Source organism: Vannielia litorea (assembly GCF_900142295.1).
Taxonomy (GTDB): Bacteria; Pseudomonadota; Alphaproteobacteria; order Rhodobacterales; family Rhodobacteraceae; genus Vannielia; species Vannielia litorea.
Map to the genome: position 1 here is coordinate 928694 of NZ_FSRL01000001.1, position 56693 is coordinate 985386.

Below are 56693 nucleotides of genomic sequence, written 5' to 3' on the forward strand. Positions count from 1 at the left end.
GCCCCAGCACGGCGTAATAGACCCGGTCGTCGGGCGCCTGCGCGAGCAGCTCGAAGGCCGATACCGGCAGGTCCACGAGCGGCCGGCCCTGCTGGATGCGGATCGACTCGGCGATGTCGCTCGCCGCGCCGAAGAGGATGCGGTCATAGCCCTGCCGCGCGGCGGCCCGTGTGTTCCACCAGATCGAGCCCGCCACCAGCAGCCCGCCCACCAGCAGGATCGCCAGCACAGTGCCCAGCACCCGGGAGGTCAGGCTGGGGCGTCTGGGAGGCCGCGGCTCAGCCATCCAGCCCGATCCGGTAGCCCACGCCGCGCTGGGTGGTGATGCTCACGCCCGAGCCCGCCACCTTCTTGCGCAGCCGGGCGATGTAGAGCTCGATCGCGTTCACCCCCACGTCGGCATCCTCGAAGCCGTAGAGCGAGTCGTAGAGCCGTGCCTTCGACAGGTACTGCCCCGCATGGCGGATCAGCATGTCGAGCAGGGCGGCCTCGCGGCGGGTGAGGTCGAGCTGGGCGCCGTCGAGCCGGGCCGAGCGGTCGCGCGGGGCGTAGCTCAGCGGCCCGAGGGTGATGGTCTCTTCCTTGCGGTCGGCCTCGCGGCGCACGAGGGCGCGCAGCCGGGCCTCCAGTTCGCGCTGGTCGAAGGGCTTGCCGAGGTAGTCGTCGGCACCCTGGTCGAGCGCGGCGATGCGGTCCTCCACCGAGGAGAGGGCGGTGAGCATGAGCACCGGCACGCGGTCGGCCTCGGCCCGCACCTCCCGCAGGAGCGCCAGCCCCGAGCCGTCGGGCAGGTTGATGTCGAGGATCATCGCGTCGTAGCGCTGCACCGCGCGGCAGTCGCGCGCGTCCTCCAGCGTGGGCGCGAGATCGCAGACGATGCCCGAGCGCGCCAGATGGGCCACGACCCCCTCGGCCAGGTCGCCCGCATCCTCCACCATCAGTATCCGCATCCGGCTCCCCCTTCCGCCAAACTGTCGCGGTGACAGGTTGGTGACAGGAACAACGGTTACACATCCTCAACCCGCAGGGAAAGAACCGCCAGGTTCGCGCTGCGGGGCACAGGACCGGCGCGTGGGAGTGCGCCGGCCAGGACCTGAGGAGGATCTTTATGAAAACGTCTTTCATCCGCGCGGCGCTCGCCGTGGCGGCTCTTGGTGTCGCCGGTACGGCCCATGCCGAGAGCCATGGCTTCATGCCCGAGAACCCCGAGTGCATCGCCCCCGCCAACCCGGGCGGCGGCTGGGACTTCACCTGCCGGCAGGTCGGCAAGTCGCTTCAGGACATCGGCCTGATCGACAAGACCATGCAGGTCGTCAACCTCGCCGGTGGCGGCGGTGGCGTGGCCTATGCCGAGGTGGTCAACAAGCGCAACGACAGCAATGACCTGATCGTTGCCGCCTCGACCGCAACCGCCACCCGCCTGGCCCAGGGCGCCTATCCGGGCAACACGATGGACCAGGTCCGCTGGCTCGCCTCCGTGGGCGCCGACTACGGCGTGATCGCCGTGGCCGCCGACAGCGAGATCACCACGCTGCCGCAGCTGCTCGACGCCATCAAGACCGACCCGGGCTCGATCTCCGTGGCCGGCGGCTCCGCCGTGGGCGGCTGGGATCACCTCAAGGTGCTGATCGCGGCCAACGCCTATGGCATCGAGGATGTGCGCTCGGTCAAGTACATCGCCTTCGACGGCGGCGGCGAGGCCGTGACCCAGCTGCTGGCCGGCTCCGTGCAGGCCTTCACCGGCGACATCTCCGAGGCCAAGGGCTTCGTGGACTCCGGCGACATCAAGGTGATCGCGGTTCTCTCGCCCGAGCGTCTGGGCGGCGAGTTCGCCGACTTCCCGACCGCCCGCGAGCAGGGCGTGGAAGCCATCGGCGCCAACTGGCGCGGGTTCTATGCCCCCGGCGGCATGTCCGACGAGGCCTATGACGCCTGGGTTGCCGCCATCGGCACCCTCTACGCCTCCGACGAGTGGAAGGCGATCATGGAGACCAACGGCCTTGCCCCGCTCGACCTGCAGGGCGCCGAGTTCGAGCAGTTCGTGGCCGAGTCGGTCGCGCAGATCGAATCGATCTCCAGGGAAATCGGCATCATCAAGTGATGCCGTCCGGGCGGCGGGGCCTGTCCCTGCCGCCCGGTCTCACGTTTCAAGACATCGGGGGACAAGCCATGAGCGACCGTATATTCGGCGGGTTTGGCGTGCTGCTGGCGATCTTCTACGCCTGGGCCGCGCTTCAGACCGAGGAGAGTTTTCTGAGCGATGCGGTAGGGCCAAAGGCCTTTCCGGTGATCATCGCCGTCATCCTGGGGCTGGCCTCTGCGGTCATCGCGCTCCGCCCCGACCCGGAGCCCGTCTGGCCGCCCCTCACACGGCTGGCCGAGATCGGCGCCGCCGCGGTGGTCATGATCCTCTACGCGCAGTTCCTGCCCGAGGCGGGCTTCATCATCGCAACCGCGCTGGCGGCCACCTATCTCACCTGGCGGCTCGGCTCGCCGGTGATCCAGTCGGTGCTGATCGGCGCGCTGACGGCGCTCGGCATCTACATCATCTTTCACGCGGTGCTGGGCCTCTCGCTCGCCCGTGGCCCGCTCGACCCCTTCGTCGATGCGGTGGTGGACCCGGTGCTCTCGGGCATCGGCAAATTCTTTGCGCTGTTCGGCGGAGGGGCTGAAGAGATCGCCCCCGAGGCCACCGGCGCCACGGGCGCAGGAGACTGAACCATGGACCTCTGGGCAAACCTCTATTCCGGCTTCGAGATCGCACTGACCTGGCAGAACCTCGGTCTCGCGCTTCTGGGCTGCTTTCTCGGCACCATCATGGGCGCGCTGCCGGGCCTCGGCCCCTCCAACGGCGTGGCCATCCTGATCCCGCTGGCCTTCACCCTCGGGCTCGACGCGACCTCCTCGCTGATCCTGCTCACCTCGGTCTACTACGGCGCCATGTACGGCGGGCGGATCTCTTCGATCCTGCTGAACATCCCCGGCGACGAGCCCGCGATGATGACCTGTCTCGACGGCTACCCGATGGCCCGCAAGGGGCAGGCGGGCGAGGCGCTTGCGCTCTCCGGCATCGCCAGCTTCGTCGGCGCATTTCTCGCCACCTGGGGGCTGATCCTTCTGGCGCCCCAGCTGGTGAAACTGGCGCTGCTCTTCGGCCCGGCCGAGTACTTCGCCCTCTTCGCGCTGGCCTTCGCCACGCTGGGCGGGGTCTCCTCGACCAACCAGGCCAAATCGGCCTTCGCCGCCATGCTCGGTCTCGGCCTCGCCATGGTCGGGGTCGACACGCAGACCGGCGTGCCGCGCCTCACCTTCGGCGAGGTGCACCTCTATGACGGCCTCGATTTCCTCGTCGCCATTGTCGGCCTCTTCGCGCTCTCGGAGGTCTTCGTCTTTCTCGAGCACCGCCACGGCAACGCGGATGCCGAGGAGAGCAAGGTCAAGGTCGGCCGCCTTGTGCCGCCGCTGAAGATGATCACCAGCACCATCCCCACCATGCTGCGCACCTCCTTCCTGGGCTTCCTGGCGGGCGTGCTGCCCGGCGCGGGTGCCTCGCTGGGCAGCTTCATCAGCTACTCGATGGAGAAGAAGCTGGTCGACAAGCAAGGCACCTTCGGCACCGGCGACCCGCGCGGCGTGGCCGCTCCCGAGGCGGGCAACAACGCCGCCGCCGGTGGCGCGCTGGTGCCCATGCTGGCGCTCGGCGTGCCAGGATCGGGCACCACCGCCGTGCTGCTCGCGGTGCTGCTGTCGCTCAACATCACCCCCGGCCCGCTGCTCTTCCAGAACAACCCCGACGTGGTCTGGGGCCTTATCGCCGCCCTCTTCATCGGCAACCTGATGCTGCTGGCGATGAACATCCCCATGGTGGGCCTCTTCACCCGCGTCCTGCTGATCCCGCCGCGCATCCTGATGCCGGTGGTGGCCATGGTCAGCTTTGTCGGGATCTACGGCATCTCCGGCTCCAGCTTCGACCTGCTGGTGATGATCGCCTTCGGCGTGGCCGGCTGGCTGCTGCGCAAGCTCGACGTGCCGCTGGTGCCGGTGATCCTCGGCACGCTCTTGGGCAACACCATGGAGAACAACCTGCGCCGCGCGGTCACCATCGACAACGGCAACTGGTGGACCCTGATCGACAGCCCGCTGGCGATCACCCTCTGGGCCATCGCCATCGCCGGCTTCATCCTGCCGATCTTCGTCGGCAAGATCGTGAAGGCGCGGATGGTGCGGCGCGACGAAGAGGGCTCCCTGTCGGACTGAGGCAAGGCCCCGATCCTCGGGTCAGGCCCCGGCATCACGCCGCGCCCTCACTCCACCGAGAAGGCCACCATCGAGAGGTCCGGGGAGATCCCCCGGGCCTCGAGTTCTTTCGCAAGCGCCGCGAAGAAGGCCGAAGCCTCCGCGCCGTTCTCCGCCGTAACCACGTCGAGCCGCGCGGGCGTGCCCACCGCCAGCAGGAGCTGCTGGGTCACCACCGGCCCGGCGGTCAGGTTCATCGGGATCGAAAAGCGCGCCCCCTCGCGGGTGAACTGCAAAAACCCGTCGAGCGCCTGCACCGTGCCCTCGTCGTCGATAAGAAGAAAATGCACCACCTGTCCCGAGACGTTGAGGATGCGCCCCTCGAGGTAGTCGCCCGAGGCGATCACCCGGTCGCTCATGTCGAAATAGAGGTTGAAGGCCGGGTAGGCCCGCGCCTCGCGGATGAAGACGAGCGCGGCGCATTGGGCCTCGCTCACCGGCTTGAGGAAGGTGTTGGGGATCTCGCCGGTCTGCGCCTCCATCCCGGCCCGAAAGCCGTCGAGCGAGGCCGAAGTCGGGCCGAAGGCATCGAGGGTGAGCTGGGCGGTCTCCTCTCCCAGCGCCGGCAGGGCGGCAAAGCAGGGGCCGCCGTCATAGGTCTTGAGGTAGTCGAGAATCGCAGTGTAGCGGGTCCGGTCGGCCTCGGAGATGTCGCTCTCGGGGGCGGGCGCAGCAAGCCCGCCCTCGGTGCCCGGGCCGGGCAGCTCGCTCTCGCGCTCGGGCGGCGGCGGGGCGGCGGCGACATCCTCCACAGGCTCCGCATCGGGGGCGGTGGGGGCAAGGCGCTCGGGCTCCATGCCCTCGGGAAGGGCCGGCGCGGCGGCCACCCGCTCGGGCGGGGCGGAGGCGGCGGCCACGGTATCGGCGGGCGGGGCCTCGCTCCCCTCGGGCGCAGGTGCGGCGGCAGGCTCGGGCGCGGCGGCCACCTGCACCCCTCCGGTCTCGCGCACGGCCTCCTGCGCCTCCACCTCCGCCTCGGCCCTGAGCCGCTCGCGGCCCTCGTCCTGCCCGGCAACCACCCGGTCGTCGGACACCCGCGCCGTCGCGGTCTCGGGCACCTCCTCGGGCGCGCGCGCGGCGCTGGCCACCTCGGCGCGGCTGGCCTCCTCGGTCACTACCGGCGCGGCGGTGATCCGCGCGGGCGTGGCCTCGCGCGCCTGCTGCACCTCCTCGGCACGGGCCGCCTGCGCGGTATCGGCCCGCGCGGCGGGGGCCGCGCCCGACTGAGCCGCCACCGGCGCACCGGTGATCCGGGTCACGCCTTCGCTCACCGGCTCGGCGGCGGCAGGGGCCGGGGGCGCAGCGGGCGCGGCCGCGACCCGCTCGGTCGGCGCCGGGGTGACCGGCGCGGCCACCGGGTCGGCCCGCTCGGGCGCCGCGGCCACCGTGGCGGGCTCCTGCGGGGCAGGGGGGGCGGGCTCGGGCGGCGCGGGAGCTTCGGCGGCGGCCACCGCCTCGGCCTCGGCCACCGTCGGCTGCGCCGCCTGCGTCGCCATCTCTATCATCTCCACCGTTACTTCGGTCTCCACCGGGGCGTCCTGCGGCGCAGGGTCCGGCATCCGCTCGCTGGCCCAGGTGAAGGCGGCGAGATGGGCGGCCACGGCCAGCAGGAGCGCCGCGGCCCAGAGCACCGTCTCGGTCTGCGCGCGCGGCTCGATGTAGCGCACCGGGCTCTCGGCGTAGCTCATGGCCCGCCCGCCTTCAGCGTCACCAGCTTCACGGTGCGGCCCGCCGGCAGCAGCACCTGCATCGCCCGCAGCAGCCGATCGGCGGCCATGTCGCGCGGGGCGAGAATGTAGACCGCGTTGGGCTGACCCTCGGGCGGCGGCGCGCGCAGCGCCTCCACCACCGCGGCCTCGCCCAGGGGCGCACCATCGAGCGACCAGTTGCCCTCGCCGTCGATCAGCAGCAGCGGGCGCGGCAAGCGCTCCAGCGGCAGCTCGGTGGTCTCCGCCAGGTCGACGGCCAGCTCGTCGGTCTCCACGATCGTGCCGACCACCAGGAAGAAGAGCACCAGCAGCAGCACGATGTTCACCTGCGCCAGCCCGAAATCGGGGCGGCGGCGATGGCGCTGGGCGGCGAGCCGGGAGGCAAGCATCAGCGGGCCCCCCGTGCGGGCGGCCGGTCGCGCGGATCGGCGGCCGCGCCCCTCACAGCCCCGGCTTTCCGATGAGCCGCAGCCTGGCCACCTCGCCCACCCGGATCGCCTCGATCACCGTGGCCACGTCCTGCGTGGTGGCGACGGGCGTGGTGAACAGCAGGATCTCCTCCAGCCCGCGCTCCTTCAGCGCCGGGATCAGCTGCGGCAGCGCGTCGAGCGGCAGCACGGCGGACCCCGCCCGCAATTCGCCCCGCCCGACATGCCAGATGACGATGCTCGAGGCCCCGCCGCCCGGCGCGCTGTCGGGCGCGGCGCTCTTGCCGGCGGGGGCGGCAGGTGTGCCCAGCGTGATCAGCGAATAGGGCGCAAGCGAGGTCGAGAGCATGAAGAAGATCAGCAGCTGGAACATCACGTCGGCCAGCGGGGTGAGGGCAAAGGGCGCCTTCCGGTCGCCGCGGGTGTCGGGCAGGTAGACATCGCCGGGGCGGCTGCCCGAGCTGCCGATGGCGGTCGCTCCGCCCGCGTGGCCCGCCCCGCCCGAGAGCCCGGTGGCATGGGGCATCGGCCCGCCGATGACCGTCTTGCCCGCCACTCCCCCCGCCTCAGACGATCGTCTTGCCCGGCCGGGTCTCCACCCGCCCGTGCAACACGGTCGATATCAGGCGCTCCAGCGTCTCGCGCTCGCGGGCGATGCGGCCCTCGAGCCAGAGCGAGATGAAATAGAAGAAGATCGCGATGGCAAGGCCCGCCGCCGTGGTGATGAGCGCGGTCCAGATCCCGCCTGCCAGAACGCTTGGGTCCACCGCCCCCTCGGCGCGGGAGAGCCTGCCGAAGGCCTCGATCATGCCCACCACGGTGCCCAGCAGCCCCAGCATCGGCGCCGCCTGAACCACTGCCTCCAGCGCGTTCATCCGCCGGCCCATCAGCGCCAGCTCGTCGAGCGCGGTCTGGGTGGCGAGTTCGCGGGCAAAGTCGCGGTCGCCGGGGTTGGAGCGCAGCGCCGAGAGCGCGGCAAAGAGCACCCGCACGGCGGAGGTGTTGCGCTTTTCGGCCAGGGCCAGCGCGCCGTCGCCATCGCCGCGCAGGTATTTTTCAACGATCTGGCCGGGCAGCCGGCGCCGGCCCACGCCCAGCCGCATGAACTGGAAAACCTTGAACAGCGCCACGGTGAGCGCCACCAGCGAGGCCCCCGCGAGAACCGCCAGAATAGCCCAGGCGTAGCCGTTCAGCCCTTCAGGCAAGTAGGCGTCCATTCGCCCCTCCCGTTACACGGGTCCGAGGCGGCGCTCAAAGCCCGAACTGGATTTCGGCGCGCGACGAGGTGGTGAGCCCGCTCATGCAGTCGGGGCTGGCCCCGCCGGCGCCCACGCATTCGCTGACCGAGTTGACCAGAAGCCGCGAGATGTTCGAACAGGCCATGTCGGCGAGGTCGAACTGCACCACCTTGGTCTTGTCGGCCTGAAGCTGCCCGAACTCCAGGATCAGCAGGCGCGAAACCACGCCGTCCTGGTCGAAGACAGCCACCTCGTAGGAGGCCTTCTCAAGCCCCTCGCCGGTGTTGTTGGTCGCCACATAGGTCAGGCGGCAGCCTTCGCCGACATCGCGGGCGGCGTTGAGTTCGAGGCCAAAGTTGCCCGCCTGCGCAAAGGCCGGAAGGCCGGTGCCAGCCGCCAGGGCGGCGGCGAGAAGCGTGGTCGAAAAGGTTTTCATTACAGGCACGTCGCGCCTCCCCGTTGCGATGAGTTCTTGTGGGCAAAGTGCTAACACGCGGCTTCGTCTGCGCAAAGCCTTCGGTTGCGAAATTCGCGCGACGGCGGGCAGGGCGGGCCCGAAGATGCCGCGCCCCCAACGTCAAAGGGCCCGGCGTGCGCTTGGCGCAGCCGGGCCCTCGAAGGCTCAGGATGTGGCCGGGGTCAGCGGAACTCGCCGACGCTCCAGATCGCGCCTGTCTTGATCTTCGAGCCGCCGCGCGGGCTCTTCGTGCGGGTCCGCACGATCACCTGCTTGCCGGTCTCGGGCCGGGTCGTGACGGTGGTGCCGAGGTCGGCCGCGGCCAGCAGGTCGGGGCGCGGCAGCGGCGGGGTGATCCGCTCGCCGTCGTTGCCGCCGCCATTGCTGTCCGAGGGCGCGCGGTCGGCCACGCGGTCGTCCTGACGGGTGCTGTCGTCGATCTGCTGATCTTCCCGCGCCACGATCTCTTCGGACTCGCGCATTTCGCTCAGCGAGGCCGACGTTTCCTTCGCCATGTCGCCGGTGGATCCGAGGAACTCGGAGGCGGCGTCATCGGAGGAGGAGATGCGGTCCAGCTTCGACAGGCCCGGGATGGCGGGGGCCATCACGTGGAACTTGGCGATCTGGGCGGAGGCGGGGGCGACAAGAACCATCGACACGGCTGCGGCGGCCATCATCGGCTTTACGAACTTCACAGTCATGGTTTCTCTCCAGCGTTGTTGCCAGACTACTCTCTCACGCGATTGTTTTCAATCTGCGGCCCAAAAGTGGCGATTTCTTGCCCATCCTCCAAAAAGCGGCTTAAGTCGCGCCATGTCGCGCAGATTGTTATCGAGAAACGCCGCCTTCATTGCCGTTGCCTGCGCCGCAACCCTCGTCGGATCGGGCCGCGCGGAGGCCGAATTTGCCGTCTGCAACCAGAGTTTCGATGTCATCAACGTGGCGATCGGGCAGCTTGTTGACAGCCAGTTCCAGACCGAGGGCTGGTGGACCATCGGCACCAACCAATGCGCCAATGTCATCAAGGAAGAGCTCTCCAACCGCTACATCTATGTCTACGCCACCGACGTCTTCGGCCAGCCGATTCTGGATGGCTCGGTTTCCATGTGCATCGGCGCCAAGGCCTTCGAGATCGAGGGGATCGAAAGCTGCTGGGAGCGCGGCCACCGCGCCGCGATGTTCCACGAGGTCGATACCCAGGCCACCGTGCGCTGGACTCTCTTCATCACTCCGCCGGGCGGCGGCTGACCGGCGGGAGGGGTTGAATTGACCCGGCGGAAATCACATCTTGTTGAAGACAAAGATTTGAACGGCTCAGGGTCGCATTTTCGAACCCCTTCCGTTACAGTGATACACAAGTTTTTTGACCCAGAGATGATTGGCGGCTGACCATGGCGACTGCGCCCGAAACCCGAACCTTCTCCAAAACTCTTGCCCAGGCGGGGCTCGGCTTCAGGTCGGCGACCGCGCTCGTGGGGGATGTCGCCCGCAAGGCGGGCCTCACCCGCGCCGCCCGCAGCGCGCCGCTCGCCCTGGTCTTCGTCACCGCCGCCACCCTGACCGCCGAGGCCAAGCGCGTGGCCCTGGTGGTCGGCAACGCCGATTACGACAACGTCTACGCCCTGAAGAACGCCACCAACGACGCGCAGGATCTCGCCGCCGCGCTGGAGCGGCTCGATTTCGAGGTCACCCTGCTGACCGACGCCACCGAGGCCGATTTCTGGAGCCGGCTCGATACCTTCGCCGCCTCCGCCGCAGAGGCCGAGAGCGCCATGTTCTTCTTCTCGGGCCATGCGTTCCAGCTGGGCGGCGCCAACTATCTCGTGCCCAAGGACGCCACCCTCGCCTCGAAGGAAGCCATCGAGAACGAGACCTGGCGCCTCGACGAGATCGTCAAGCGGCTCTCGGCCAAGAACCGCCAGACCCTGATCTTCCTCGACGCCTGCCGCAACAACCCGCTGCCCGAGAGCCTGCGCGGCGGAGCCGAGGGCCTGGCGCAGATGGAGAAGGGCTCGGGCACCTTCGTGGCCTTCGCCACCCAGCCCAACAACGTCACCTCCGACGGGGCAGGGGAGAACTCGCCCTTCACCCAGGCCCTGCTGAACCACATCGAGGAGCCGGGCATCTCGGTCTCCGACCTGATGATCCGCGTCCGCAACGACGTGGAGAGCGAGACCTTCGGCCGCCAGACCCCCTGGGACCAGTCCTCGCTCCGCGCCCAGTTCTACTTCAACCCGCAGGTCGAGCAGACCGCGGAGCTGACCGACGCCGACTACGAGCTGATCGCCGCGCTCGACCCCGAGACCCGCAAGCGCCTGCTCGCGGCCCTGGGCAACTCGGGCACGAACATCGTGATCGAGGATGTCGAGGAGGAGGTCGAGGAGATCGTCGAGGCCGTGGCCATCGTCGATATCGTCGACGTGCCCGACGAGAACACGCCCACCGAGACCCCGGGCAAGGCCACCGGCGATACCGTCGTGGCCTCCAACGAGGCCGACACCGCCACCGGCGCCGACAGCGCCGTCGTGGTCATCGGCGGCGACCAGGCCCCCGAGCGGGTGGCCGCAGGCGGCGAGACCGAAACCGCGGATCCGACCGGCGACGCCACCACCGTGGTGGCCTCCAACGAGGCGCAGCGCACCGAGGGCACCGTGGGCGCCGAGCGTGTGACCGGCACCGAGGTCGCGGGCGCCGAGCGCGTCACCGGCTCCGAAGTGACGGGCACCGAAGTGGCCGGCGCCGAGCGCGTGACCGGCACCGAGGTCACCGGCGCCGAGAGCACCGGCACCGATGTGGCCGCCGCCGTGCCCGCCGACCCGAACGGCAGCCGCACCAAGGTGATCGGCCCCGACGGCGAGGAGCGCGAGGCGGTGATCCTCGCAGGTCTCGCCCCGACCCGTTCGCTCGAGCCCTCCACCGCCGAGCCGCGCAGCCGCGTGGTCGGCCAGGAGATCGAACGCGACAGCGAGGAGGCCCGCGCCGCCGGCGTGGCCCCCGAGGCCCCCAAACTCACCGGCAAGGATCTGGCGATGGCCGTGCAGACCGAGCTGAGCCGCCTGGGCTGCTACCGCATGGCGATCGACGGCGACTGGGGCAAGGGCTCCCGCGTGTCGCTGTTCCGCTACTATGCCGCCCGCGCCATCGCCACCGACCAGCTCGAGCCCACCAACTCGCTCCTGCGCAGGCTGGAGGCCGATGACGAGGTGGCCTGCAAGGCCGTGCAGCAGGTGGCCTCCAAGAAGGCCTCCCAGGCGATCACCCAGGTTCGCAAGGCCGCGGCGACCAAGCGCCAGGCCGCGCCGACCAAAGCCGCCGCCAGCTCCTCGAGCAAGAAGCGCATCCAGGGCAACACCACCACCGTCCGCACCAAGTCGGGCGGCACCAAGAAGACTGTGACCAAGAAACTTCGGGCCGGCGTGTTCCGCTGATCCGCAACGTCCCGCCGTGGACGGGCAAGACCGTTTGGGGGAGGGCGAGATGGTCCCTGTGATCGCTGTGTTCCTGCGCATCACCCGCCGCCGCCTGCGCGGCGCGGTGCTGCTGCTTGCTGCGCTTGTCGCGCTTGCAGGCGATCCGGCCCGCGCCGAGGGCCGCGTGGCGCTGGTGATCGGCAACGCGGGCTACACCGCGCTTCAGCCGCTGGCCAACCCGGTGAACGACGCCAAGGGCATCGCCGCCGCGCTCGAGCGCATCGGCTTCGAGGTCACGCTTGTCACCGACGCCCCGCACGACCGGCTCGCGCCCGTGGTCGATGCCTTCGCCGCCCGCGCCGAAAGCGCCGAGACCGTGCTCTTCTACTACTCCGGCCATGCCTTCCAGCAGAACGGCCGCAACCTCCTGGTGCCGGCCGATGCCGCGCTCGGCGCCCCCGAGGCCTTCGAGGCCGAAACCTGGTCGTTCTCCGACGACATCGTCGCCCGGCTCTCCGGCGAGGGTCGGCAGACGCTCTTCTTCCTCGATGCCTGCCGGACCAACCCGCTGCCCCTGTCGCTGCGCGGCGCGGTGGGCGACGGGCTGGCCAAGCCCGACACCGGCACCGGCTCCTTCGTGGCCTTCGCCACCCAGCCCGGCGCCGTCGCCCGCGACGGTCTGGGCGTCAACAGCCCCTTCACCCTCGCCATGCTGAAGCACATGGAAACGCCGGGCATCTCGATCTCCGACCTGATGATCGCCGTGCGCAACGAGGTGGTCGCCGAGACCCGCGAGACCCAGGTGCCCTGGGACCAGTCCAGCCTGCGGGCGCAATTCTACTTCGTGCCGGTGGAGGAGGCGGGCGACGAGCTGACCGAGGCCGACCTCGACGCCATCGGCGGGCTCGACGAGGAGAGCATCCGCAACGTGATCGGCGCGCTCGCCGACAACGGCGTGACGCTCGAGATCCTCGTGGTCGAGGACGAGCCCACCGAGGTGGCCGATGCCACCCCCAACCCGATCGTCGCCATCGACGAGGTCGAGGACCCCAACCAGGCGGCCACCGACCCGGAGACGGGCACCGGCGACGAAGACACCCAGGTCGCCATGCTCGATGACACCCGCTCCGTCGGTGACGACGCCCCGGACGACACCGGCGAAGCCACCCTGGCCGACAAGGTCGCCGCCGCCGAGGCGGTGGTGGCCGCCGCCGCCGCCCGCGCCAGCACCGGCCCCACCGAGGCCGATCTCGCCGCCGTCGAGCTGCCCGGCGACCTGCCCCTCGCGATCCAGCAGGAGCTGTCGCGCACCGGCTGCCACCGCGCCGTGGTGGATGGCATCTGGGGCAAGGTCAGCCGCATCTCGCTGCTGCGCTACTACACCGCCAAGGGCAAGGTCACGGCAGAGGAGGCCCGCGCCGAGCCGACCGAGCTGGCCTATCGCCGCCTTGCGCTGGAGCCCGGCGTGGTGTGCGAGGGCGTGGTCGCCGCGCCGGTTCGCACCGCCTCGGCCAGCACCGGCAGCAAGCGCACCGTGGTGCAGAAGGCCGCCGCCCCCGCCGCGGCCACGACCGCGCCCAAGACCACCACGCCGCGCATCTCCAGCAAGCCCACCACCAGTTCCTCTGGCACCAGGGTGCCGCCCAAGATCAACCGCGCCAAGCCGGGAGTTTTTCGTTAAACTCCGGGTATATCGTTGAAAACCGCCCCGATCCTGTCATCGTGACGCCGTGCTGAAAGATCAGATAGACCCGCGCTTCACCCAGGCCGCCAGCGCCGCCAAACGGCGCAAGCGCGCGGCCCGGCGCGGGCGCGTGCTGATCGGCCTGGTGGCGACGCTGCCGGTGCTGCTGATCGGCCTCGGCATCTGGCTGACCTGGGACAAGTGGACCTTCAACACCGGCGGTGGCGAGGTGGCCGAGGAAGACCTCGACGAGGGCTTCGCCATCTCTTCCGACGAGGATACCGCCGCGGCCTCCTCCGCCTTCGTCGCCGCCTTCGTCGATCTCGCTGGCGACCCGCTCATCATCCGCTTCGCCGAAAGCGGCGATGACACCAGGAAAAAGCTCGACGCCCCCGCCTCGCTGCGCGGCGACCGCGTTCCGCGCGGCGAGCTGGTGCTGGTGAGCGACGTGATGGTTTCGACCGAGGCCCGCTTCGTGACCACGCTGCCCTCCAGCCAGGAGGATTTCGCCTTCTTCCAGCTCCAGAAGAGCGCGCCCCGCAAGGCCGAGGAAGCCTCTGCGGAGGAGGCCCGTGAGGTGGCCGGCGCGCTCGGAGAGGCCGGCGCCGACGAGGCCGCCGAAGACCTGGGCGAGGTGGCCGAGACCGAGGGTTACGAAGAAACCGCGCTCGACGACGAGACCGGCGGCTGGGGCGAGGCTGTGGGCGAGGGCGAGCAGGAGGTGCCCGGCTTCACCGAAACCGTGATCGAGAACACCACATCGGTCGTCTACACCCGCCCGCAGGACCTGCGCGACAAGCTCGACCGGGATATCTTCGTCAAGATCCAGTACGACCGCGCCCTCGACGAGCTTCTGGTCGACAACGGCTTCTTCGAGAACGAGGCCAAGGCGGTGGCCGAGGCGGCGCTGGAGTATTTCCAGCTCGAGGGCCTGAAGGCGGGGCAGGTGGTGGCGATGCGCGGCCAGCCCCAGCTCGGGGGCAGGCTCTCCTTCCGGCAGATGTCGATCTACGACAACGAGGTCTATTTCGGCACCCTGGCGATCACCGACGAGGGCGCCATCGGCCCCGGCTCCGACCCCTGGGTGGACGACGAGCTCTTCGACTACGCGGGCGAGGAAGAGGAGGAGCAGGTCACCGAGCAGCGTTACCGCATGCTCGATGCCTTCTACTCCGCCGCCATCCGCAACGGCATCCCCTCGGTGGTGGTGGGCGAGGGCATCGCGCTGCTGTCCAAGGAGCACGACCTCTCGGCCTTCGCCAACCCCGGCGACAAGATGCGCTTTCTCTACGCGCCGCCGAGCGAGGGCGACGAGGGCGGCACCGGCGCCAGCCGCATCCTCTACATCTCGATCCAGGGCGAGGCGGTCGATATCGAGTGCTTCGTCTACGCCACCAACGCCGAGGGCGACATGGGCTGCTTCGGGCTCAAGCCCAAGGCCGGCGGGGGCGGCGGCGGCGGGCTGGTCGGCGGCATGGTGACCCCGGTCAAGGGCGTGCTGACCTCGCGCTTCGGGCCGCGCCACCACCCGATCCTCAAGACCGTGCGCGTGCACAAGGGGGTGGATTGGGCCGCGCCCACCGGCACACCGATCATCGCCGCCTTCGGCGGCACGGTGAGCTACGCGGGCGACGGCTCGGGCTATGGCAACCTGGTCAAGATCGACCATGGCAACGGCATGGAAACCCGCTACGCCCACCTCGACCAGTTCGCCACCAGGGCCGGCACGCGGGTGCAGGCGGGCGACCTCATCGGCTACGTCGGCACCACCGGCCGCTCCACCGGCCCGCACCTGCATTTCGAGCTCTACATGGGCGGCCAGGCCGTGGACCCGCTGGGCGCTGCCGGCCCCGGCGGCGGCGCGGTGGCCTCGGGCGACAGCTCCGGTGCCGTGGAGGCGCTGGTCAACCAGATCATCCGGGTCGAGTCGGGCGGCAACGCCACCGCCAAGAACCCGCTCTCCAGCGCCACCGGCCTCGGCCAGTTCATCGAGAGCACCTGGATCCGGATGATGCGCACCTACCGGCCCGACCTCGCCTCGACCCTCTCGCGCGCCGAGCTGCTGGCGCTGCGCAACGACCCCACGATCAGCCGCGAGATGGTCAAGCGGCTGGCGATGGAGGGCGAGAGCTACCTGCGGGCGCGGGGCCACGGCATCACCGCGGGCCGGCTCTACCTGTGCCACTTCCTCGGCGCACAGGGCGCGGCGGTGGTGCTCTCCAGCCCCGACGACGCCATGCTGATCGACGTGCTGGGCGCGGGCGTGATCAAGGCCAACCCCTTCCTGACCGGCAAGAACGTGGCCTACGTGAAGGCCTGGGCCGAGCGCAAGATGTCGGGCTCCAAGGGCGCGGTGGTCGTCACCTCCGCCCCCGTGGTGATCCAGGAGCCCGGCGGGCTGCCCGACTACCGCAAGGACATCAACGCGCTGCTCACCCGCATCTGAGCCCTTGGCCGCCCGCGCACCCTGCGGGCACCGCTCCGCCTGCCGTGCCGCGTGGCGCCCCATATCCCGGCCCGAGGCCCAAAGTTCCGGCGCCTGGCCTGTCATCGCGGCGTTACCTCGCCATGTCACGCGGGCAAGGCTGGTCAAGGGGCGCGGCTTGGGCCAGTCTGGCGCAGCATTTGATTGGAGCGATTTGGGATGATCCAGGAATTTCACAACACCCCCTACGACAAGCTCGAAGTGGGCATGGAGGCCGAGCGCAAGCGGCTGGTGCTGGCCGATGACCTCTACGTCTTCGCCAACAGCTCGGGCAACCTGAACCCGCTGCACCTGCCGCGGGAGGACGGCGACGGCGACGGGCTGCCCGAGGCGGTGACCCCCTCGATGTGGCTGGCCGCCCAGATATCCGCCGTCTTCGGCAACCAGCTGCCCGGGCCGGGCACGCTCTACCGCTCCCAGGATCTCGAGTTCTGCGGCCGCGCCTTCGCGGGCGACGAGGTCGTGACGCGGGTGGTGCTCACCGCCAAGGAGCCCGACCGGGTGGCGCGGTTCCACACCACGGTCACCCGGGTCAGCGACGGCGCGGTGATCGTGCGCGGCGAGGCCACCGTCTTTGCCCCCGAGCGCCCGCAGAGCTTCAAGGCCGACGACATCCCCGGCCTCACCGTGCGCCGCCACAAGCATTTCGATGCGCTGATCGACCTCGCAGGCCCGCTGCCCGCCATCCCCACCGCCGTGGTGGCGCCCGAGGAGGCCAACTCCCTCGGTGGCGCGCTGCTGGGCTGGGATCACACGCTGATCACCCCCATCCTCATCGGCGACCCGCTGAAGATCGCCGACGCCGCCGCCGAGATCGGGCGCGACATCTCCGCGCTGGAGATCATCGCCGAGCCGAACCACGCCAAGGCCGCCAAACTGGGCGTGAGCCTCGTGCACGAGGGCCGCGCACAGGCGGTGATGAAGGGCCACCTGCACACCGGCGAGCTCCTGGGCGCGGTCTTTGCCCGCGAGGGGGGCCTGCGCACCGGGCGGCAGATCTCCCATGTCTTCGTGATGGACGTGCCGGGGCTCGAGCACCTGCTGCTCATCACCGACGCCGCCATCAACATCGCCCCCGACCTCGAGACCAAGGTCGACATCGTGCAGAACGCGATCGACCTGGCGCACACGCTCGGCATCGCCGAGCCGAAGGTGGGCATCCTCTCGGCGGTCGAGACGGTGAACCCCAAGATCCCCTCCACCATCGACGCCGCCGTGCTCTCCAAGATGGCCGACCGGGGCCAGATCAAGGGCGGGCTGGTCGACGGGCCGCTGGCGATGGACAACGCCATCGACATCGACGCCGCCCGGACCAAGGGCATCAAGGGCCTCGTCGCGGGCCGCGCCGAGATCCTCGTGGCGCCCAACATGGAGGCCGGCAACATGCTGGCCAAGGAGCTGACCTTTGTCGCCCATGCCGAGGCGGGGGGCATCGTGATCGGCGCCGCCGTGCCGGTGATCCTGACCTCGCGGGCCGATGACGACGCCGCGCGGCTCGCCTCCTGCGCCGTTGCGGCCCTCTACCAGAGCAACCGCAAGCCATGAGCGCGATCCTCACGCTGAACGCCGGCTCCTCCTCCATCAAGTTCGGTCTCTTCGATGCCGACACGCTGGAGGAGGAGGCCGGCGGGCAGGTCGAGAAGATCGGTGGCAAGACCGAGCTCGACCTCGAGATCCCCGGCCAGCCCAAGCTGGAGCGGCGGATTCCGGCGGCCAACCACCAGGAAGCGGTCACCGCCATCCTCGCCGCCATCGCGCCCTATCTCGACGGGCGCGAGGTGGTGGGCATGGGGCACCGGGTGGTGCATGGCGGGCCGGATCACGCGGCCCCCCTGGTGCTCGACGAGGCCGCCATCGCGGCGCTGACCCGGCTGGAGCCGCTCGCCCCCCTGCACCAGCCGCACAACCTCTCCGCCGTCCGGGCCGCCCGCCGCGCCTTTCCCGAAACGCTGCAGGTGGCCTGCTTCGACACCGCCTTTCACCGCGGCCACCCCTGGGTGAACGACACCTACGGGCTGCCGCGCCGGTTCTACGACATGGGCGTGCGACGCTACGGCTTTCACGGGCTGTCCTACGCCTTCATCGCGGGCAAGCTGGCCGAGGACTGGCCGGCGCTGCACGCGGGCCGGGTGGTGGTGGCCCACCTCGGCAACGGCGCCTCGCTCTGCGCCATGGAGGGCGGGCGCTCCATCGCCTCGACCATGGGCTTCTCGGCGCTCTCCGGCCTCTGCATGGGCACCCGACCCGGCCAGATGGATCCGGGCGTGCTGCTCTGGATGCTGGACGACCAGGGCATGAGCTCCGTCGAGATCACCCGGGTGCTCTACAAGGAAAGCGGGCTCAAGGGCCTCTCGGGCCTGACCAACGACATGCGGGCCCTGCTGGCCTCCGATGTGCCCGAGGCAGCGCAGGCGGTGGATTACTTCACGGACCGGGTGGCGCAGGAGGTGGCGGCGATGGCGGCGACGATGGGTGGGATCGACGCGCTCGTCTTCACCGGCGGCATCGGCGAAAACGCCGCGCCGATCCGCGCCCGCGTGCTCGACCAGCTCGCCTTTCTCGGCTTCGCGCTTGATGCCTCGGCCAACGCCTCCGGCGGCACCCGCATCAGCTCCGGCCTGCCGGCGCTGGTTCTGCCCACCAACGAGGAGCTCGTGATCGCCAGGGCGGTCCGGGATGCGCTGCGAGGGCGCGCGCGGGCTTGACGGTCCTCGCCGCCCTGTCCACATTCATCCCGACGCAACGAAGGACACGCACCCGATGCCCAAGGTCACCCGGCTGGGAGATATCGGCTCCGGCCACGGCTGCCACTTTCCGCCCTCTCCGGCGATCGGCGCCTCTCCCGATGTCTTTGCCGAGGGCAAGGCGGTTGTCCGCAAGGGCGACCCCTACGTGCCCCACGCCTGCCCGAGCTGCCCCGCGCCGCCGCACCCGCGCAACCTCTCGGGCGGCTCCGGCTCGGTCTACGTCAACGGCAAGCCCGCAGGCCGGATCGGCGATGCGATCTCCTGCGGCGGCGCCGCCGATGCCGGGGCGGCGCAGGTCTCCTTCGGGGATTGAGCCCGCAGCCAGCGCACCCTTGCCGCGCCGCGAGCCGACCCGACCCGGCATGCGGCTTGCCAAGCACCCTCCTGGCCCCGGTCAGCCGCCAACCCGCACGGGCCTTGCGGCCGTTCCTGTCACCCTGCGGCTCTGATGGCCTCGCGCAACTCGGCATGAAGGATCCAGTTTCCCGGTTTGTCGCCCTTCCGTTGCTCGCCCCGGTAACCCATGAAGGTCGTCCCGTCCTGGTCGCTGGTCACATCCTCCGATGATGTCTCGACAGACAGGTAGCTGGCGATCAACAGCCCGGCCGACGCGAAGGCGCGCACCGCCGACGCGATGGATTGGTACCCGGCCGCCTTGGCCAGGCGCATCTCCGACAATCCGCCGTCATCGGCCACGGCCAGCGCCGCCAGCATGGCCCGCTGCGGGCGCGACAGCGCGACCTGGGCCACCGCTTCGGCATATTCCTCGATGCTCGGCACCGTGATGCCCGTGGCCCGGTCCATGCGCCGGTCTCCGGTTCTGCGAACTTCCCTCGCGTCGATGACTTCGTGCAGGGCGGCGATCGCGGCTTCCTCCGTCGCGCCTCGCGCCTCGGCGATCAGCCCGCGGGCGTTGGTCGGCGGTTTCGGGAAGGCACGGGCGACATATTCCCCCGAGAGGCGGCCGGACTTGATCTGATAGCGGCCGTGTTCTCCCAGCTGAACCGCTGCCGGAGTATCCGACGGCCGTTCCACGACTTTCTTTTTCTTCTTGTCCTTGAAGAGGTCGCGACCGGTGGCCGTTCGACCTTCCATGCTGAAACGCGTCATGAGAGCTTTCTCCGAAGATGGGTGTTGGCAGGAACGCGGCGGGGCTGGATCACGCGGGCAACCGCCCGGCGTCCGCGACCGTCTCACGCCTCTGGTCGCCGTGACTGCGCCTGTCGAGGGAATGGGCGGCAGCATGAACGATCGCGTGGGTCTCTCGCCGCAGGGCAGGGGGCGCCAGGGCCAGGGTGCCGGCGGCACACGCGAGCCAGATGCGCAGGGGGCTGCCGCGATGAAACGATCCCTGGCCGCCACCGGGCCGGATCGTGCAAAGGCGCAGGACGCAGGCCGTAGTGCACAGGGCGAGCAGTATCGTCAGCGCCGTGCTTTCCCACAGCACCCACCGGGCAAATGCCCAGGCCGCGCAAGGCGGCGCAAGCGTGACGATCAGGGTCTGGAGGCTCCGCGCCGGATCGGCGGCACGGGAACAGGTCGGAACAGGCAACCAATGACGGCGATCGACCGGAACTCCGGTGCGGAACTGGTCATCGGTCGCAGTGCCCGGGCGCTCGCTGGGGAGCGCCCGGGCCACGCGATCACGCCAGCGCGAGATTGGTCGCGCTCTCGCGGCCGTCGCGGCCGGTCTCGACGTCGAAGGTCACCTTCTGAGCGTCGGCAAGGCCGGTCAGGCCAGCGCGCTCAACGGCGGAGATGTGCACGAACACGTCCTTGCCGCCGGTCTCGGTTTCGATGAAGCCGAAGCCTTTTTGGGAATTGAAAAATTTCACGGTGCCTTTGGCCATATCCGTGTCTCCTGTTCAGGTGCTGCCCGCAGGATGCGGCAGCCCGGCAAAGTCAGACTGAGAGAACGACTGAAGCCGGATGAACGGAAGCAGAGGGTCGCAGAGAATAACGTCAGCGCGCCCTACATGTGCTTTTTGCGCCCGATATACAAGGCTTATCACGTCGCGCCGCCAGATTCCTCGGTCGGCAGCCGCTGCCGAGGGCACGTCATTGACAAGCCTCCGGCCGGTCCCCATATGTATAGGGCGTTATCGCTCTGCCGCGTGAGCAGGCGGATGGACTTGTCCGCCCCCGGCCGTGACGCACCGTTTTCCCACATCACGAAGGGGAGACGCCACCCAGGGCGGCTTCTGGCACAATGCGGTGCGGGAGTGATCGGCCAGGATGCACCCCGACCGACCGCGCCTTCGTGCCCGTTTGCGTCCCGCTGATCGCCGCGCCGTGACGGCAGCCATGAGGGCCCAGGCCACGCCCGGCCCCTGTCTGCGGTGCGCCGCGCGAGCCACGCCGAAAAGACCGCGCTGAACCGGCAGCGGACTGCGACCCGGACAAGACGCTCTTACAGCGACGCGGCGCTTTCTCCGCAGGAGGATCCTTCATGAACTCTCCCGACTGGCGCACGCCTGGCCTCTCCGCCACCAGACCTCCCGACCGCGGCACTGCGCAGGCCTGCCTGGCCTCGCGCGACGCGGAGGCAGCGCCGGACCGCCCCGAAACCGCGGCGGACGCGGGATGAGCGCGCCCCTCGCAGCAACCGAGCCGAGATCGCGGCAGCAACACCTGGCTTGGGTCATGCTGGCCACGGTCGGGCTGATCGCTTTCCTGGCGCTGCCGGTCCTCGCCCAGGATGGCACAGGCGTCGTCCCCGAGAACGCGGAGGCGCGCAGCTATGGCGGCGGCTGGGACTGTGCCCTCGGCTACCGGGTGAGCGGTGCAGCCTGCCTTGCCGTCGACGTGCCCGAAAACGCCCATGCCACGGGGCAATCCTATGGGGCAGGCTGGGCGTGCAATCGCGGATATGAAGAGGCCGGCGCCGCCTGCAAGGCGATCCCCGTGCCCGAACACGCCTTTCTGCGGTCATCTGGCTACGACTGGCAATGCGATCGTGGCTTCCGGCCGGACCGCGAATCCTGCGTCCCGATCGTCCTCCCCGAAAATGCCTATCTCTCGGAGGATTCCTCGGGCTCCGGCTGGGCCTGTGAACGCGGTTTCACACCCTCGGCGGAGGCCTGCGTTCCGATTGTGGTTCCCGAGAACGGCTATCTCACCAATGCCGACTACGGCCCCAAATGGGCCTGCGAGCGGGGTTTCTTCGAGGCCGATGGCCGCTGCGATCCGGTTGCACTTCCCGCGCATGCCTATCTCGACCAGGAGTCCTACGGGCCCGGCTGGCGCTGCGAGCGGGGCTTTCAGGCCGTGAACGACAGCTGCATCCCCATCGACCTCCCGGCAAATGCCCATCTGGACCGGTCCGGTAACCGTTGGCGCTGCGACCCCAGCTTTCAACTCGCGGATGGGGAGTGCCTCCTTGAACGATGATGCGCCACGATCGGACCCGAGCGACGCGCCTGGCCTCCGGATGCGGATCGGATGCCGCCTGCGCTATCGCTTCACGCAGTCGACGCCCCTCATCGCCATGCTCAACGTGCACTACTCGCGCTTCGGCGATCTCGAGCGCGCGGATTACCTCGTGACCTCGCCAAGCGTGCCGCTCGAAAGCTACCGCGACGGCTTCGGAAACTGGTGCACGCGCCTCGTGGCCCCGGCCGGGGACTTCACCCTGTCCACCGACGGCATATTCCGGGACACCGGGCTGCCGGACCCGGTGGCGCCCGAGACCGGGCAGCAGGCGGTGCAGAACCTGCCCTTCGAGACGCTGGTCTACCTTCTGGGCAGTCGCTACTGCGACACGGATCTGCTGTCGGAGGAGGCCTGGCGCCTGTTCGAGAACACGCCGCCCGGCTGGGCGCGGGTGCAGGCGATCTGCGACTATGTGCACACCACCGTCGCATTCGACTACATGCAGGCCAGCGCGACGCGCACGGCATCCCAGACCCTGGCGGGCAGACAGGGTGTCTGCCGGGACTTCGCCCATCTCGCCATCGCCTTTTGCCGATGCATGAACATCCCGGCCCGCTATTGCACCGGCTACCTGAGCGAATTCGGCCAGCCGGAGCCGCATCCGCCCGACGATTTCGCGGCCTGGATGGAGGTCTATCTGGACGGCCAATGGTGGGTCTTCGATCCGCGCAACAACGCGAGGCGCATGGGGCGGATCCTGATCGCCCGTGGCCGGGATGCGGCAGATGTGCCGCTGACCCAGGCATTCGGGCCGAGCACCCTGACGCAATTCGACGTGTGGACCGGGGATGCAAGGCACGAGCCCGCCGAGGCGTCCCCTGTTTCGCGCAATTGATCGGCGGGCACCCCTTGCCCCGGGGATCCGATCGTTCCTCGGCGCACCGCCTTGCCCGCCGCTCGGGCGGTGGCCCCCCCGCCGCATCCCATGCCGCCGATCTGCCCGGAGGTCCCCAATGACCGCTTCGATCAAGACGACCGCCGTGTTCCTGCGCCCGTTCCAGCTTCCGAGCTTCAACGAGACCCTTCCGCCAGGCGAATACGAGATCGAGACCCGGCTTCCGGAGCCCCTGGATCGGATTGATCCGGGCACATGGACAACCTCCGTGCTCGTCCGGTTGCAGCCGCGGTCCACGCACCCCAGGCTTGCCCGAACGCTCACCGTGCCGCTCGCCGACCTGGAGCACGCGGTGGCCAGGGACAAGCTGACCGGCAAGGCCCTGGCCGATTTCTTCCTCGAGGAGATGCTGACCGACCCGATGACCCGCCTCGTCATGCTGGCAGACGGCGTGGCCGAGTCGGACCTCCGCGATCTTTATACCCTCCGCTCGGACAGAGGGCCCTCAGGCCGCCCCGACCCGTCACGGTCCAAGGGCCCCGGCGGCGGCACGACGGCCCGCGATTCCGGCCCATCGCCCGGCGCGGCGCGCCCGGGGACCGGGGAATGAACCGCCTGTCGCGGCAGGTCGCGCGCGCCAAGGCGCCGCAATGACCGATGACCCGATCGACCTGGACAAACGCAGGTCTGCCACCGCACAGCGGGAGGCCGCCAGCAGGCGGCGCCCCGCGCCGGGCCAACCCTCCGCGCAGCCCGATGCGCTCGACGCTGCGATGCTGGCGGAGCCCGCCCGAAGCTGGATCGAGGTCATGGAGAAGTGGCGCTTTCTGCTCGATCGTTACGCCGCAACGCCGGGGGCCGACACGCGCGTGCAGACCCTCGTCCGCCGCGCCCTGGGCGACCTGGACCGATTGAGAAAACGTGAGGAGCGAAAATGACGACCCGATCTTCGAGCCCCGACCTCGGAACCAGCAAGGCCACCTCCGACATCGCCGCCGAACGGCTCTGCCTGCGATGCAGGTCGGTCTTCTGGAGCGAAGGGTTCGGCGAGCGGATTTGTCCCCGGTGCAAGGGGTCGGCCGTCTGGCGCTCTGCTGTCTCCGAGGGCGGCGGACAGGGCCGGCGCAGCTCCGGCAGACGGCCGGGATAGGCGCACCGATGCCAGCCGTCACGATCACGCATGCGACCCGCTATCGCTACCGGACCGAGGTGCCGCTCGGGCCGCACAGGCTGATGCTGCGCCCCCGAGAAACCCGCGATCTCAGCCTGGCCTCCTTCGACCTCGAGATCACGCCCAAGGCCCGCATCGACTGGTCGCATGACGTCGCCGGCAACGCCATCGCGACGGCCCAGTTCGACACCGCGTCAGAGATCCTCTCGATCCGGTCGCAGACGCGGGTCGAGCTGCGCGCTCCGGTCTGGCCGGTCTTTCCGATCTCGGCTGCCGCGGCCTCCTTTCCCTTCGCCTACGCCCCCGACGACGCAACCGATCTGGCCGCCCTGGCCACGCCGCAATATGCCGACGCCACGGGGCGGCTGTCGGACTGGGCCGAAGGGTTCGTCATGGCCCGGCCCACGGATACGCTGTCTCTTCTGACCGACATCAGCAACGGCGTCTCGGCGCAGCTGTCCTACCAGAGCCGGGAGACGGAGGGCACACAGGGACCATTGGAAACCCTCGACAGGGGATGGGGCTCCTGCCGCGACTTCGCGGTTCTGTTCGCCGAGGCCGTCCGGACGCTCGGCTTCGGGGCGAGGCTGGTCTCAGGCTACCTCTACGATCCGTCCGGAGATCGGCTTGGCTCTGCGGAGGGCGGATCGACCCATGCCTGGGTCGAGGTCTTCGTTCCCGGCGCAGGCTGGATTTCCTTCGACCCGACCAACCGGTCGGTCGGCTCCGCCAATCTCGTTCCGGTCGCCGTGGCACGAAACATCGAGCAGGTCGCGCCGGTCACGGGCAGCTTTCTCGGCCACTCCGCCGACGTGGTGTCGATGGATGTGCAGGTGGATGTGCACGACAGCTGACGGCCGGTGGCGCGACGGGCCCGGACGAGGTGCCGAGGCCGCGCACAGCAGCCGCGCCATCGGCCAACCGAGATGGCTTGCCCATCGTCGCCCCACAAGGTGGGGGGCTGACGTCACGCCGCAGAGTCAGCCGCAACCGGATCGGCAGGCATAAAGCCCAGGTCGCAACAGACGTGCGCTCTCGCATGGCAACAGGTCCGGATGGGCGGGAAACCGACAGCAACCATGCTCTGGCGAGATCGCCCGCGTTGCGGTAAACCACCGCCATGGAGCGAAAATCGCAGAATACCCTGGCTTGGCGATTGTCTTGCGCCCCGATGATGGACTGGACAGACCGCCACTGCCGGTTCTTCCACCGCCAGCTCACCTCCCGGGCGCTGCTCTACACCGAGATGGTCACCGCGCCTGCGCTGGTGCGGGGCGGGGCGGTGCATCTGCTGGCCTTCGACCCGGCCGAGCACCCGGTGGCCGTGCAGCTTGGCGGGAGCGACCCGAGCGAGCTGGCCGAGGCTGCGCGAATGGCCGAGGCGGCGGGCTACGGCGAGGTGAACCTCAACATCGGCTGCCCGTCCGACCGGGTGAAATCGGGCTGTTTCGGCGCGGTGCTGATGAAGCAACCGGCGCTGGTGGCCGATTGCCTAGCCGCCATGCGCGAGGCCGTGAACGTGCCGGTCACCGCCAAGTGCCGGATCGGGGTGGATGACCAGGAGCCCCGCGAGGTGCTGCCGCAATTCCTTGAAATGCTGGAGAAAACCGGCATTACCCGCGTGATCGTCCATGCCCGCAAGGCCTGGCTCCAGGGCCTCAGTCCCAAGGAAAACCGCGAGGTGCCGCCGCTCGACTATGGCCTCGTCCACGAGATGAAGGCCGCCTTCCCGCGCCTCCAGCTCTGCCTCAACGGCGGCATCACCACGCTCGACGAAGCCCGTGCCCAGCTCGATGCCGGGCTCGACGGGGTGATGATCGGCCGCGCCGCCTACCACGATCCGGGGCTGCTGCTGGAGGTCGACGAGGTCATCTTCGGGGCCGCCCCGACCCGCCGCACCCGCCGCGATGCCGTCGAGGCCATGCGCCCCTACATCGCCTCCCACCTCGCGGAGGGCGGCAAGCTGGCCCAGGTCACGCGGCATATGCTGGGCCTCTTCCAGGGCCGCCCCGGCGCCCGTGCCTGGCGCCGCACCCTCTCCGAACAGGCCCACCGCGACGGGGCAGGGCTCGAGGTGCTCGACCGCGCCCTCGAGGCGCTGCCCGAGGCCAGCCTCGCCGCCTGAGCGCAACGTCGGAAAAATCTTCAAGAAGATTTTTCGGGACCGAAGAATTTTCGCTAAGATTCTTCTACTTGCCCGAGCGCACCAGCTTTGCCGCCCGCCCTCCGCGCCGCTTGCGGTGAAGTCCCTGGCGCTGCGGCAGGTCTTCGATCAGGGCATGCCGCTCCTCCGGGCTCATGCGGCCCCAGGCGGCGATCTCGTCGATCGAGCGCAGGCAGCCGGTGCAAAGCCGGGTCTCGGGGTGGATCACGCAGACCTTGATGCAGGGGCTTTCGATCTCGTCGCGGCGCCACAGCTCGTCCATCAGGCCCTCCCGAGGTAGCTGAGCCGGTCGAGCGCGCCCTGCAGGATGTAGCCTGCCGCCACGTGGTCGATCACCTCGGCCCGGCGGGCGCGGGAGGTATCGGCCTCCAGAAGCGCGCGTTCGGCGGCCACCGTGGAGAGCCGCTCGTCCCAAAACCCCACAGGCCCCGCCCAGAGCCGCGAGAAGTTGCGGGCAAAGGCCCGCGTGCTCTGGGCCCGCGGCCCCTCGGTGCCGTCCATGTTGCGCGGCAGGCCAAGCACGAGGCCGCAGATCGAGCGCTTGGTCAAGATCGCCAGCAGGGCCTCGGCATCCTGGGTGAACTTCTTGCGCTTCACCGTTTCCAGTGGCGTGGCGACCGAGCGCAGCCCGTCGGAGACCGCCACGCCGATGGTCTTGGTGCCAAGGTCCAGCCCGGCCACCGCACCCGTGCGGGGCAGGGCGGTGGCGAAGGCCTCGAAGGCATCGTGGATCACTGCCCGCCTCCCGCCGCCGCCTCGATCACCGCGATCGCATCCGGGTTGCCGGCAAAGACCTCGCGGGCCTCGGCGACGATCTCCGCCTGCCGCGCGATCTCGCCCAGCACGCCGAGCGCCCGAACCAGCTGCGCCCATTTTTCCGGCGCGCCGCCCTCCGTGGCCAGCTCTTCGGCCAGCCCCTCGACCATCGACCGGATGAAGGCCTGCCGCTCCTCGGGCGACATGTCCTGCGCGGCGGCCATGTCCTCCGCGCTCGGCCCGCGCACCGGCGCACTCGCGGGCGGGGTGTAGTCTACACCCGCCGCCCGCGCGGCAGCGGCGATCTGCGCCGGCAGGTCGGCGGCCCAGGGCGCATCCTGCGGCACCGCCGCCATCACCCCGCGCCAGACGTTGAAGGCCAGGTCCGGCCGCCCGGTCTGCGCGCGCATCAATCCCCAGTAGTAGCGGGCTTCCATGTTCTCTGGGTCGCGCTGCAGCACCTGCGCCAGAACGGCCTCCGCCTCGGGCGAGACATAGCCGCCGGCCGCGGTGATCCAGAGCTGCGCCAGCAGCAGGAAATCCTGCGCCTCCGCCGCTTCGCCCTTGATCCGCAGCACCGCCTCCTGCGCTGTCGCCGCCGCGCCAAAGTTGCCCATCGCCGCCTCGTTGCGCGCCAGCAGGACGTGGCCCTGCAAGTCGTCCGGGCGCCGCGCCACCGCCTCGCGGAGCTGCGCCATCAGCGTCTTGAACTCTTCCGATACGGTCGGGTCGGGCACATCCGGCAGGCTCTCGGCAAACCGCGCCTCCGCCGCGTCCTGCCTGGGCCGGTTGGCGCGAAACTCCTCCGCCGCCGCGAGCCGCGTGGCGATCGGCGCATCGCGGTAGCCCGGCACCCCGAGCGACAGGTAGAGCCCGAAGGCCCCGCCCAGCAGCACCAGTGCCAGCCCCGCCGCCGCGCCGCGGCTCACCGCACCCGGCGCGCGCCTGCTCTGGCCGGCAGCCTGCGCCGCCCGATCCGCCTCGAGGATCCGCCGCTTGATCTCCAGCTCCAGTCGCGCGGCCTCGCCCGCGTCTATCCGGCCCGCCTCGGCATCCTTGGCCACGGCGGCCAGCTGCTCGCGGTACAGCCCGATCCCGCCAATCTCGCCGCTCGGCTCACCGGCCCGCCCGCGCAGCATGGTGCGCAGCAGCACCGCCGCCACCAGCAGCACCAGCCCCCCGGCAAAAATCCAGAACCCCATGGTCCCTCCAACCTCGTCAATCCCTGCCATACCCGCCCGCGCGGCGCCCTTCCACCCCCGCCTGCGTCGCACCCGGTCAAATGGTCGCGGGGTGATCGGGCGATCCGGGGCGGCTTCGTCGCAATCCGTGGGCAGCATGTCGTTTCCCCACATTTGCCGAGCCGCCGCGAACTGCATTAACAGGGCGTGGATTCCCCGCCCGAAAGGCCTGCCCGGATGCGTCGCTACTCCGCCTTTGCCATCGCCCGTGAAGCGCTCCGCCACCACACCGGCTGGGGCCGGGCCTGGGCGGCCCCCGAGCCGAAAAAGCACTACGACGTGGTGATCGTCGGCGCCGGCGGCCACGGCCTCGCCACGGCCTATTACCTCGGCAAGAACCATGGGCTGACCAACGTCGCCATCATCGAGAAGGGCTGGCTCGGCGGCGGCAACACCGGGCGCAACACCACCATCATCCGTTCGAACTACCTGCAGGACGCCTCCGCCGCGATCTACGAAAAGGCCCGCGGCCTCTACGAGACCATGAGCCAGGACCTCAATTACAACGTCATGTTCTCGCCCCGCGGCGTGATGATGCTGGCCCAGACCGAGCACGAGAAGCGCGGCTACCTGCGCACCGCCCATGCCAACGCCCTGCAAGGCGTGGCGACCGAGTTCATCACCCCCGAGCGGGTCAAGCAGATCGCGCCGATCATCAACCTCGACGGCCCCCGCTACCCGGTGCTGGGCGCGCTCTGGCAGCCCCGTGGCGGCACGGCACGGCACGATGCCGTCGCCTGGGGCTATGCCCGCGCCTGCTCCGACATGGGGATGGACATCATCCAGACCTGCGAGGTCACCGCCGTGACCCGCGAGGGCGGCAAGGTCACCGGCGTCGATACCACCAAGGGCCACATCGGCTGCACCAAGCTGGGCATCGTGGTGGCGGGCCACTCCGGGCAACTGGCCGAAATGGCCGGCTTCCGGCTCCCCATCGAGGCCGTGGCCCTCCAGGCCTATGTCTCCGAGCCGATCAAGCCCGCGCTCGACTGCGTCATCATGGCCAACACCGTGCACGGCTACCTCAGCCAGTCCGACAAGGGTGAGATGGTCATCGGTGGCGGGGCCGACAACCACAACAACTTCACCCAGCGCGGCAGCTTCTCGCACATCGAGGAAACCACCCGCGCCCTGGTGGAAACCTTCCCAATGCTCTCGCGCCTCAAGATGCTGCGCCAATGGGGCGGCATCGTCGACATGACCGGCGACCGCTCGCCCATCCTGTCGAAAACGCCCGTGGACGGCATCTTCATCAACTGCGGTTGGGGCACCGGCGGCTTCAAGGCCATTCCAGGCTCGGGCTGGGGCTTCGCCGAGCTGATGGCCACCGGCCACTCCCCGCTCACCGCGGAGTTCGGCCTGGAGCGCTTCCGCGAGGGCCGGTTCATCGACGAAAGCGTTGCCGCCGGGGTGGCGCACTGATGCCCTTCGGCAATCTTCTGCTCACCCGCCCCCCCTTCGGGAACCGCAGGGCACCTTCTGCCGTTCTCTCCCCAATCGCGGCGCGTGCTGCTGCGCGCCGATTGGAGACAGATCGCAAAGGAGGCCCCTCATGGCCCAGTACGAAAACCATTCGACCCACACCAACGTGCCTCGTGAACCCGTGCGCGAAGGCTCCGGCACCGGCACCATGGCGTTCATCATCGGCGGCCTTGTCGTGGCCGTCGCCGTCATCGCCTGGTTCCTGTCGGGCGGCGACATGGACAACTCCGTCACGACCGTCCCGGCTGAGGGTGGCGATGCCGCCGTCACCATCGAAAACACCGCGCCCGCAACGGATGGCGGCGCCGCGATGGAAGAGGCCGCTCCCGTCGATGATGGTGCCGCCACTCCGGCCCCGGCCGAAGAGGCCGCTCCCGCTGACGGTGGCGCTGCCGCCCCGGTGGAAGAACCCGCCAACTGATACGACCCGGCCCGTCCCTGAGGGGACGGTAACCACCACTCACGCCATGACCGCGCCTCCCTCGGGACGCGCGGCCATGTGCGTTTCGCAGGCCACCCGCGGGGGGGCTGCGCACGTTGTGTTCACACCTGGCCCCCCCCACAAAAAACCGAAATCGCGTATGCATGGGTTGTGCATGGGTTGTGCATGGGTTGTGCATCACCCCTTTTTCGCCCCGCATGGGGCGATTAACGATTTCGCCGAATTCCGCAAACAGGGTTAACGCCGATGCTGAAATTCACCTGCCCCTACTGCGGCATCGTGGCCTCCGAAACCGAGCTTTCCGCCGGGGGAGAGGCCCATCTCAAGCGCTACGGCCCCGGTGCCAGCGACGAGGATTTCGAAGAGTATCTCTTCCTTCGCAAGAACCCCAAGGGCGTGCATCTCGAGCGTTGGCGGCATGCGATGGGCTGCGGCAAGTGGTTTCTGGCCGCCCGCCACACCGCCACGCTGGAGGTCTTTGGCACCTATCCGGCACAAAGCCACGAGCCGCCCACCGAGATCCTGGAAAAGATCCGCGCCAAATACCCGGAGGCCCTGAGATGAGCACGCGCCTGCCCTCTGGCGGCCGCCTGATCGACCGTTCCCACCGCCTGGGCTTTACCTTCAATGGCAAGCAATATCAGGGCTTTGCGGGCGACAGCCTCGCCGCTGCCCTGCTCGCCAACGACCAGGTCCTGATGGGCCGGAGCTTCAAGTATCACCGCCCGCGCGGCGTGGTGGCCTCCGGCGCCGAGGAGCCCAATGCGCTCGTCGGGCTGGGCGAGGGCGCCCGTTTCGAGCCCAACCAGCGGGCCACCACCACCGAGCTTTTCGACGGGCTCACCGCGATCAGCCAAAACCACTGGCCCTCGCTGGTTTACGACGTGGGCGCGGTGAACTCGGCGCTGTCGCGCTTTCTCCCGGCGGGCTTTTATTACAAGACCTTCATGGCCCCCCGTGCGGCCTGGAAGCACCTCTTCGAGCCTTTCATCCGCAAGTCCGCCGGCCTCGGCAAGCCCTCCAATCCTGGCGACCCGGACCGCTACGAGCACGCCTTTGTCCATGTCGATCTGCTGATCGTGGGCGGCGGTATCGCGGGGCTCCAGGCGACCCTCACGGCGGCGGGCACCGGGGCCAAGGTGCTGCTGCTGGAGCAGGAGGCCCATTGGGGCGGCCGCGCGCCCGTCGATGGTGCCGAGATCGAGGGCGAACCGGCCGAAAGCTGGGTGAGAAAGGCCGTCGAAACGCTTGAAAACGCGCCAAATGTCACCCTGCGCAACCGCTGCATGGGCTCGGGCGTCTACGACCATGGCTATGCCTTGGCCTATGAGCGCTGCACCGATCACACCCCCGGCGCGCCGGGCCCCCGCCACCGGCTCTGGCGCATCCGTGCCGGCCAGATCATCACCGCCACCGGCGCGCTGGAGCGGCCCCTCAGCTTCCCGGGCAACGACCGCCCCGGCGTGATGCTCGCCTCAGCCGTACGCGACTACATCGTCAACTACGGCGTCTCCCCCGGCGACCGGGTAGTGGTCGTCACCAACAACGACGACGCCTATCGCACCGCACTGGCGGTTAAGAAAGCGGGCCTCACGGTGGCCTGTATTCTCGATGCAAGGCCCTCCGCAGAGGGGGCCTTGGCCCAGGCCTGTCGAGAGGCCGGTATCCGGGTCGAATCAGGCAAGGCCATCGCTGGTGTAGGAGTGCGCGGCAAGCGTTTGAAATCGGTGGATATTTGCGCGCAGGCTGGCGAGGGCGCGGTGCTCGAAACCCTCGACTGCGAGTTGGTCGCCATGTCCGGCGGGTGGTCTCCGGTGGTGCACCTGTGGAGCCATTGCGGCGGTAAGCTCTTGTGGTCAGAGGATAATTTTCACTTCTACCCGGATGTCACCCGCTTCCCCACCAGCGACGACGGCGCGCAGTACCTGCGCACCGCCGGCATCGCCTCCGGTGCCATGCTGACCCACCAAGTGCTTGAAGACGCGTCAAAAAATGCTGTCGCGGCGCTGGCCGACCTCGGCCATTCCGCCGAGTCCTGGCGCCCCTCCGCCACCGGCGCCGAAGAGGCCCGAATGGCCCCCGTCTGGGTCATGCCGCAGGGCGCATCCAAGGCTAAAAAATCCAAGATGTGGCTGGACTTCCAGAACGATGTTAAAGTGTCCGACGTGGAACTTGCCGCGCAGGAGGGCTACCAGTCGGTCGAGCACACCAAGCGCTACACCACTCTCGGCATGGCCACGGATCAGGGAAAGTTGAGCAATATCAACGGCCTCGCCGTGCTCTCCGGGGCGCTCAACCAACCCATCCCGCAGACCGGCACCACCACCTTCCGCCCGCCCTACACCCCCATTTCCATGGGCGCCATCGCCGGGCCGGGCACGGGCAACACCTTCCAACCATTGAGAAAAACCCCGATCCACGCCTGGCACGAGACCAATGGCGCGGTATGGGAACCCGTCGGCCAGTGGCGCCGCCCGTATTGTTATCCGAAGGCGGGGGAAAGCCGCGAGGCCGCCGTCTCAAGAGAGGTCCGCAACACAAGGGAATCCCTGGGACTTCTCGATGCCTCCACCCTTGGCAAGATCCTCGTCACCGGCCCCGACGCCGGCCGTTTTCTCGACATGCTCTACACCAACATGATGAGCACCCTCGCCCCCGGCAAATGCCGATACGGCCTGATGTGCAACGAGAACGGCTTCCTGATGGACGACGGCGTCGTCGCAAAACTCGGTGAAAACAGCTACTTGGTCCATACCACCTCGGGCGGCGCCGATCACATCCACGCCCACATGGAAGACTGGCTGCAATGCGAGTGGTGGGACTGGAAGGTCTATACCACCAACCTCACCGAGCAATACGCCCAGATCGCCGTGGTAGGCCCCAACGGTCGGAAATTGCTGGAAAAACTCGGCGGCATCGACGTGTCGAAAGAGGCGCTGCCCTTCATGCATTGGGTCGAGGGCACCCTCGCCGGTCTGCCCGTGCGCATCTTCCGCATCAGCTTTTCGGGCGAACTCAGCTACGAGATCGCCGTACCGGCGAACCTCGGGCTGGAGCTTTGGGAAAAGCTCCACGCCGCCGGGGCCGAATGGGGCATAACCCCCTACGGCACCGAGGCGCTGCACGTGATGCGGGCAGAGAAGGGCTTCATCATGATCGGCGACGAGACGGATGGCACCGTCATTCCACAGGATCTTAACCTCTCCTGGGCAATCTCCCGCAAGAAGGAGGATTATCTGGGCAAGCGCGCGCAAGAGCGCAGCCACATGACCGATCCCGACCGGTGGAAGCTCGTGGGCCTCGAAACCACCGATGGCTCGGTCCTCCCGGATGGCGCCTATGCGCTGGGCGAGGGCACCAACGCGAACGGCCAGCGGGTCACCCAGGGCCGCGTGACCTCGACCTACCACTCGCCCACGCTCGGGCGTGGCATCGCCATGGGGCTGGTGAAGCACGGACCGGACCGGATGGGCGAGGTGCTGACCTTCGGCAAGGTGGACGGCAGCACGGTGGAGGCGAAGATCGTCGATCCGGTGTTCTACGATCGTGAAGGGGAGAAGCAGAATGTCTGATCCGCGGAGCGCCCTCGGCGGCGCGGTGTACCAAGGTTACGCAAAGGTTATTGAGGCGGGCGCCCAAGGCATGCTGACCCTGCGCGGCGACCTCGCCAGCCCCGAGATGGCCAAGGCTGTGAAGGCCGCGAGCGGGCAGGGCATGCCCTTCCGCCGCCGGATCGAAGGTGGCCTGGGCGGCGGCGCTGCCTGGGCCTCGCCGGATGAACTGCTGCTCTTCTGTGACTATGCCGCGGCTCCCGACGCGTTGGAAAAAGCCCGCAAGGCGCTGGCAGGCCAGCATTTTCTGGCGGTAGATGTCTCGGACGCAAGAGCCGTTTTCACGGTCGAGGGCGGGCCGGTCCGCGACCTTCTGGCCAAGCTCTGCCCGGCCGATATGTCGCCCGAGGTATTGGCCCTGGGCGAATACCGGCGCAGCCACATCGGGCAGGTTGCCGCCGCCTTCTGGCTGGTGAGCGAAGAAAAGGCCGTGATCGTCTGCTTCCGCTCCGTTGCCCAGTACATGTTCGACCTGCTCGGCAAGGCCGCCGAGCCGGGCAGCGAACTGGGCTACTTTGCCGCGACGGCCTCCTGAGCCTCTGCCAGAGCCTCATCCTCGGGGCAAAGGTCGACCCAGCTGTCATCCTCGGCATAGCCCAGGGCGGCCAGCGCCGACCCGTAGCGGGCGGCATACCTGCGCGCGACCGAGCGCGGCATCTTCGTGCGCCATTGCGCCTCCGCCCCGGTGCCCGAGGTGACGTGGTTGACGATCCGGTTTGGTCGCTCGCCCTCTTTCTTGAGGCCACCGAAGAGGCTCGAATCCCAGAACGCCTGCACCGCGCCGTCGATATCGAGCCCTTGGATCGCGCACCGTTCCAGCGCCGAGCGGAACTGCCGGCACTCGTGATCTTCCATCAGGTCTTCATAGCGCAGCTCGACCGCGCTGGGGTGACCGTAGGGCCAGGCGAGCATCTCGAAGAGCGTCGAGGCATGCTTGTTTTCCATCTCGAAGAGGAGCTTCTCCTGCGGAGTCTCCAGGCTCTTGAGATAGTCCTTGTAATTCAGCCCGCCCCACTCGGGGCGTTGTTTTTTCAGGAAGTTCTCGTTCCCGAGCGGCGCCTTCTCATGGTAGCGGGCACCCGAGAGCAGCACGTCGCGGGGATCCCGTATGACATGGATGAAACGCGCCTCAGGCAGGGCAAAGACCTCGGGCGGGTAGCCTGACGACCAGTTCACCACGATCTGTGGCCCGTGTTCCGGCAGATCGGCGATCCGCTTGGCGCGGTTGATCTGCATCAGCGGTATGCCCTGCCGCTCCATGATCCGGTGAAGCGTGCGACGGAGCCAGACCGTGCCCGTCTTGTGATGTGTCCCTACACAGAGAAACCGGGCAGCGCTCACTCCGCTGCCTCCTGCCAGACCCCGTCGTTCACGAAATCCGCAAGTTTCTGGTCCTGCATCTGGTAGGCGATCGTGCGGCGGCAGCTCTCGATGCAGGCGCGGTGGAGAGCGGCAAGGTCGGCATCCTGAAGCAGGTCCGCAACGCCCTCCGCAACGCCGTCCGTGCGGATCGACTTGTCTTCATGGGTATTGATGTCGAACTTCTCCCAATAGCCCATGTCGATGCGGTCCTTGTTCTTGGAGTTCGCCGTGCCGCGCAGGCGCTTGAGCAAGAACTCCTCGCGGCTCTTGACTGCGTAGTGGTTCACCTGGGCCGCATCATAGGCCACCTCGTCGGCGCTCGACCGCCAGCCCTTCTCGAGCACGCGATCCCGCATGGTCTTGCCGTCGGAGTTGACCCAGAGCCGCATGCCGGGCGTGATCTCGGTGTCCTTGCGAAACTTGGGGCGGTGGACGCCGAAAAAATCGAAGCGGGAGGGGCGGAAGAGGGTCTTGTACCCCCAGATCAGCCCGTTCTCGGGCCGGTCGAAGCTGGAGCCCCGTGTGAAGCGGCTGGTCACCAGCGCGTCCGGCTCCATGTGGGCGGCGCCGCAGGACCCCATGAACCGCCAGTTGATGCTGATGGCATCGGCCTCAGTGGGGCAGTGAGCGATGAGCGCATCCACCGAGCCGTCGCCCACCTTCACGTTCAGGAACTCGTCGGCGTCGATGATGAGCACCCAATCGGCGCTGCGCACCTCATCCTGCCGGTTGGCGCGAGAGTAGGCGGCACGCTGCGGGTCCATCCGCGGCCCGAGCGGGTTGTCGAAGTGGCGCACCACGCCCATCTGGTCGAGCCGGTTGAGCATCAGGTTGGTGCCGTCGGTGCAATCGTTGGAGAAGATCGTGAACTCGTTGAAGCCGATCATCCGGTGATAGGCGATCCACTCGAGCAGGTAGGGGCCCTCGTTCTTCATGGTCGTGACGACCATCTTGCGCGCCGTGCTCATCAGCTTGGGCTCCCGACCTTGCCGGGCTTCTCGCGCTTCTCCCGGCGCTGTCTCGCTCGATCCGCCCCGGCTTCTGAAGGCGGCATCGCCTTCGCCCCGGGGCGGTCGCTCTTTGGCGGCGCGTCTCCGGTTGCGGGCACCAGCACCGGCGGGGCCTTGCCTTTCAGCCGGGCCATCTCGGCATGACCTTCGCGGATCTTCTGCGCGATGACCGCTTTCATCTCGTCCGAGAGCTCGAACTCTTCGGCAGCTTCAGCAGAGGTCTGCTTTTCTGTCGCCACGGCCCGGCCCTCGGCGGCGGCCCGCATGGCCTCGCGGGTTTCGGCCTTCTTGGCGGTCTGGGAGGCGTTGATGAGCTTGGCGATCTCCTTGGCAGGCACGCCGGCCTCCTGCATCTCGCGCACCTTCTCCTGCCAGATCTTGGGCAGGTGCTGGGTGAAGAGCACCTCGTCGAGCCGGTCGATCGGGATCTGGCTGGCCTCCTTCAGCTCCGCCAGCCACGCATCGTATTCGCCGGTCCGGCGCAGCATCTCGACACGGCCCTTGTGGTACTCCAGCGCAGCCTCGTAGAGCCCGCGGAGCGTGTCGTCTTCCAGCATCTTGTCCATCAGGCGCCGGGTGCCGCGGGCGTGGCGGAGCACATTGCTGGCTTCCTTCTCGTTGCGATCGAACAGCGAGAAATAGGCGGCATCGTATTTGCCGACCTTGTTGTTCACGTTGCCGCGGAGCCGGCGCAGGAGATAGGCCTCGTAGCTCTTGACCCCGTAGTGGTTGAGCTCGACGAGCTTGTACCCCAGTGTGGGTTTGGTCGAGCGCCAGCCAGACAGGTTGAAGTCGGTCGGCATCGGCTCGCCCGATCCGTTGACCCACTTCTGCCTGAGCATCTGCTGTGCCCGATCGGGGATCTGCTTGGCCTTCTTCATGTGTGGGCGGTGGATGCCCAGCTTCATGTCGTTGAAGGGTTTGAAGAGCGTCTTCACGCCCCACCCCTTGCGAAACTTGTCGGGCGCGGCGTTCCGGTAGCTCTCGATCACCATGCCCGGATTCCAGTCGGTGAGTTCGGACGAGCCGAAGAACCGCCAGGTGATCGCCACGGCATCCGTGTCGGCGGGCAGCTCTTCCATGAGATCCTGGATCTTGCCGCGTCCGCATTTGACCGAGACAAACTCGTCGGCGTCCATCGTCAGGATCCATTCGCTGTTCATCACCGCGGGGTTCTTTTCGGCCAGTGAGAGCGCGTTGGGCTGGGGCTTCTTGCCTTCGGGCACATCGTTGCGGAAGTGCTTGCAGTAGCCCATTTCCTCCAGCCGCATCAGCATGGCATCGGTGCCATCGTTGCAGTTGTTGGTGTAGACGCAGATGTTATCGAAGCCGATGTGGTTATGATAGGCGACCCACTCGATGAGGCAGTGGCCCTCGTCCTTCATCATCGACATGATGGTGAAGGTGGCCTTCTCTGCCTTGCTGGTCTTCCCCTCGTCGGGAGAGGTTTCGTCGCTCATGATCTGCCTTGCTTGTATCCCGCCCGCTCGGCGCTTTCTCTGAGCCTAACGGTGCCGGGTTAACGCTCGTTCAAGACCGGTCTGGCGCGGGGCCGTCCGGTATCCCTCCCGGCTCGCTCGGCCGGTTGCGTGCTACCATACGCGGCTTGGCAATGAAGTCACCCCCGCCGCTGCCATTGTTTCGTTGCGCGAGACAATGATTGCGCAGCCGCCACAGCGTTTTGCCGCCGGAATGGCCAGACCCGCCCTTGACCTTGGAGCCGCGCGCCCTCTTTATCCCGGTAACGAAATCTCAAGGACAGAGAGGAACCTCCAATGGCTTTCGAACTCCCCGACCTTCCCTATGCCCACGACGCGCTCGCCGATCTCGGCATGTCCAAGGAAACGCTCGAGTACCACCACGACATCCACCACAAGGCCTATGTCGATAACGGCAACAAGCTGATCGCCGGCACCGAGTGGGAGGGCAAATCGCTCGAGGATATCGTGAAAGGCACCTACCAGAAGGGCGCCGTCGCCCAGAACGGCATCTTCAACAACGCCTCCCAGCATTGGAACCACATGCAGTTCTGGGAGATGATGGGCCCGGGCACCGGCGGCATGCCGGGGGAGCTTGAAAAAGCCATCACCGAAGGCTTTGGCTCGGTCGACAAGTTCAAGGAAGAGTTCTCCGCAGCCGGCGCCGGCCAGTTCGGCTCGGGCTGGTGCTGGCTGGTGAAAGACACCGACGGCGGCCTGAAGGTCACGAAAACCGAGAACGGCGTGAACCCGCTGTGCTTCGGCCAGACCGCGCTGCTGGGCTGCGACGTGTGGGAGCACAGCTACTACATCGACTTCCGCAACAAGCGGCCGGCCTACCTCTCGAACTTCCTGGACAAGCTGGTGAACTGGGAAAACGTCGCCTCGCGGATGTAAGGCACGCTCCATCCGGGGCAGGACCCCGGCCACGGCGATCAAGGCGCGATGCCCCTTTCGGGTGTCGCGCCTTTTGCATCTCGGAACCAGCCTCGCGGCCTGCCCGTTGACCACGCAAAGGAGGAACGACAATGGCAGAACGCAAACGATCCAAAGACATGAGCCGCGACAGCGACAAGGTGCTGGGCGCGGAGGGCTCGATCTCCCATGGCGGGCGTGAGGGCGGCGAGCTGGCCCGCAACGTGGCGAGCCTCGACGAGTACAAGCGCGCAAACGAGCGCCCGGCGGGCAAGACCCGCGTGACGAAGTCGATGGAAAAGGGGGAGGGTCAATGACCGAGCTGAAGCAGGGCACCTGGGTGCTTGTGGCCGACAGCGAAAAGGCGCTCTTCCTTGAGAACGTCACTGACGGGGGGGACCCCTACCTCGTTGTCACCGGCAAGGAGCGGCAGGAAAACCCCTCCGACCGGGAGCAAAGCGCGAACCGCCCGGGCCGTAAAGCCGACACCGGGCCGGGCCAGCGCTCGGCACTTGACGACACAGACTGGCACGAGCTGGCCAAGGAGAGGTTTGCCCACGATCTCGCCGGCTTGCTCTACGAAAAAGCCCACCGAGGCGAGTTCGACCACATCGTGCTGGCCTGTGCTCCGCAGGTGCTCGGTGCGCTCCGAAAGGAGTTGCACAAGGAGGTGCTCGACAAGGTGGTGGCCGAAGTTCCGAAGACCCTCACCAATCACCCTCTCGACGAGATCGAGAAGATCGTGAAGGGCGATCTCGAGGCCGCCTAGACCTTTTCGAGTGCCTCGGCAAGCGCCTCGACGGAAGGAACGACCGAATAGAACCCCAGGAGGTCGTCGCCGGCAAATCCGCTGGCGACGACGTGTTCCAGGAGCGCGATGAGCTTGTCCCAGTAGCCATTTACGTTGAGCAGGAAGACGGGCTTGGCGTGCAGCCCGAGTTGGCGCCAGGTCAGCGCCTCGAAGAGCTCGTCCAGCGAGCCCGCGCCGCCCGGCAGCACCACCACCGCCTCGGCGTTCATGAACATCACCTTCTTCCGCTCGTGCATCGTTTCGGTGACGATGAAGGAGGTGAGGTCGCGCTTGCCCACTTCGCGTTGCAGCAGATGTGTCGGGATCACCCCGAAGGTCTCGGCCCCGCCAGCCTGAGCCGTGCGGGCAACCCGCCCCATCAGCCCCACATCGCCCGCGCCGTAGACCAGCCGCCAGCCGTGGTCCGCAATTGCCGCGCCAAGCGCCTCTGCAGCCTCGGCATAGGCCGGATCGGTCCCGTCGCGTGATCCGCAATAGACGCAGACGGAGAGGGGAGCTGTCATAGGGGTATCCTGAAAAGGGCCGTCATGTCGGCGGAGTGTTTTGACCGGTGATAGCGGTATGGCTATGCTTGCTCAACCCGTGCTCCGGCGCGGTGCATTGCAGCTGGATCGAGGAAGGGCGATGGCGGCTTGGAACTCACTCTCCCCCGTACTCCGGGGAGGCCTGACTGCTGGTGCGCTGGCGCTGGCGGGGCTGGCGCTGTGGCTCTGGCAGGGCGGTCGGATCGCACCCTCGGAACGCGCTGATCTGGCCCCGGCCGAGGTTGTCGAAAGGACCGCACCGGGGGAGGTGGCACCGCAGACCGTGCTTTCGGAGCCACAGGCAGGAGAGGCGACCGCAAGCGCGGCAGAGGCGGCCGAGGCTACGGAACCCGCGACACTGCCCGCCGAAACGGACGCGCAGGCCGACACGCCTGTCGCGGAGCCAGCGGCTGCTGCTGTGGGCGAGGGCGCAGCTGATCCCGCCGCGGCCGGAAGTGCCAGAACCGAGCCGGGGGGGGATGTGCCTCAACCCGCAGCGCCTCCGGAGTTTGACGTGGTTCGCATCGAGCCGGGCGGCGCCTCCGTCATTGCCGGTACGGCCGGGCCGGGCGATCTGGTGATCCTGATGCTGGACGGCAGCACGATTGCCGAAACCGAGGCGGATGGACGGGGAGCCTTCGTGATTCTGACCGACATCCAGCCCGGGCCATCGCCGCGTGTGCTGACCCTACTGGCCAGCGGCGCGGCTGGCGAGCGCCGTTCCGAGGCCAGCGTGATCGTTGCTCCCGCCGCTCTTCCGGCCACGAAACCTGCTGAAGAACGTGAAGGCATTACCCCCGACGAGACCGCCAGCCAGACCGTGGCCATGGCTGCCAAGGAAGGGCAGGGCGAGGCGACGGAGGCGGCGTCCGAGGAGGGCACGTCGCAGGGCATGGCCGGCAGCGGGGATGAGCCGGATGCGTCCGAGCCAGAGCTGGAGACGGCAGAGGGCGCGGCGCCCCGCGCAACGCCGGATATGCCTGCGGAGGACGCAACCCCGCTTGACGAAGCGGGCGCTGCTGCAAGCCTGGCATCGGAGGCAAAGGGCGAGGAACCCGAAGCGGATGGGGTTGCAGCGCTTCCCGCGCCCGAGGCACCGGCCATCGCCCCGGCACAGGCCTTGGCCCCGACGGCGGCACCGGAAGCACAAGCCGCGCTGCCCGCCACCGACCCTCAACTGCTGGTGACCACCGGCACCGGATTGCGCGTGCTGCAACCCTCGGCCAGTGCCGCGGAGGTGCCGCTACGGGTGGAGACCATCGACTATTCGCAAGGCGGGGTCACGCTGTCCGGTCGCGGAACGGGCGGCCCGTCCGACCTGCGCATCTACCTCGATAACGATCCGGTCGCCGTGGCTCCGCTCGACACCGATGGCACCTGGGAAGCAGAGTTGGAGGGCGTGCAACCCGGCACCTACACGCTGCGGGTCGACCAGCTCGGCGGAGACGGCAAGGTAACCGGCCGCTTCGAAACCCCGTTTCTGCGCGAGAGCGAAGAGGCACTGGCGCGCACCGCCCCGGCGGATGCCGACGCGGAGGGTCTGGCGGTGTCGGTCATCACGGTGCAGCCGGGCTACTCGCTCTGGGCCATTGCATCGGACCGCTATGGCGATGGCATGTCGTGGCACAAGGTGCTTGAAGCCAACAAGGGCCAGATCCGCGATCCCGACCTTATCTACCCGGGACAGATCTTCGACTTGCCGGAATGAGGGAGGAGCGGGTGCAAGCGGGTGGACGCCGTCGCCGAATACCCTAGGTTCCGACGGACGTTCACGAGCTCGAGAGGTGCGCCAGGCCCATGGCCAAGCCAGACCCGAAAGTACCCGGCAACGGCTGGGAAATCATCGCCCGCGTGGCCCCCTACCTCTGGCCCGCCGGCGAGACTGGCCTGAAGGTTGGCGTCATCCTGTCGCTGGTGGCTCTGCTCGTATCGAAGCTGATTTCGGTAGCCACGCCGTTCTTCTTCAAGGCCGCGGTCGACCAGCTCGCGGGGGATACACCCTCGACCGGCCTGCTCATCGGCCTCACGGCGGTATCGCTGACGGTGGCCTACGGCCTCGCGCGCCTCTTGACGGTGGGGTTTCAGCAACTCCGGGACGCGTTCTTTGCCCGCGTGGGCCAGCGGGCGCTGCGCCGCCTCGCACTGGAGACCTTCAACCACATTCATGCGCTGTCGATGCGTTACCACATCACCCGCCGAACCGGGGGCTTGAGCCGGATCATCGAGCGCGGGGTCAAGGGTGTGGAGTTCCTGCTGCGGTTCATGCTGTTTTCCATCGGCCCGCTCATCCTGGAGCTGGTGATGGTCTGCGCCATCCTCGCCTGGGTCTTCGACCTGCGGTATCTCGCCGTACTCGTCGTCACCATCGCGCTCTACGTGTGGTTCACCTTCAAGGTCACCGAATGGCGGGTGAAGATCCGCAAGCAGATGAACGACAGCGATACCGATGCCAACCAGAAGGCGATCGACAGCCTGCTGAACTTCGAGACGGTCAAGTATTTCGGGGCCGAAAGCCGCGAGGCCGCGCGCTATGACGTGGCGATGGCCAGCTATGAGGATGCGGCGATCCGCACCAACTACTCGCTGGGATTTCTGAACTTCGGTCAGTCCCTGCTGATCACGGGTGGCCTTGTGGCGGTGATGGTGATGGCGGCGATGGGCGTGCAGAACGGCACGCTTACGGTGGGCGATTTCGTGATGGTCAACGCCTACATGATCCAGATCACGGTTCCCCTGAACTTTCTTGGCTCGGTCTACCGCGAGATCCGGCAAGCGCTGGTCGACATGGGCGAAATGTTTGGCCTGCTGGGCCAGCCCGCCGAGATCGCCGACAAACCCGGGGCAGGGGCTCTGGCCGTTGGCGGCGCCGAGGTGCGGTTCGAGGATGTGCATTTCGGCTACGATGAGGAGCGGCCGATCCTGAGGGGCGTGAGCTTCACGGTGCCTGCGGGCAAGAGCCTGGCCATCGTGGGGGCGTCGGGCGCGGGCAAGAGCACCATCGGGCGGCTCTTGTTCCGGTTCTACGACGTCACCGGCGGGGCCGTGCGGATCGACGGTCAGGACATCCGTGACGTGACACAGGAGAGCCTGCACGCCGCCATCGGGGTGGTGCCGCAGGACACGGTGCTCTTCAACGACACGATCCTCTACAACATCGCCTACGGTCGGCCGGAGGCGCGTTTCGAGGAGATCGTGGCGGTGGCGAAGTCGGCCCGTATTCACGACTTCATCGAGAGCCTGCCGCAGGGCTATCGGACCACCGTGGGTGAGCGCGGTCTGAAGCTATCCGGCGGCGAGAAGCAGCGGGTCGGGATTGCCAGGACCATGCTGAAGAACCCGCCGATCCTGCTGCTGGACGAGGCGACGAGCGCGCTCGACACCGAGACCGAGCAGCAGATCCAGGGTGCGCTGGCGCGGGCGGCCGAGGGGCGGACCGTGCTGACCATTGCCCACCGTCTCAGCACCGTCGCGGGGGCCGACGAGATCATCGTGCTCGATGCCGGTGAGGTGGTGGAACGCGGCAATCATGCCGAGCTTCTGGCGCGTTCCGGCAAATATGCCGCGCTCTGGGCGCAACAACTGCGGGAAGAGGCGGCCTGAGGCGGATCGGCCGGGCCAAGCCAGGCGGCGTGGCCCATGATTGCCGCCAGGGGGTGCGCCGCTCAGGGGGCGCACCTCGTGTTTCACTCGGCAGCGCGAACCTGTGGCGATGAGGGCTTGTCGTCCTTGCCCTCCGGCCCGTCCTTGGCCGTCTCCGGTTTCGATCCGCCTTCCGCCTCGGGGTTTGCCGTAGCTTGCGGCTCCTCCGCCGCCGTTTCCGGCTGGATTTCGGCCTCGGGCGTTTCCTGCGCCGCGTCCTTGTCCTCGACCACAACCTGCGGGGCTTCTTCTTCGGACCAGATGATCTCCGGGCTCTTCACTTTGCGGGCGGCGCGGGCCAGGGAGGCGTCGCGGGCCACCCGGCTGGACCGGCCCAATGCGACCTTGCCGAGGCTCCGGAGCCCCCAATACGCGCCCTTGGAGGCCCAGATGCGCAGCGCCAGCATGGATGGCGTGAACACCAGGGTCAAAACCGTGGCCGTGCCGAGACCGAAGACCACCGCAGTCGCCAGCTGCTTCCACCAGAGCGCGGTGGGGCTGTCGAGAGAGTAGCCGCCATTGATGAAGTCGAGGCTGAGGCCCAGCATCATCGGCGTCAGGCCCGCCATAGTGGTGATGGTGGTCAGCAGCACCGGCCGCAACCGCGCCTCGGCGGTGCGGATCACCGCCTCGAGCCTCGGCATGTAGGCGGAATACTCCTGGTAGGTGTCGATCAGGACAATGTTGTTGTTCACCACGATTCCCGCCAAGGCGACGATCCCGGTGCCGGTCATGATGATCGAGAAGGGCTGTCCGAGCAGCAGCATGCCCCAGAGCACCCCGGCCGTAGACAGCACCACGGCAAGCAGCACCAGCACAGCGTTGTAGAAGCTGTTGAACTGGGCGAGCAGGATTATGAACATCATGCCAAGCGCCATGCCGAAGGCACGCATCAGGAACGCCCCGCTCTCTTCCTGGTCTTCCTGGTCCCCGGTCCACTCCCAATCGACGCCGGTGGGCAGGGGGCTCTCGGCGCCGGAGAGCCACTCGGTGATGACACCGATCCGTTCGTTGGCGTTGACGGCGATGACGGAGGCGCCGGCAAACCTGCCGCCCTCTGCGGCGGCCTCCCGGGCGGCCTCAGTTTCCATGACGGCCAGCACGGTCCCGCCTTCGTCCACGAGCTTGGAAAGGCCCGGCGCCACATCCGCCTTGACGTCGTAGATCCGGCGCTGGTCGACGCGGTCGATCCGGCCGATCTTGGGCACCGGCTTGCGGGTGATGAAGTTGGAGAGCGGCACGAGGCCGTCTGCGGTGCGCACCTTCAACTCGTCGAGCGTGGCCAGGACCCGGTCTTCGCGGGGCAGGCGGACGCGGATCTCGATCTCCTCGTCGGAGCTGTCGACGCGCATGGTGTCCAGCAGGATGCCGCGGGTCACGAGCTGCACCATCGCGCCCACCGTCGCCACGTCTGCGCCGTAGCGACCGGCCTTCTCCACGTCCACGTCGATCTGCCAGTCGATGCCAGGCAGGGGCGTGGTATCCTCGAGGTCGATGACGCCGGGCAGGCTGGAGAACTCGGCGCGGACCGTGGCCACGGCCTCCTCAAGGGCGCCGAAATCGCTGCCCGAGAGGCGGAGATGAATCGGCTTGCCCGAGCCGGGGCCCATTGCGAGGTTCAGGATCTCCGGCTGGATGCCGGGAATCTCGAGAACCGCCTCTTCGAGCTTCTCGAGGATCACGTCACCGTCGAGCTCGGCCAGCGGCACGTCATGCGTGCGGGCATACTCGGCGCGGTCCTCCCAGGGGATCAGCTCCAGCTGGATCTGTCCCACGGTGTCGAGCGGTGCCTGGCTGCCGCCGGTGTTCGAGTTCAGCCCGCCCTGGCCCGCGAAGGCGAAGGCGCTCTCGATACCCGGAATATGCGCCATGGCCTCCTCGACCTCGCGCACCATTTCGTCCTTCTCCGCGAGGCTGAGATTGCCGCGCGCGCGGACATAGACAATGGCCTGTTCGGGCTCGCTCTCGACAAAGAAGTCGACGCCGTTGTTGTTGGCCCCATAGTAGCCGAAGGTGAAGATGACGAAGAAACCCACGGCACCGATGGTGACGAGTGGCATGATCGGGTTTCCGGCGATGGACTTGATGATCCAGCCGAAGAACGTGCGCCGATGGCCGGCCTGAACACGCCTGGCGCGACGTTCGATACGGGCGGCATCCAGCGTAATCGTCGCCAGAAAGGCGGCGAAAGTGAAGAGCACGAGGCCGGGAACCACCGCCATCGCGCCGGGCAGAGGCGAGGTGCCACCAAAGAGATAGCCCGGGTTGATGCACTGCAGGGCAGCAATGAAGAGCAGATAGAGCGAGGGCACCACCAGCACCGCGCGTACCCACCACGGCAGGCGGCGCAGGCCTTGGGAGATGTTGTGGAACATCCGGCTCATCCGGCCCGAGACGCCCCCGAGCACCGGCAGATACACCAGCGCCACCAGCAGGGAAGCGGACAGCACGAAAATCAGCGTGACCGGCAGCATGCCCATGAACTGTCCCGCCACGCCGGGCCAGAACAACATGGGCAGGAAGGCGCAAAGCGTGGTGGCGGTGGAGCTGACGATGGGCCAGAACATCCGCTTGGCGGCCTCCACATAGGCGTGCATCGGCCCGACCCCGTCGGTTATTCGCTTGTCGGCGTATTCCACCACCACGATCGCCCCGTCCACCAGCATCCCCACCGCGAGGATCAGGCCGAACATCACGATGTTCGACACAGTGATTCCCATGATCGAAAGGAAGACGAAGCAGAGCAGAAAGCTGATCGGGATGGCGATGCCCACCAGCATTGCGGGGCGGATACCCAGCGCGGCCAGAACCACGATGGCCACCAGGGCGATGGCGGTCATCACCGAGCCTTCAAGCTGCGAAACCATGGATTTCACCACGCGGCTCTGGTCATTGGAAGTTCCCACCTGGATCGCGTCGCGCAGCTCTGGCGGCCATTTGGCCATCTCGGCATCGACCGTGGCGCGGATCGCGGCGGCGGTGTCGATGATGTTGTAGCCCTTCTTCTTGGAGACCTGCAGAGCCACGGTGTTGACACCGTTGAAGCGGGCCGTGCCGGCGCGGTCCTCGAAGGTGAGGCGGATGTCGGCCAGATCGCCAAGAGTGACGATGCTGTCGCCGTTCACCTTGACGGGCAGCTTGTAGACATCCTGGCTGTTCTCGAAGCTGGCGGGGATCTTGACCGAGAACGCGCCCTTTGGGGTTTCGATCTCGCCCGCCGCGATGAGCTGGTTGTTGTTCACCACCACGTTGATCAGCTCGGCAGCGGTGACGTTGTAGCTCTCCAGCTTGAGCGGGTCGATCACGACCTCGACCATCTCGTCGCGGTGGCCGGCCAGCGAGGCTTCCAGCACCGGTTCGAGGGTTTCGAGGCTGTCCTGCAGATCCTTCGCCACCTTGACGAGCGTGCGCTCGGGCAGGGCGCCGGTGAGGTTGACGATGATGATCGGGAACTCGGAGAAATTGATCTCGCCGATGGTGTAGTTGTCTGCTCCGGCCGGAAAACTCGCCTCCGCCGTGTTCATCGCGGCGCGCACGTCGGCCAGGGTGGCCGACTTGTCCCAGCCGAATTCGAACTCGAGCACGACGTTGGCATAGCCTTCCGTGGCCACGCCCTGCATGGTCTTGAGGCCGTCGAGCGAGGAGAGCTCGGTTTCCATCGGTTTGACCAGCATCTTTTCGGCGTCGGTCGCCGAAATGCCGGGGAAGGGCACGGATACGAAGACGGCCGGAATCTCGATATCCGGTTCGCCCTCCTTGGGCAGGCTGAGATAGGTCGCCCAGCCCACGAGGATGGACATCGCCACGAAGGCGAGGATCATCCGGGCGCGGGCGGCGGCCCAGTCGACGATACCTGTCATTGGGTCAGCTCCTCGAGGGTGACCTTCACCGGCACACCGTCTACCACATACTCCTGGCCCCGCGTGATCACACGCGCGCTTTCCGGCAGGCCGGTCACCCAGACACCATTCACCGTGTCGCGCAGCACGGTCACCGGCGCGAAGCGCGCGGTGTTCTCGGCGTCGACCCAGCGCACGCCGAGCGCACCGCCGTCATCGAGCGTGAGAGCGGACTGCGGCAGCAGTTGCGCCTTTGCACCGGCGGCGGCGATGGCGATCTCGGCGGTCTGGCCGTCGCGGATAGCCAGGTCGGGGTTGGGCACCTGCACCTCTACGCGGAAGGTGCGGGTCTGCGCATCGGCGGAGCGCGAGAGAAAGGTGACCTCGCCCGTGACCTCTTCGCCGGTGGCCAGCCGCGCGCCGGCCTGAGCGCCGACCACCACCCGTCCCACCTCGGTTTCGGGCACGAAGCCCACCAGCTTGATCGGGTCGAGCTGGAGGATGGTGGCGCAATCGGATCCGGCCTGAAGCAGCATCCCGAGCTCCGCGCTGTCGCTCTCGAGCAGACCGGCAAAGGGCGCAGTGATCGTGAGGCGCTCGATTTCCTTTCTTGCGGCAGCCACGGCGGCCTCGGCGGTCTGGATCTGGCTCTTGGCCCCCTCGACGCCGGATCGCGCGGCCTGAACAGCGGCCTTGGCCGAAGAGACACCCGCCCTGGTGGCCGCAACGCGCGTGTCCGAGGCATAACCGCCCTGCGAAAGCTGGCTGGCGGCACGGTCATTGATTTCGGCTTCCTCGAGCGCCGCCTCGGCTTCGGCCACCCGGGCCTCGGCCTCGGGCAGGCCGGCCTGGGCAGAGGCCAGTTGGGCCTCCGCCTGTGCAAGCTGGGTCTCGCGGGTGCCCGGGTCGATCACGCAGAGCATCTGTCCGGCCTCGACAAAGGCCCCCTTGCGGAGCGGCTCCGAAATCACCTGGCCCGCGGTTTCGGCCCGCACGGTCACCTGGCGCGCTGCCTCCGTCCGGCCGCGGGTCACCACGGCACTGTCGATCTCGCGGGCGAGGCTGTCGATCGCCATGACCGAGACCACCCGGGCCTCGCCAGCGCCGGTGCCGTCTTCCTCGACGGACCGTGGCGCCTCTTCCGCGGCCTCGGCCACAGTGGTCTCTTCGCTGTCGGCACCGGCGAAGGACAACAGCGCCTCGCGCTGCATGACCAAAAGATAGAGCACCGCTGCAACGCAGAGGGCGATGAGGATCGAAAACAGCCGCATGGCCGGACCTTCCTTGCAACAATGGGGCGCAACGCGCCCCAGCATTCCGTTCGCTGGTGCAGAATTACCGGGGCCCATCATGCGCCGGTGTGTTCTGAACCGTTTGGTTTAGTTTAGCCGGATCGCAAGGTTGGCGCAAGCTACAGTTGCTGTTGTCCTTCGGACTCCTGACAGGCCGCCCCGACGGCCCCTTGAAGTGTCCCGCCAACCCCCTTGGCATCGGGGCCGGTTTCCGGGTAAGAAGCACCGATCTTGCGGGGCGCAGACCCCGGTTGGCAAGGAAGAAGGCGGGCGGATGAGCAATAGCGAGAGCTTCATCGACGAGGTCACCGACGAGCTGCGGCGCGACCGCCTGTTCGGCCTGATGCGGCGCTATGGTTGGATCCCGGTTCTGGTGATCGTCGTGCTCGTGGGCGGGGCGGCCTGGCTGGAGTGGCAGCGTGCCACCGCGCGGGCTGAGGCCGAAGCGCGCGGCGATGCGGTTCTGGCCGCGCTCGAGGCCGACGAAGGCGCGGCGCGACTGGAAGCGCTGGGCGGGCTCGAGGCCAGCGGAGCATTTTCTGCTGTGATCGACCTGCTCGAAGCCGCCGAGAAACAGAGCGCGGAAGACCCGCAGGGGGCCGCCGAGACGCTTCTGGCGATCACCGACAATGCAACCCTGCCGCAGGCCTGGCGTGACTTGGCCGCGCTGAAGGCGGCGATGCTTGGGTCGGAGGCCCTGGACGCGGAGCGCCGCGCGGATCTGCTCGAGGGGTTGGCCGGGGGCGCAACGCCCTTGGCGCAATTGGCCCGGGAGCAGCAGGTGTATCTCATGATCGAGGCGGGCGACCGGGAAGGTGCCCTGAAAGCCGCGGAGGCTCTCGTTGCCGAGAGCGGGTTGAGCCGGGGCTTGCAAGAGCGCGTCCTGCAAGTGATTGTGGCATTGGGAGGAAAGCCCGAAGAGGGCTGACCTGACCGCGCTGGCGCAAGCATGAGGCGTGGCGCGGCAACGAGAGACGACGGGGCAAGGAAGACAGGCCGTGAGAGCAGCAACACAATGGATCACCGCAGGCGCGATCCTGGCCCTTCTGACGGGCTGCGGCGGCGGCGAGCAGCCCTTGCCCGGCAAGCGTATCGGCATTCGCGAAGCGGCGGGCGTTTCGGACCTGGGCGGCGAGACGGCTCCGGTCTACCGTGGCTCTGCGCCGATTTCGCTGCCCGCGCCGGTGAACCACGGCGAGTGGACCCATCGCAACGGCACCGCGCAGCATCGGATCCAGCATCCGGCCCTGGCCCGCAACCTTCAGGCGGTCTGGCGTGCAGACATCGGTGCCGGCAACAGCCGCAAGGCCCGGATCACCGCCGACCCTGTGGCCTCTGGTGGCCGGATCTTCGCAATGGACAGCCGGGCGCAGGTCACGGCCCTGTCGAGCGGCGGCGCCGTGATCTGGTCGACCGACATCACCCCCGCCCGTGACCGGACCAAGGATGCCTCCGGCGGCGGGCTCGCGGTGCAGGGCAATACGCTTTATGTCGCTAGCGGTTATGGCGAGCTTCTGGCGCTCGACACGGCGACGGGCGGTTTGCGCTGGCGCCAGCAGTTCGAGGCACCGGTGCAGGGCACCCCGACGGTCGAGGGCGGCACTGTCTATGTTGTCAGCCGCGACAGCCGGGCCTTTGCGGTCGATGCCGCGAACGGGCGGCTGAAGTGGGAGATGCCCGGCACGCCGACACCTTCGGTCATGGTCGGGGGGGCAGGGCCGGCCGTGACCGCCCGCAGCGTGATTTTCCCGATGGGCGCCAATACGGTGACTGCGGCACTGAAGCTCTCGGGGGTGCGCACCTGGGGCGAAATCATTGCCGGCGAGCGACGTGGGCGGGTCTACACCAATTACTCCGACATCACCGGCGACCCGGTGGTTGCGGGCAACACGGTGTATGTGGGTACCCAGGCCGGGCGGACCGTGGCGCTCAACGCCGACAGCGGCGAGCGGCTCTGGACGGCGCAGGACGGAGCCTATTCGCCGGTCTGGCCTGCGGGCAACTCGGTGTTCCTCGTCTCCGACGCCAGCCAGCTGGTGCGGCTGAATGCGGCGACGGGCGAGACCATCTGGTCGGTCAAGCTGCCCGATTTCACCAAGCAGAAGGTGCGCCGCCGAAAGGCCGTGTTCGCCCACTACGGCCCGGTGCTGGCCGGTGGTCTGCTGCGGGTGGCCTCGGATGATGGCCTGCTGCGCAGCTTCGACCCGGTTTCGGGGGCGATGGTTGCAGCCGTGGAACTGCCGGGCGGCGCGGCCTCGAACCCGATCGTGGTGGCGGGCACGCTCTATGTGGTCAACGGCAAGGGCCAACTGGTGGCTTTCCGTTGAGGTGAAAGCGGTGTATGAGGCGCCTTTGTTGCCTCGCATCGGTCCGTTAACATGAGCTTTACACTCGCCATCGTTGGTCGCCCCAACGTTGGAAAATCTACCCTTTTCAACCGCTTGGTTGGCAAGCGCCTGGCGCTGGTCGATGACCAGCCGGGTGTGACGCGCGACCTGCGCGAGGGAGAGGCCCGCCTTGGTGACCTGCGGTTCACCGTGATCGACACCGCGGGCCTCGAGGAAGCCACCGACGAGAGCCTGCAGGGCCGGATGCGCAAGCTCACCGAACGCGCCGTGGAGATGGCCGACGTCTGCCTGTTTCTCATCGACGCGCGGACGGGGGTGACACCCACGGACGAGGTCTTTGCCGACATCCTGCGCCGCAAGAACGCCCATGTGCTGCTGGCCTGCAACAAGGCCGAGGGCCGAGCGGGCGAGGGCGGCATGATCGAGGCCTGGGGGCTGGGCCTCGGCGACCCGATCGGGATCAGCGCCGAACACGGCGAAGGCATGTCGGACCTTCTGGCTGCCTTGATGCCAGTGGTCGATGAAATTTCGCTTAACAGGCCGGAAGCGGACCCCGAAACCGAGGTTTCCATCGCAGAGGGCGAGGACGGGGAAGACGAGGCAGAGGCCTGGAAACCCACGAAAAAGAAGCCCTTGCAGGTGGCCGTGGTGGGGCGCCCGAACGCAGGGAAATCGACGCTGATCAACGCGATCCTCGGTGAGGACCGGTTGCTCACCGGGCCGGAGGCCGGGATCACCCGCGACTCGATCTCGCTGGCCATCGAATGGGATGGCGTGCCGATGAAGATCTTCGACACCGCAGGCATGCGCAAGCGGGCCAAGGTGCAGGAAAAGCTGGAGAAACTCTCGGTTTCCGACGGCCTTCGGGCGGTCAAGTTTGCCGAGGTGGTGGTGGTTCTGCTGGATGCGGCGATCCCCTTCGAGCAGCAGGACCTGCGTATCGCGGACCTCGCCGAACGCGAGGGGCGGGCGGTGGTGGTGGCCGTCAACAAATGGGACGTGGAGCCGGAAAAACAGGCGAAACTCAAGCACTTGCGGGAGGCCTTCGAGAAGCTCCTGCCGCAGTTGAGGGGGGCGCCGCTGGTGACGGTTTCGGCCAAGACCGGCAAAGGCCTCGACCGGCTTCAGGCGGCGGTGGTCAAGGCACATGAGGTGTGGAACCGCCGGGTGACCACGGCCAAGCTGAATGCGTGGCTTATCAGTATGTTGGAGCAGCATCCGCCCCCTGCGCCGGGGGGGCGGAGGATCAAGCTGCGCTACATGACCCAGGCCAAGACCCGGCCGCCGGGATTTGTGGTGATGTGCTCGCACCCCGACAAGCTGCCGGAGAGCTACAAACGCTATCTTGTCAACGGGTTGCGGGATGACTTTGACATGCCCGGCACGCCGATTCGGCTTTATTTCCGGGGTCAGGGCGATGCCAACCCCTACAAGGACAAGAAGAAATCCACGCCGTCGCGGCTGCGCAAGCATTTGGGGAAGAAACCGTTTGGGGACTGAGGGTTAGGTGGTTAACGCACCATATGATACCCCAGATACACAACCCATGCACAACCCGTACACAACCCATGCATACGCGATGGGCGCACAGATCGGGCGGTTAACCCAACGCACGCTCGCACCGTGAGAGACTTCCCGCCGCTGTGAACGGCCCCGGCCGGCCCGGGCCTTGGTGGGGCGAGGGGCCTCGTGTAGAACGGACAAAACAGGCGGGGCGCAGGCATGCGGGCGGCAGTCCTTTTCATCATCGCGGTGCTTTGGGGCGCCCTGGCGCAGGCGCAGGATTTCTCGGCGCTGGCCCGGGTCGACCCTACGCGGTCGGGCCTCGACGAGCGCGGGCGCGAGGTGACGCTGCGCCTGACCGTTTCTCAGCCCGTCCCGTACCGCGTTCGCCTTCTCGCAGATCCGCCTCGTCTGGTGCTGGACTTCCGCGAGGTGGACTTCACGCCCATGGGCCGGCCCGATGTGTCGTCGCTGAGCCAGGTCACGGCCCTGCGCACCGGTCGTGTGGGCCCCGGCTGGACCCGGCTCGTCGCCGAGCTGGCAGAACCCCTGGGGCTGGTCTCGGCGCAGATGATCACCGGGGCCGCCGACGGCTCGGCGCGGGTGGAGCTGGCGCTGGCGCCGGTGAGCGCGGAGGAGTTCGCGGCGCAGGTGGCGGCGGGGCAGGATGCCCGCGAGGCCTTTCCGAAGCCCTCGGCCAGCGCGCCGCCAAAACGGCGCCCCGCGCCCGGAGGACCCCTGACGATCGTACTCGACCCCGGCCATGGCGGCGTGGACCCCGGCGCCATCCGCGACGGGGTGACCGAGGCCGACCTCATGCTGATCTTTGCCCGTGACGTGCGCGAGGCGCTTCTTCGGGCGGGCGACTACCGCGTGGTCCTGACGCGGGAGGATGACAGCTTCGTATCGCTGGAAACCCGGCTGACCATCGCGCGGCGCGCCGGGGCGGATCTGTTCCTGTCGCTTCATGCGGATGCGGTGGAGGAGGGGATCGCGCGGGGCGCGCAGGTTTACACGCTCTCCGACGAGGCCTCGAGCGAGGCGCTGGCCAAGCTGGCCTACCGGCATGACCGCGACGACATCCTCGGCGGGGCCGACCTGAGCGGGACGGATGACGCGGTGGCGCAGGCGCTGCTCGAGATCGCCCGGCGGGAGACCGCGCCGCGCACGATGGCGCTGGCGCGGGCGATGGTGGGCGGGTTGCGAGACAAGGGGGTGCGGCTGCACAAGCATCCGCTGGGGGCTGCGGATTTCTCGGTGCTCAAGCTGCCCGACATCCCGGCAGTGCTGCTGGAGGCGGCCTTTCTCTCCACCTCCAGCGAGCTGGACAAGCTGCAGAAGCCCGAGTGGCGCCGGCAGGCGGCGGACGGCATTGCCGATGGCATCGCCGCCTGGGCCGCGGAGGACGCGCGGCTGAAGGCGCTCATCCGGCAGTAGCGGCCGCCCGGCCATGGGGCGGCCGTGGTGCCGCCGGCCTCGCAAAACCGTGACCGGCGTGGCGGGATATGGCCGAAATTGTCATGCAATCTCTTTTGCTTCGACGGGGGGCATCCGGTATACACTTGGCCTCAAACGATACAAGGAGCGGGCAGTTGCTCAGATTCTTCACCGGCATCATCGGCGGGCTTTTCGCGCTGATCACCACGGGGGCCGCCTTCGGTGCCCTGATGATCGGTGCGATCCTGTGGATCTACAGCCGCGACCTGCCCAACCACGAGCAGCTGGCGCAATACACCCCGCCCACGATCAGCCGGATCTACTCGGGCGAGGGCCGCATCATGGACGAGTTCGCCCATGAGCGCCGGCTCTACGTGCCCTCGAGCGAGATCCCCGAGTTGGTGAAGCAGGCCTTCATCTCGGCGGAGGACAAGAACTTCTATTCCCACAAGGGCTATGACCCGATGGGGATGATCGCGGCGGCGGTGGATGCGGCCAAGGGCGGCCGGCTCCGCGGCGCCTCGACGATCACCCAGCAGGTGATGAAGAACTTCCTGCTGTCGTCCGACCGCTCCGCCGAGCGGAAGATCAAGGAGATCATCCTCGCCTCCCGCGTGGAGCAGGCGCTGAGCAAGGACAAGATCCTCGAGCTCTACATGAACGAGATCTTCCTCGGGCAGAACAGCTTTGGCGTGGCGGCTGCCGCGCAGACCTACTTCAACAAGACGCTGGCCGAGCTGGAGCCGCATGAGGCGGCCTATCTCGCGGTGTTGCCCAAGGCGCCCTCGAACTATCACCCGGTGCGCGACAAGGAGCTGGCGACCAACCGCCGCAACTTCGTGCTCAAGGAGATGTACGAGAACGGCTACATCACCTACGAGCTCTACCAGTCGGAGCGCGAAAAGCCGCTGCGCTCGGTACAGAACGGCGATTTCGACAGCTTCAAGGGCGCCCTGCCGCCGCGCGACTACTTCACCGACGAGATCCGGCGGCAGCTGAGCCGCAACTTCGGGGAGGAGGAGTTCTTTGGCGGGGGGCTGACCATCCGGGCCACGGTGGACCCAGAGCTTCAGGCCAAGGCGGCGGTGGAGCTGCAGCGCGCGCTGGAGCGGTATGACCGTGGGCTGGGTCGCTGGCGCGGGACCGGCAAGACCATCGACGCCGCGCTGCTGGGTGACGAGGCGCAGTGGCGCGAGGCGCTGGCCGCCGTCGAGGTGGCGCGCGACGTGAAGCTCGAGAGCGAGTGGTTGCCGGCCGTGGTGCTCAGCGTGGGCGACCAGGAGCTCGGCCTCGGCATCGAGGGCGTTGCGATGGATGGCCCCGAGCCGCCGGTGGTGCCGCGCAAGGATATCGACTGGGTCAAGGGCAGCTTCCACGACAACTTCGAGGTAGGCGACGTGGTGCATGTGCGCCGGATGACCCAGGACGGCGCCTTCATCCGCTGGACGCTGCGCCAGGTGCCGGCCGTGCAGGGCGCCTTCATGGCGATGGACGTGGAGAACGGCCGGGTGCTCGCCATGCAGGGCGGGTTCAGCTACCAGCATTCGGTGTTCAACCGCGCCACCCAGGCGACTCGGCAGCCGGGCTCGTCGTTCAAGCCCTTCGTCTATGCCGCGGCACTCGACTCCGGCTACACCCCGGCCACGATCGTTGTGGACGCGCCGATCGAGATCAACACGCCGCAGGGCGTGTGGCGGCCCAAGAACGCGAGCCACAAGTTCTATGGCCCCACGCCGCTGCGCACCGGCATCGAGCAATCGCGCAACCTGATGACCATCCGCCTGGCGCAGGAGGTCGGCATGGAGACGGTGGCGAGCTATGCCGAGAGTTTCGGCGTCTACGACCGGCTCGATCCGTTCCTCGCCAATGCGCTGGGTTCGCAGGAAACCACGCTGTTCAAGATGGTTTCGGCCTATTCGATGTTCGCCAATGGCGGGCAGCGGGTGGAGCCGACGCTGGTGGACCGGGTGCAGGACCGCTGGGGCCGCACCATCTATCGCCATGACCAGCGCATCTGCGACGGCTGCAAGATGGCCTCGCTTGAGCCGGGCGCGCTGCCCAGGATCACCTCGAACCGCAAGCAGGCGATCGACCCGATCACCGCCTACCAGCTGACCTCGATGATGCAGGGCGTGGTGGAGCGGGGCACGGCGCGGCGCGCGGTGGACCTGGGCGTGCCGGTGGCCGGCAAGACCGGCACCACCAACGATGCCAAGGACGTGTGGTTCATCGGCTTCACCAACACCATCGCGGCGGGCTGTTACATCGGCTACGACCGGCCCCGCACCATGGGCGGCGCCTCGGGCGGCGGCATGTGCGCGCCGGTCTTCAACGCCTTCATGAAGGTGGCGGTCGAGAAATACGGCGCCGGCAAGTTCCAGGTCCCGCCGGGCGGCTATTTCGTGAAGATCGACCGCTTCACCGGGGCCCGCCTGTCCGACAGCGCCTCCGGCCCCAACGTGGTGGCCGAGTATTTCCGCGAGGGTGAGGAGCCGATCTTCGGGATGGCGGCCATGCTCGACGGGGGCTTCGCGATGGGAGCCAACCTGCCGATGTTCGCCCAGGGCGAGGATGATGACGACGCGGCGCGCACGGTGACCACCTCGACCGGCAAGAAGGCCCGGATCGCGCCGAAGGCGAGCTTTGGGTCGCTGTCGTCGGGCGGGCTCTACTAGGGGCGGTTTCACCCATTCAGCGGGCCGAAATGCCCTGAATCCCCACAGCTCCTCATTGGTCCTTAAAATATCCCACGGGGGTGCGGGGGTGTGAAACCCCGCTGCGTGACGGCGCCAACGGGCGGGACGCCGCCATTCTTGCCCCCCGCTGCCCCACGCGGTATCAGGCCATCTGAACGAGCAGAAAGGACATGCCCATGCGGGCCGAGGCACAAAACGCGGTGGAAGCGGTGGAGAAATCGCTGGAGCTTCTGGGCCAGCGGCTGGGGCTG

General features: G+C 68.0%; 51 protein-coding genes and 1 pseudogene (2 of these 52 running past the window's edge). 33 read left to right on the top strand and 19 right to left on the bottom strand.

Going from position 1 to position 56693, the window contains the following annotated elements; genetic code table 11:
* Window positions 1–286 carry the 5' end (the start) of a sensor histidine kinase gene (locus tag BUR94_RS04725; protein ID WP_074255081.1) on the bottom strand. The gene continues 1118 nt to the left of window position 1, outside the view, so the window shows 286 of its 1404 coding nt (coding positions 1–286); it begins with the start codon at window positions 284–286; its stop codon lies off the left edge, out of view.
* Window positions 279–950: a response regulator transcription factor gene (locus BUR94_RS04730; protein ID WP_074255082.1), complete on the bottom strand. Its 672-nt coding sequence runs from the start codon at window positions 948–950 to the stop codon at window positions 279–281. The genes BUR94_RS04725 and BUR94_RS04730 overlap by 8 nt, the downstream gene beginning before the upstream one ends.
* A 158-nt stretch (window positions 951–1108) precedes the next feature.
* Here BUR94_RS04730 and BUR94_RS04735 point away from each other — a divergent pair, with 158 nt between their 5' ends.
* The 3 genes and pseudogenes from BUR94_RS04735 (at window position 1109) to BUR94_RS04745 (ending at window position 4257) form a co-directional block, all read left to right on the top strand.
* On the top strand, window positions 1109–2101 hold the full coding sequence (locus BUR94_RS04735) for a Bug family tripartite tricarboxylate transporter substrate binding protein (protein ID WP_074255083.1): 993 nt from the start codon (window positions 1109–1111) through the stop codon (window positions 2099–2101).
* 68 nt (window positions 2102–2169) lie between these two features.
* Window positions 2170–2592: pseudogene (locus tag BUR94_RS04740) on the top strand (tripartite tricarboxylate transporter TctB family protein); the annotation flags it as partial.
* A 129-nt stretch (window positions 2593–2721) separates the two neighbouring features.
* Complete coding sequence (locus tag BUR94_RS04745; RefSeq protein WP_074255084.1) at window positions 2722–4257, top strand: tripartite tricarboxylate transporter permease; 1536 nt, start codon at window positions 2722–2724, stop codon at window positions 4255–4257.
* 47 nt (window positions 4258–4304) lie between these two features.
* Here the strand turns inward: BUR94_RS04745 and BUR94_RS04750 are convergent, their stop codons facing one another.
* From BUR94_RS04750 to BUR94_RS04775, 6 genes are all read right to left on the bottom strand, one after another.
* Window positions 4305–5984 carry a hypothetical protein gene (locus BUR94_RS04750; RefSeq protein ID WP_074255085.1) on the bottom strand — a complete coding sequence of 560 codons (1680 nt, stop codon included), beginning with the start codon at window positions 5982–5984 and terminating at the stop codon, window positions 4305–4307.
* A complete protein-coding gene (locus BUR94_RS04755; protein WP_074255086.1) occupies window positions 5981–6394 on the bottom strand; it encodes a biopolymer transporter ExbD in 414 nt (137 codons plus the stop codon). Before BUR94_RS04755 ends, BUR94_RS04750 begins: the two co-directional genes overlap by 4 nt.
* Before the next feature lie 52 nt (window positions 6395–6446).
* Complete coding sequence (locus BUR94_RS04760; RefSeq protein WP_074255087.1) at window positions 6447–6989, bottom strand: ExbD/TolR family protein; 543 nt, start codon at window positions 6987–6989, stop codon at window positions 6447–6449.
* A gap of 10 nt (window positions 6990–6999) precedes the next feature.
* Entirely contained in the window at window positions 7000–7650 is a 651-nt protein-coding gene (locus tag BUR94_RS04765; RefSeq protein ID WP_084192919.1) for a MotA/TolQ/ExbB proton channel family protein, read from the bottom strand.
* Window positions 7651–7684: 34 nt separating this feature from the next.
* Window positions 7685–8107, bottom strand: a complete 423-nt coding sequence (locus BUR94_RS04770; protein WP_074255088.1) for a hypothetical protein — start codon at window positions 8105–8107, stop codon at window positions 7685–7687.
* 203 nt (window positions 8108–8310) lie between these two features.
* Window positions 8311–8829, bottom strand: a complete 519-nt coding sequence (locus BUR94_RS04775; RefSeq protein WP_074255089.1) for a hypothetical protein — start codon at window positions 8827–8829, stop codon at window positions 8311–8313.
* A gap of 112 nt (window positions 8830–8941) precedes the next feature.
* Between BUR94_RS04775 and BUR94_RS04780 the strand changes: the two genes are divergently transcribed.
* The 7 genes from BUR94_RS04780 (at window position 8942) to BUR94_RS04810 (ending at window position 18767) form a co-directional block, all read left to right on the top strand.
* On the top strand, window positions 8942–9376 hold the full coding sequence (locus tag BUR94_RS04780; RefSeq protein WP_074255090.1) for a DUF1036 domain-containing protein: 435 nt from the start codon (window positions 8942–8944) through the stop codon (window positions 9374–9376).
* Window positions 9377–9519: 143 nt separating this feature from the next.
* Window positions 9520–11556, top strand: a complete 2037-nt coding sequence (locus BUR94_RS20615) for a caspase family protein (RefSeq protein WP_074255091.1) — start codon at window positions 9520–9522, stop codon at window positions 11554–11556.
* A gap of 49 nt (window positions 11557–11605) precedes the next feature.
* Window positions 11606–13219: a caspase family protein gene (locus tag BUR94_RS04790; RefSeq protein ID WP_074255092.1), complete on the top strand. Its 1614-nt coding sequence runs from the start codon at window positions 11606–11608 to the stop codon at window positions 13217–13219.
* A 49-nt stretch (window positions 13220–13268) separates the two neighbouring features.
* Window positions 13269–15668 carry a peptidoglycan DD-metalloendopeptidase family protein gene (locus tag BUR94_RS04795; protein WP_074255093.1) on the top strand — a complete coding sequence of 800 codons (2400 nt, stop codon included), beginning with the start codon at window positions 13269–13271 and terminating at the stop codon, window positions 15666–15668.
* 198 nt (window positions 15669–15866) lie between these two features.
* Window positions 15867–17252 carry a bifunctional enoyl-CoA hydratase/phosphate acetyltransferase gene (locus tag BUR94_RS04800; protein ID WP_074255094.1) on the top strand — a complete coding sequence of 462 codons (1386 nt, stop codon included), beginning with the start codon at window positions 15867–15869 and terminating at the stop codon, window positions 17250–17252.
* Window positions 17249–18412: an acetate/propionate family kinase gene (locus BUR94_RS04805; RefSeq protein WP_074255095.1), complete on the top strand. Its 1164-nt coding sequence runs from the start codon at window positions 17249–17251 to the stop codon at window positions 18410–18412. Before BUR94_RS04800 ends, BUR94_RS04805 begins: the two co-directional genes overlap by 4 nt.
* A gap of 55 nt (window positions 18413–18467) precedes the next feature.
* Window positions 18468–18767, top strand: coding sequence for a PAAR domain-containing protein (locus BUR94_RS04810; protein WP_074255096.1), 300 nt, complete (start codon window positions 18468–18470; stop codon window positions 18765–18767).
* A gap of 119 nt (window positions 18768–18886) precedes the next feature.
* Here the strand turns inward: BUR94_RS04810 and BUR94_RS04815 are convergent, their stop codons facing one another.
* Together BUR94_RS04815 and BUR94_RS04825 are read right to left on the bottom strand one after the other, a co-directional pair.
* Window positions 18887–19564: a hypothetical protein gene (locus tag BUR94_RS04815; RefSeq protein WP_074255097.1), complete on the bottom strand. Its 678-nt coding sequence runs from the start codon at window positions 19562–19564 to the stop codon at window positions 18887–18889.
* Between the two features lie 533 nt (window positions 19565–20097).
* Complete coding sequence (locus BUR94_RS04825; RefSeq protein WP_074255099.1) at window positions 20098–20304, bottom strand: cold-shock protein; 207 nt, start codon at window positions 20302–20304, stop codon at window positions 20098–20100.
* A gap of 599 nt (window positions 20305–20903) precedes the next feature.
* On the opposite strand from BUR94_RS04825, the gene BUR94_RS20620 reads away from it, so the two are divergent.
* The 7 genes from BUR94_RS20620 to dusA all read left to right on the top strand — a co-directional run bounded on the left by BUR94_RS20620 (window position 20904) and on the right by dusA (window position 26017).
* On the top strand, window positions 20904–21041 hold the full coding sequence (locus BUR94_RS20620) for a hypothetical protein (protein WP_175570423.1): 138 nt from the start codon (window positions 20904–20906) through the stop codon (window positions 21039–21041).
* Window positions 21042–21097: 56 nt separating this feature from the next.
* A complete protein-coding gene (locus BUR94_RS04830; protein ID WP_074255100.1) occupies window positions 21098–21844 on the top strand; it encodes a hypothetical protein in 747 nt (248 codons plus the stop codon).
* 40 nt (window positions 21845–21884) lie between these two features.
* Entirely contained in the window at window positions 21885–22721 is an 837-nt protein-coding gene (locus BUR94_RS04835) for a transglutaminase-like domain-containing protein (protein ID WP_074255101.1), read from the top strand.
* Between the two features lie 118 nt (window positions 22722–22839).
* The gene (locus tag BUR94_RS04840; protein ID WP_074255102.1) at window positions 22840–23331 is read left to right on the top strand and encodes a hypothetical protein; all 492 of its coding nucleotides are present in this window, start codon (window positions 22840–22842) and stop codon (window positions 23329–23331) included.
* Window positions 23332–23371: 40 nt separating this feature from the next.
* Complete coding sequence (locus tag BUR94_RS04845) at window positions 23372–23659, top strand: hypothetical protein (RefSeq protein WP_074255103.1); 288 nt, start codon at window positions 23372–23374, stop codon at window positions 23657–23659.
* A 220-nt stretch (window positions 23660–23879) separates the two neighbouring features.
* Window positions 23880–24746, top strand: coding sequence for a transglutaminase family protein (locus BUR94_RS04850; RefSeq protein WP_074255104.1), 867 nt, complete (start codon window positions 23880–23882; stop codon window positions 24744–24746).
* 266 nt (window positions 24747–25012) lie between these two features.
* A complete protein-coding gene (gene dusA / locus BUR94_RS04855; RefSeq protein WP_074255105.1) occupies window positions 25013–26017 on the top strand; it encodes a tRNA dihydrouridine(20/20a) synthase DusA in 1005 nt (334 codons plus the stop codon).
* Window positions 26018–26081: 64 nt separating this feature from the next.
* On the opposite strand, the gene BUR94_RS04860 is transcribed toward dusA, so the two are convergent.
* The 3 genes from BUR94_RS04860 to ccmI are packed head-to-tail and all read right to left on the bottom strand — an operon-like array spanning window position 26082 to window position 28014.
* Complete coding sequence (locus tag BUR94_RS04860; protein WP_074255106.1) at window positions 26082–26318, bottom strand: DUF1289 domain-containing protein; 237 nt, start codon at window positions 26316–26318, stop codon at window positions 26082–26084.
* The gene (gene ruvX / locus BUR94_RS04865) at window positions 26318–26791 is read right to left on the bottom strand and encodes a Holliday junction resolvase RuvX (protein ID WP_074255107.1); all 474 of its coding nucleotides are present in this window, start codon (window positions 26789–26791) and stop codon (window positions 26318–26320) included. Before ruvX ends, BUR94_RS04860 begins: the two co-directional genes overlap by 1 nt.
* Window positions 26788–28014 carry a c-type cytochrome biogenesis protein CcmI gene (ccmI, locus tag BUR94_RS04870; RefSeq protein ID WP_074255108.1) on the bottom strand — a complete coding sequence of 409 codons (1227 nt, stop codon included), beginning with the start codon at window positions 28012–28014 and terminating at the stop codon, window positions 26788–26790. The genes ruvX and ccmI overlap by 4 nt, the downstream gene beginning before the upstream one ends.
* A 216-nt stretch (window positions 28015–28230) precedes the next feature.
* Between ccmI and BUR94_RS04875 the strand changes: the two genes are divergently transcribed.
* The 5 genes from BUR94_RS04875 to BUR94_RS04895 all read left to right on the top strand — a co-directional run bounded on the left by BUR94_RS04875 (window position 28231) and on the right by BUR94_RS04895 (window position 34123).
* Window positions 28231–29475: a sarcosine oxidase subunit beta family protein gene (locus tag BUR94_RS04875; RefSeq protein WP_074255109.1), complete on the top strand. Its 1245-nt coding sequence runs from the start codon at window positions 28231–28233 to the stop codon at window positions 29473–29475.
* Between the two features lie 130 nt (window positions 29476–29605).
* Window positions 29606–29956: a hypothetical protein gene (locus tag BUR94_RS04880; protein WP_084192921.1), complete on the top strand. Its 351-nt coding sequence runs from the start codon at window positions 29606–29608 to the stop codon at window positions 29954–29956.
* Between the two features lie 267 nt (window positions 29957–30223).
* The gene (locus tag BUR94_RS04885) at window positions 30224–30541 is read left to right on the top strand and encodes a sarcosine oxidase subunit delta (RefSeq protein WP_074255110.1); all 318 of its coding nucleotides are present in this window, start codon (window positions 30224–30226) and stop codon (window positions 30539–30541) included.
* Complete coding sequence (locus tag BUR94_RS04890) at window positions 30538–33549, top strand: sarcosine oxidase subunit alpha family protein (RefSeq protein WP_074255111.1); 3012 nt, start codon at window positions 30538–30540, stop codon at window positions 33547–33549. The genes BUR94_RS04885 and BUR94_RS04890 overlap by 4 nt, the downstream gene beginning before the upstream one ends.
* Window positions 33550–33619: 70 nt before the next feature.
* Window positions 33620–34123 (top strand): sarcosine oxidase subunit gamma, encoded by a 504-nt coding sequence (locus BUR94_RS04895; protein ID WP_342745200.1) that lies wholly within the window; start codon window positions 33620–33622, stop codon window positions 34121–34123.
* Here BUR94_RS04895 and BUR94_RS04900 read toward each other — a convergent pair.
* From BUR94_RS04900 to BUR94_RS04910, 3 genes are read right to left on the bottom strand one after another with little or no spacing between them, the layout of a single operon-like run.
* The gene (locus BUR94_RS04900; protein WP_139301222.1) at window positions 34099–34929 is read right to left on the bottom strand and encodes a sulfotransferase family protein; all 831 of its coding nucleotides are present in this window, start codon (window positions 34927–34929) and stop codon (window positions 34099–34101) included. The genes BUR94_RS04895 and BUR94_RS04900 overlap by 25 nt on opposite strands.
* Complete coding sequence (locus tag BUR94_RS04905; protein ID WP_074255114.1) at window positions 34926–35918, bottom strand: glycosyltransferase family 2 protein; 993 nt, start codon at window positions 35916–35918, stop codon at window positions 34926–34928. Before BUR94_RS04905 ends, BUR94_RS04900 begins: the two co-directional genes overlap by 4 nt.
* Window positions 35918–37420 (bottom strand): glycosyltransferase family 2 protein, encoded by a 1503-nt coding sequence (locus BUR94_RS04910; RefSeq protein ID WP_074255115.1) that lies wholly within the window; start codon window positions 37418–37420, stop codon window positions 35918–35920. Before BUR94_RS04910 ends, BUR94_RS04905 begins: the two co-directional genes overlap by 1 nt.
* A 315-nt stretch (window positions 37421–37735) precedes the next feature.
* Here BUR94_RS04910 and BUR94_RS04915 point away from each other — a divergent pair, with 315 nt between their 5' ends.
* From BUR94_RS04915 to BUR94_RS04925, 3 genes are all read left to right on the top strand, one after another.
* Window positions 37736–38335: a superoxide dismutase gene (locus tag BUR94_RS04915; protein ID WP_074255116.1), complete on the top strand. Its 600-nt coding sequence runs from the start codon at window positions 37736–37738 to the stop codon at window positions 38333–38335.
* Window positions 38336–38466: 131 nt separating this feature from the next.
* Entirely contained in the window at window positions 38467–38670 is a 204-nt protein-coding gene (locus BUR94_RS04920; protein ID WP_074255117.1) for a hypothetical protein, read from the top strand.
* Window positions 38667–39122, top strand: coding sequence for a host attachment family protein (locus BUR94_RS04925; protein ID WP_074255118.1), 456 nt, complete (start codon window positions 38667–38669; stop codon window positions 39120–39122). Before BUR94_RS04920 ends, BUR94_RS04925 begins: the two co-directional genes overlap by 4 nt.
* Here the strand turns inward: BUR94_RS04925 and BUR94_RS04930 are convergent.
* A complete protein-coding gene (locus BUR94_RS04930; protein WP_074255119.1) occupies window positions 39119–39667 on the bottom strand; it encodes an LOG family protein in 549 nt (182 codons plus the stop codon). The two genes, BUR94_RS04925 and BUR94_RS04930, sit on opposite strands and share 4 nt — an antisense overlap.
* A gap of 535 nt (window positions 39668–40202) precedes the next feature.
* Here BUR94_RS04930 and BUR94_RS04935 point away from each other — a divergent pair.
* Complete coding sequence (locus BUR94_RS04935; RefSeq protein WP_074255120.1) at window positions 40203–41396, top strand: LysM peptidoglycan-binding domain-containing protein; 1194 nt, start codon at window positions 40203–40205, stop codon at window positions 41394–41396.
* A gap of 89 nt (window positions 41397–41485) precedes the next feature.
* The gene (locus tag BUR94_RS04940; protein WP_074255121.1) at window positions 41486–43288 is read left to right on the top strand and encodes an ABCB family ABC transporter ATP-binding protein/permease; all 1803 of its coding nucleotides are present in this window, start codon (window positions 41486–41488) and stop codon (window positions 43286–43288) included.
* A gap of 83 nt (window positions 43289–43371) precedes the next feature.
* On the opposite strand, the gene BUR94_RS04945 is transcribed toward BUR94_RS04940, so the two are convergent.
* Both BUR94_RS04945 and BUR94_RS04950 read right to left on the bottom strand, forming a co-directional pair.
* Entirely contained in the window at window positions 43372–47187 is a 3816-nt protein-coding gene (locus BUR94_RS04945; protein ID WP_074255122.1) for an efflux RND transporter permease subunit, read from the bottom strand.
* A complete protein-coding gene (locus BUR94_RS04950; RefSeq protein WP_074255123.1) occupies window positions 47184–48437 on the bottom strand; it encodes an efflux RND transporter periplasmic adaptor subunit in 1254 nt (417 codons plus the stop codon). Before BUR94_RS04950 ends, BUR94_RS04945 begins: the two co-directional genes overlap by 4 nt.
* Window positions 48438–48732: 295 nt before the next feature.
* Here BUR94_RS04950 and BUR94_RS04955 point away from each other — a divergent pair, with 295 nt between their 5' ends.
* The 6 genes from BUR94_RS04955 to prfB form a co-directional block, all read left to right on the top strand.
* Window positions 48733–49386: a hypothetical protein gene (locus BUR94_RS04955; RefSeq protein ID WP_074255124.1), complete on the top strand. Its 654-nt coding sequence runs from the start codon at window positions 48733–48735 to the stop codon at window positions 49384–49386.
* A gap of 70 nt (window positions 49387–49456) precedes the next feature.
* Entirely contained in the window at window positions 49457–50785 is a 1329-nt protein-coding gene (locus BUR94_RS04960) for an outer membrane protein assembly factor BamB family protein (RefSeq protein WP_074255125.1), read from the top strand.
* A gap of 51 nt (window positions 50786–50836) precedes the next feature.
* Window positions 50837–52306 (top strand): ribosome biogenesis GTPase Der, encoded by a 1470-nt coding sequence (gene der, locus BUR94_RS04965; protein ID WP_074255126.1) that lies wholly within the window; start codon window positions 50837–50839, stop codon window positions 52304–52306.
* A gap of 222 nt (window positions 52307–52528) precedes the next feature.
* Window positions 52529–53746 (top strand): N-acetylmuramoyl-L-alanine amidase, encoded by a 1218-nt coding sequence (locus BUR94_RS04970; protein ID WP_074255127.1) that lies wholly within the window; start codon window positions 52529–52531, stop codon window positions 53744–53746.
* Between the two features lie 155 nt (window positions 53747–53901).
* On the top strand, window positions 53902–56421 hold the full coding sequence (locus tag BUR94_RS04975) for a penicillin-binding protein 1A (RefSeq protein WP_074255128.1): 2520 nt from the start codon (window positions 53902–53904) through the stop codon (window positions 56419–56421).
* Between the two features lie 197 nt (window positions 56422–56618).
* Window positions 56619–56693: the 5' portion of a peptide chain release factor 2 gene (prfB, locus tag BUR94_RS04980; RefSeq protein WP_074257589.1), read on the top strand. It continues 1050 nt past the right edge of the window; only the first 75 of its 1125 coding nucleotides appear in the window; it begins with the start codon at window positions 56619–56621; the stop codon falls past the right edge of the window.

Excerpts from the sequence above, each read along its gene's own strand:
- BUR94_RS04835 (WP_074255101.1), top strand. The coding sequence starts at position 21,885 with ATGCGGATCGGATGCCGCCTGCGCTATCGCTTCACGCAGTCGACGCCC.
- BUR94_RS04780 (WP_074255090.1), top strand. The coding sequence starts at position 8,942 with ATGTCGCGCAGATTGTTATCGAGAAACGCCGCCTTCATTGCCGTTGCC.
- BUR94_RS04730 (WP_074255082.1), bottom strand. The coding sequence starts at position 950 with ATGCGGATACTGATGGTGGAGGATGCGGGCGACCTGGCCGAGGGGGTC.
- BUR94_RS04810 (WP_074255096.1), top strand. The coding sequence starts at position 18,468 with ATGCCCAAGGTCACCCGGCTGGGAGATATCGGCTCCGGCCACGGCTGC.
- BUR94_RS04755 (WP_074255086.1), bottom strand. The coding sequence starts at position 6,394 with ATGCTTGCCTCCCGGCTCGCCGCCCAGCGCCATCGCCGCCGCCCCGAT.
- BUR94_RS04920 (WP_074255117.1), top strand. The coding sequence starts at position 38,467 with ATGGCAGAACGCAAACGATCCAAAGACATGAGCCGCGACAGCGACAAG.
- BUR94_RS04945 (WP_074255122.1), bottom strand. The coding sequence starts at position 47,187 with ATGACAGGTATCGTCGACTGGGCCGCCGCCCGCGCCCGGATGATCCTC.
- BUR94_RS04765 (WP_084192919.1), bottom strand. The coding sequence starts at position 7,650 with ATGGACGCCTACTTGCCTGAAGGGCTGAACGGCTACGCCTGGGCTATT.
- BUR94_RS04845 (WP_074255103.1), top strand. The coding sequence starts at position 23,372 with ATGACCGATGACCCGATCGACCTGGACAAACGCAGGTCTGCCACCGCA.
- BUR94_RS04745 (WP_074255084.1), top strand. The coding sequence starts at position 2,722 with ATGGACCTCTGGGCAAACCTCTATTCCGGCTTCGAGATCGCACTGACC.
- BUR94_RS04825 (WP_074255099.1), bottom strand. The coding sequence starts at position 20,304 with ATGGCCAAAGGCACCGTGAAATTTTTCAATTCCCAAAAAGGCTTCGGC.
- BUR94_RS04735 (WP_074255083.1), top strand. The coding sequence starts at position 1,109 with ATGAAAACGTCTTTCATCCGCGCGGCGCTCGCCGTGGCGGCTCTTGGT.
- BUR94_RS04910 (WP_074255115.1), bottom strand. The coding sequence starts at position 37,420 with ATGAGCGACGAAACCTCTCCCGACGAGGGGAAGACCAGCAAGGCAGAG.
- BUR94_RS04880 (WP_084192921.1), top strand. The coding sequence starts at position 29,606 with ATGGCCCAGTACGAAAACCATTCGACCCACACCAACGTGCCTCGTGAA.
- BUR94_RS20615 (WP_074255091.1), top strand. The coding sequence starts at position 9,520 with ATGGCGACTGCGCCCGAAACCCGAACCTTCTCCAAAACTCTTGCCCAG.
- BUR94_RS04940 (WP_074255121.1), top strand. The coding sequence starts at position 41,486 with ATGGCCAAGCCAGACCCGAAAGTACCCGGCAACGGCTGGGAAATCATC.
- BUR94_RS20620 (WP_175570423.1), top strand. The coding sequence starts at position 20,904 with ATGAACTCTCCCGACTGGCGCACGCCTGGCCTCTCCGCCACCAGACCT.
- BUR94_RS04955 (WP_074255124.1), top strand. The coding sequence starts at position 48,733 with ATGAGCAATAGCGAGAGCTTCATCGACGAGGTCACCGACGAGCTGCGG.
- BUR94_RS04775 (WP_074255089.1), bottom strand. The coding sequence starts at position 8,829 with ATGACTGTGAAGTTCGTAAAGCCGATGATGGCCGCCGCAGCCGTGTCG.
- BUR94_RS04970 (WP_074255127.1), top strand. The coding sequence starts at position 52,529 with ATGCGGGCGGCAGTCCTTTTCATCATCGCGGTGCTTTGGGGCGCCCTG.
- BUR94_RS04925 (WP_074255118.1), top strand. The coding sequence starts at position 38,667 with ATGACCGAGCTGAAGCAGGGCACCTGGGTGCTTGTGGCCGACAGCGAA.
- BUR94_RS04860 (WP_074255106.1), bottom strand. The coding sequence starts at position 26,318 with ATGGACGAGCTGTGGCGCCGCGACGAGATCGAAAGCCCCTGCATCAAG.
- BUR94_RS04790 (WP_074255092.1), top strand. The coding sequence starts at position 11,606 with ATGGTCCCTGTGATCGCTGTGTTCCTGCGCATCACCCGCCGCCGCCTG.
- BUR94_RS04770 (WP_074255088.1), bottom strand. The coding sequence starts at position 8,107 with ATGAAAACCTTTTCGACCACGCTTCTCGCCGCCGCCCTGGCGGCTGGC.
- der (WP_074255126.1), top strand. The coding sequence starts at position 50,837 with ATGAGCTTTACACTCGCCATCGTTGGTCGCCCCAACGTTGGAAAATCT.
- BUR94_RS04805 (WP_074255095.1), top strand. The coding sequence starts at position 17,249 with ATGAGCGCGATCCTCACGCTGAACGCCGGCTCCTCCTCCATCAAGTTC.
- BUR94_RS04830 (WP_074255100.1), top strand. The coding sequence starts at position 21,098 with ATGCTGGCCACGGTCGGGCTGATCGCTTTCCTGGCGCTGCCGGTCCTC.
- BUR94_RS04930 (WP_074255119.1), bottom strand. The coding sequence starts at position 39,667 with ATGACAGCTCCCCTCTCCGTCTGCGTCTATTGCGGATCACGCGACGGG.
- BUR94_RS04815 (WP_074255097.1), bottom strand. The coding sequence starts at position 19,564 with ATGACGCGTTTCAGCATGGAAGGTCGAACGGCCACCGGTCGCGACCTC.
- dusA (WP_074255105.1), top strand. The coding sequence starts at position 25,013 with ATGGAGCGAAAATCGCAGAATACCCTGGCTTGGCGATTGTCTTGCGCC.
- BUR94_RS04895 (WP_342745200.1), top strand. The coding sequence starts at position 33,620 with ATGCTGACCCTGCGCGGCGACCTCGCCAGCCCCGAGATGGCCAAGGCT.
- BUR94_RS04885 (WP_074255110.1), top strand. The coding sequence starts at position 30,224 with ATGCTGAAATTCACCTGCCCCTACTGCGGCATCGTGGCCTCCGAAACC.
- BUR94_RS04800 (WP_074255094.1), top strand. The coding sequence starts at position 15,867 with ATGATCCAGGAATTTCACAACACCCCCTACGACAAGCTCGAAGTGGGC.
- BUR94_RS04850 (WP_074255104.1), top strand. The coding sequence starts at position 23,880 with ATGCCAGCCGTCACGATCACGCATGCGACCCGCTATCGCTACCGGACC.
- BUR94_RS04950 (WP_074255123.1), bottom strand. The coding sequence starts at position 48,437 with ATGCGGCTGTTTTCGATCCTCATCGCCCTCTGCGTTGCAGCGGTGCTC.
- BUR94_RS04905 (WP_074255114.1), bottom strand. The coding sequence starts at position 35,918 with ATGAGCACGGCGCGCAAGATGGTCGTCACGACCATGAAGAACGAGGGC.
- BUR94_RS04875 (WP_074255109.1), top strand. The coding sequence starts at position 28,231 with ATGCGTCGCTACTCCGCCTTTGCCATCGCCCGTGAAGCGCTCCGCCAC.
- ccmI (WP_074255108.1), bottom strand. The coding sequence starts at position 28,014 with ATGGGGTTCTGGATTTTTGCCGGGGGGCTGGTGCTGCTGGTGGCGGCG.
- BUR94_RS04840 (WP_074255102.1), top strand. The coding sequence starts at position 22,840 with ATGACCGCTTCGATCAAGACGACCGCCGTGTTCCTGCGCCCGTTCCAG.
- BUR94_RS04890 (WP_074255111.1), top strand. The coding sequence starts at position 30,538 with ATGAGCACGCGCCTGCCCTCTGGCGGCCGCCTGATCGACCGTTCCCAC.
- BUR94_RS04750 (WP_074255085.1), bottom strand. The coding sequence starts at position 5,984 with ATGAGCTACGCCGAGAGCCCGGTGCGCTACATCGAGCCGCGCGCGCAG.
- BUR94_RS04915 (WP_074255116.1), top strand. The coding sequence starts at position 37,736 with ATGGCTTTCGAACTCCCCGACCTTCCCTATGCCCACGACGCGCTCGCC.